Raw genomic sequence first — 57671 nt, forward strand, 5'->3', positions numbered from 1 at the left:
CAATTCGACATCCAATTTCCTCCATGGCTAACCACATGAATTCATTGGCATGTTGCAGTTTAAAATAGAATGTACCCCTGTTATAAACATGAATCAGATAATATGTATTATGGAACTACCCTATATCCATCTGTCCTGAAACATCGCGACAACCGCTTGCGACGCTATCGACATCTAAGCCCTGAATATTCGCGGCACCAAACACTAGAGAAATGGCACTGAAAACGAGCATGTAACTTCCAGCGAATCGGACCTTTTTTCCACCTCGTTTCAGCTGACATTCAAACGTCGCAAACGGCGGAAATTACGGCGTTTTTCGGGCGCGCTCAGCGGCCATTTCTACTTTGTAAATCCGGTGAAAACCCATAGTTCCGTACCAGAATGCGAGCACTTAATTCGCTCAAGAAAATGTGAATATGTTAATTAAGTCAAAGTGTTGATAAGTTCTCTTGCAAGTGGCGCGCTTATCCATAAGATGCGGGCCATTTCAAAAATTTCAAAGGAGGGGTTCTCAAATGTATCGTAAATTTCTACTGACAGGTGTGTGTCTTCTGGCGCTGGCTGGCGCAGCTTCGGCAGAAGTCGTTCTCAATCGCGGCAACGACACTGATCCGGCGACACTGGACCATCACCGCACCTCGACGGTGGCTGAAGGCAATGTCATGCGCGACTTGTATGACGGCCTGACTATTCAGAACGCAAACGGCGAAGCAGTTCCGGGCGTTGCCAAATCCTGGGATGTTTCCGAAGACGGTACGGTCTACACCTTCCATCTGCGCGATGACGCAAAATGGTCGAACGGCGATCCGGTCACGGCCGGTGATTTCCAGTTCACCTTCCGCCGCCTGATGGACCCGAAGACAGCCGCCGGGTACGCCAGCATGCTGTTCATCATCAAGAATGCCGAAGATATTGCCGGTGGCAAGAAGCCGACTGACCAGCTCGGCGTTGAAGCCGTCGATGACCATACGCTCAAGGTCACGTTGAACGCCCCTGCTCCGTATTTCCTTGAGCTTCTGACCCACCAGACCGGCTTCCCGATGAACCAGAAAAGCGTCGAGGAAAATGGCGACAAGTTCACCACGCCCGGCAAGATGGTGACGAACGGCGCCTATATGCTGGAAAGCTTCACACCGAACGACAAGATCGTGATGAAGAAGAATCCGTATTACTATGAAGCGGATCAGGTGAAGATCGATACGGTCAACTGGATACCGTTCGAGGATCGCGCAAGCTGCATGCGCCGTTTTGAGGCGAAGGAAGTGCAGATTTGCTCCGACGTTCCGGCCGAGCAGATGGACTATGTGAAGAAGAACCTTTCCAAGGAATTCCGCATGGCGCCTTATCTCGGCGTCTATTATCTGCCGGTAAAGGGCAAGACCGCCGACAGCAAGCTGAAGGACCCACGCGTCCGCCAGGCGATTTCCATGGCCATCGACCGTGATTTCATTGCCGATCAGGTCTGGCAGGGCACCATGCTTCCGGGCTATTCGATGGTTCCTCCGGGCATCGCCAATTATGTGAAGGATGCGCCGAAGCTCGACTATTCAGACGACATGCTGGAACGCGAAGACAAGGCCAAGGAACTGTTGAAGGAAGCTGGCGTCGAACCGAACACACTTTCGATCGAACTGCTTTATAACACCTCGGAAAACAACAAGAATACCATGGCCGCCATCGCCGATCAGCTCGGCAATATCGGAGTCAAGGCTTCACTGAACGAAACCGAAGGTGCGACCTACTTCAACTTCATGCGCGACGATGGTCCGTTCGATATCGCGCGTGCAGGCTGGATCGGTGACTATAACGATCCGCAGAACTTCCTTTTCATCAGCCAAAGCAATGTGAGCTTCAACTATTCCAAGGTGAAGAACGCCGACTACGATGCGCTGATGGCGAAGGCAGAAAAAATTCTCGATCTCAACGAGCGCGCCAAGACGCTGGCTGAAGCTGAAAAGCTGAAGCTCGATGAGATGAGCAATATCCCGATCCTCTATTATTCGTCGCGCGCCCTTGTTTCGGACAAGATCGACGGTTGGAACGACAACCTCATGGACAGCCACAAGACGCGCTGGCTCTCGTTTAAGCAATAAATTTTCAGCTTGGGCTGCGCCTGTTGGCGCGGCCCTTTTCTCTTCCGGCAGTTCCGGAGGGCCCTCTTTTGTCGGGGCTAACATTTTTTAATAAGCATATGGGAGTTTTCAATGGTTCGCGGATTCTTGATGACAGGCGTTTGCCTGATGGCGCTAGCCGGTGCCGCATCGGCAGAAACAGTGCTCAACCGGGGCAACGATACCGATCCCGCCACGCTGGACCAGCACCATACAACCACCGTTTCGGAAAACCGTGTTCTTCGTGATCTTTATGAAGGTTTGTTGGCGCAAAACGAGAAGGGCGAAGCCATTCCCGGAGCGGCCGTATCATGGCATATTTCCGAAGACGGCCTCACCTACACATTCCACATGCGCGAGAATGCCAAATGGTCGAACGGTGACCCTGTTACCGCCGGCGATTTCGAGTTTTCCTTCCGCCGCATCATGGACCCGAAGACGGCTGCCGGCTATGCCAGCGTCCTCTACGCCATTAAGAATGCCGAGGAAGTTGCCACCGGCAAGATGCCCGTCGATCAGCTTGGCGTGAAGGCGCTTGACGACAAGACGCTGCAAATCACTCTCAAGAACCCTGCCCCTTATTTCCTCGAACTTCTCACTCATCAGACCGGTTTCCCGGTCAACAAGAAGGCTGTCGAGAAGTTCGGCGACAAGTTCACCCTGCCCGGCAACATGGTGACCAATGGCGCCTATACGCTTGTCAGCTTCACTCCCAATGACAAAATCTCCATGAAGAAGAACCCGAATTACTGGGATGCTTCCAATGTGAAGATCGATGCGGTGAACTGGATACCGTTCGAGGATCGCGCAAGCTGCATGCGCCGCTTCGAGGCGAAGGAAGTCGATATCTGTTCCGATGTTCCTGCCGAACAGATGGACTATGTGAAAAAGAACCTCGGCGGTCAGTTCCGCCTCGCTCCCTATCTTGGCATCTATTATGTCGACATCAAAGGCGAGCCATCGAGCAAGCTGCGCGATCCGCGCGTGCGCAAGGCCATATCGATGGCCGTCGATCGTGAGTTTCTCGCCAATGAAGTCTGGCGCGGTGTGATGCTGCCAGCCAGTTCCATGGTGCCGCCCGGCATTGCGAATTACGTCAAGGACGCGCCGAAGCTGGATTTCGCCGACGAGGATGTGCTGGACCGTGAGGACAAGGCCAAGGAATTGCTGCAGGAAGCCGGTGTCCAACCGGGCAGCCTTTCCGTGACGCTGCGCTACAATACCTCGGAAAACCACAAGAATACCATGGCGGCGCTTGCCAACATGCTGGGCAATATCGGCATCAAGGCAACGCTCAACGAAGTGGAAGGCGCCACCTTCTACAACTACCTTCAGGAAAAGGGTATGTTCGACATCACCCGTGACGGCTGGATCGGCGATTACAACGATCCGAATTCGTTCCTGGAGCTTTATACCACCGGCAATTACTTCAATTATGCCGAATGGTCGAACAAGGATTACGACGCGTTGATGGCGAAATCTGCAACGACGACCGATCTCGCCGAGCGTGCAAAAATCCTGGCTGAAGCAGAGAAGATACTGCTCGGCGACGGCGCTGTCGTGCCGCTGATGTATTATTCGTCCACCGCCCTCGTTGCCGACCGTGTTCAGGGTTACGAAGATAACCTCATGAATTCGCACGGCACGCGCTGGTTATCGACAAAGAATTAAAAACAAAAAAGAAACAAGCCCTTAGTGGGATTTGCCGGATCGTTCAAAGCGGTCCGGCAAAGAAGGGAAAAGAACATGCTGGGCTATACGCTCCGACGATTGGGTAGTGCGATACCCACGATATTCATCATCATCACGCTGACGTTCTTTCTGATCCGGCTTGCGCCCGGCGGACCTTTCGACCTTGAAAGGCCGATTGATCCACTGATCCTGGAGAACCTCAAGAAGGCCTATAATATGGATGCGCCGCTGTGGCAGCAGTATCTGATTTATCTGGGCAATCTTCTGCACGGCGATCTTGGACCGAGCTTCACACGACGCGACTTCTCGGTGAACGATCTTTTCGCTTCCGGCCTGCCGGTTTCTATCATGCTCGGCACGCTCGGTCTGACGCTTGCAGCGATCATCGGAACATTCCTCGGCACGCTGGCGGCGTTGAAGCAGAACTCAGCTGTCGACTATTTCGTCGTCGCACTGGCCACATTCGGCATCACCACGCCCAACTTCGTCGTGGCCCCTCTCCTCAGCCTTCTGTTCGGCGTCATTCTCGGATGGGTTCCGGCGGGCGGCTGGTCTTCGGCCAATATAACTTACTGGATATTGCCGGTCCTGACGCTTGCATTGCCGCAGGTCGGCGTCATTGCGCGTCTCGTGCGTGGCGCAACGATTGAGGCGTTGCGCGCCAATCACGTGCGCACCGCCCGCGCCTATGGCCTGCCATCGCGTGTGGTTGTGGGCGTGCATGCCTTGCGCGCCGCGATGCTCCCCGCAGTCTCCTATCTCGGCCCGACGGCAGCCGCCCTGCTCACAGGTTCGGTCGTGGTCGAGACGATCTTCGGCATTCCCGGCATCGGTCGTTACTTCGTGCAGGGCGCGCTTAGCCGCGATTACACCCTCGTCATGGGAACCGTTGTTGTCATTTCGGTCTTCGTCGTGGTGTTCAACCTGATCGTCGATCTTCTTTATGCATGGCTTGATCCGAGGGTTCGCTATGACTGATCTTACTGTACCGACGGAAACAGCCCGGCTGGAAGTTCCAAGCCGCTCGCTCTGGCAGGACGCATGGTTGCGCCTGCGCAAGAACAAGGCTGCCGTGGCAAGCGCTATCGTCCTTCTTCTGATGGCTTTTCTGGGCATTTTCGGCCCGATGCTGAGCCCGCACCCCTATGACAAGATTTATCCGCAGTTCGTGCGTGTGGCACCGAGCCTCGAAGCCTATCCGCGTGAAGATACAATCATGCCAGGCCTTGAACGCGAACTTGCCCGGGCGCGGCTGAAAGCTGCCGGCGAGCCGGAACTGAACGGCAACAATGTCGTTGTCGACTTTACCGCACAGCGTCCGACGGACGAGCGTGTGCTGCGTTATTTCCAGCGCTCCGACCTGTTCAGCAATCCGAAAATCGAGATCGCTACTGACGGGCTGTCGGGCAAGCTGACCCTCGACGTGGCACGCAATTATTTCCTGCTCGGCACTGATAATCTGGGCCGCGATCTGATGACGCGCATCTTCATCGGTGTGCGCATGTCGCTTGCCATCGGCCTGCTTGCCTCGGCGATGGCACTGGTTCTGGGCGTGTCCTATGGCGCTGTCTCCGGTTATCTCGGCGGGCGCATCGACAATGTGATGATGCGGCTCGTGGATATTCTCTATTCGCTGCCCTTCATCTTCTTTGTGATATTGATGCTCGTCTTCTTCGGGCGATCCATTTTCATCATCTTCATCGCCATCGGCGCGACGGAGTGGCTGGATATGGCGCGCATCGTGCGCGGACAGACATTGAGCCTCAAACGTCAGGAATTTGTGCAGGCTGCGGAAGCGTTAGGCGCGACACGGCGCGGCGTCATCACCCGCCACATCATTCCGAATGCGCTCGGCCCGGTCATCGTTTTCGTGACGTTGCTGGTGCCGAAGGCAATCCTGCTCGAAAGTCTCCTCTCCTTCCTCGGTCTCGGTGTTCAGGACCCCCTCACCTCTCTGGGGCTGCTGATTTCCGAAGGTGCCCAGAACATGCGCGGCGCAAGCTGGCAATTGATCTGGCCTGCCGCAACGCTGACCATCATCCTGTTTGCGCTGAACTTCCTTGGCGATGGCCTGCGCGACAGCCTTGACCCGAAGGATCGCTGAGATGACGAGTGAAAACATTCTGAGCGTGCGCGACCTGAAGGTCACATTCGACACGCATGACGGGCCGGTGCAGGCGGTGCGCGGCATCAATCTCGATGTCAAAGCCGGTGAAACCATCGCCATTGTCGGCGAGTCCGGTTCAGGCAAGAGCCAGACGACCATGGCAATGATGGGGCTTCTGGCCCAGAACGGCAAGGCAACCGGCCAGGCGCTCTATCGCGGTCAGGATCTGATCGGCATGTCCGAAAAGAAACTGAACAATATCCGCGGCGCAAAGATCACCATGATCTTTCAGGAGCCGATGACGTCGCTCGATCCGCTTTACCGCATCGGCGACCAGCTTGCCGAGCCGCTTCGCTATCATCGCGGCATGAACAAGAAGCAGGCGCGTCCGCGTATTCTTGAACTGCTCAAGCTGGTTGGTATTCCAGAACCTGAACGCCGCATCGACAGCTATCCTTATGAACTGTCAGGCGGACAAAGGCAGCGTGTCATGATCGCCATGGCGCTCGCCAACGAACCGGACATCCTGATTGCCGATGAACCGACGACTGCGCTCGACGTCACCATTCAGGCGCAGATTCTCGATCTTCTGGCCGATCTGCAGAAGCGGTTGGGCATGGCGGTGGTCTTCATCACGCACGATCTTGGCATCGTGCGGCGCTTCGCCGACCGGGTCTATGTGATGCGCTCCGGCGAAGTGGTTGAAACCAACGAAACGGAAAAGCTCTTCACCTCACCGGAGCATCCCTATACGAAGATGCTGCTCGATGCGGAGCCGGAAGGCGAAAAGGCCCCTCCCCGTGACGACGCGCCGGTGCTTGTTCGCGCCGACAATGTGAAGGTCAATTTTCTTATCAGCAAACCATGGCTCGGCGCTGCGAACTATCTCACCGCCGTCAACAATGTCTCGCTGACATTGAAAGAAGGCCAGACCATCGGCATTGTGGGTGAATCCGGTTCCGGCAAGTCCACGCTCGGTCGCGCCATTCTGCGTCTTCTCCCATCAGAAGGCCGCATCGCTTATCTCGGCAAGGAATTGCCGACGGAATCGCAGGCGATGCGTCCGAAACGCCGCGAATTGCAGCTCGTTTTTCAGGATCCTTTTGGCTCGCTCAGCCCGCGCATGACGGTGGGACGCATCATCACTGAAGGGCTTCTGATCCACGAACCGAACCTTTCGGCGAAAGAGCGTGATCGCCGCGCGCAGGATGCCCTGCGGGAAGTCGGCATGGACCCGGCCATGCGCAATCGCTATCCGCACGAATTTTCCGGCGGCCAGCGCCAGCGCATCGCCATTGCGCGCACGATGATCCTGAAACCGCGCGTGATCGTGCTCGACGAACCGACAAGCGCGCTCGATCGTTCGGTGCAGAAGCAGATCGTCGCCCTGTTGCGCGACCTGCAGAAAGACCACGGCTTGTCCTATCTCTTCATCAGCCACGACATGGCGGTCGTGCGGGCCGTTTCGGACTATGTGATTGTGATGAAGAACGGAAAGATTGTCGAACAGGGCGATACCGAACAGGTCTTCGACCACCCGCGCGAAGATTATACCAAGGCTCTGATGGCGGCGGCGCTCAGCGAAGAGCGCTTCGGTACGTGATGTAATGACGGAATGAAAAGCGAAAGGGCCTGATTTCAGGCCCTTTTCATTTGAAAGAAGCTCAAGCGACGCTGTGCAGTTCGGTGCAGACCTTGTTGCGGCCCAGATGCTTGGCACGATAGAGCGCCGCATCTGCCCTGCGGAAGACCGTTTGGAAATCTTCGTTACCCGGCATGCAGAAAGCGATGCCTGCGCTGGTCGTCGTTGAGAAATCTCCAGCCGAAGCCTCGAACACGATCGCCGAAAAGGCTTTCCGGATCGTGTCGGCCAAGGCAAGAACATCGCTATTATGTTTCTGCCTCAGGATCAGAACAAATTCCTCACCGCCGATGCGGGAAATGAGAGCCTGACCTTTGACATGATTACGCAGAACGCCGGAGAACGTGTACAGCACTTCATCCCCGACGATGTGGCCATGCGTATCATTGATGGATTTAAAAGCATCAAGGTCGAAGATCACGACTGAATCCCCGAGCTGCAGTTCATTATCGTCCAGCACGTCATAAAGCGCGCGCCGGTTCAGCAATCCGGTCAGGCTGTCGGTGCGCGCCTCGTTGGCATGACGACGCGCAATGCGCGACTGGGTGAAATTCAGCGACAGCGCGCCAATGCCCGTAATGCCTATGATTGCGGTGATGGCATTGATATCTTCAGCCCAATTGCTTGGGATCGTAGTCATGACCCACTGTTGTTGATGCAGGATGACAGCGCCGCACAGAAAGAATGAAATCGCTGTCAGGGCATAAAGAACGATCATGCCAATGACCGGAACCGGCGCTTCCCGATAGACATGGAAATATTCTTTCGCCGTCAGCAGGAGCAACAGGGCCGAAGTCAGGTTGAAGATCGCTGTGCCAGTGCCCGTCTGTCCGGCCAGAATGGGCAGCGTCGTAGCGCATATTACAGCAATCGCCAGCACGACCAGAAAGCTCCGTTGTATCGGACGTCCGGAAATCTGCCGTGACCCGACAATCAGGAAGATGAAACCGACGCTCTCCAAACCGAAGGCGACAATGGAGGCCGTAGCCAGCGGCAAAGGCCCCGCATAGTAAAGTACTGCCCCCGTGCCGAGCAGGATCATGCCAAGGCAACCCCAGAGCAGAAATTTGTCACGCGAGTTCTGATACCAGACGCTGAGAATCGTCAGCCCTACTGCCAGAGAGCAGATACCTGTCGCAAAAAACAAAGTGTTCTGGTCGAGTCCCAAAGCTGCACTTCCCCCGCTGCATAGCCAAGTGTAGTTCAGCTCTTGATAATAAGCGATAAGCAATATGTTTAAATCGATCAACCATCGGTCGACATGATGCCATATCTATACAGAACAGATGAGCTATGGTTAATAATCGCCATACATGGCTTTGGTAAAAGAGGTCGAGATGTTGAAAATTGCATTGCTGGCAGGCAGCCTGACACTTCTTGCAGCACCATCGTCTTTCGCCGACGAACAGACAATCGAAGGTGTGGGCCTCGGCAGGGAAATCACCTGCACCTCCGGCGATGTCGGGATTTACGGTGCGGAAAATAACGTCAAGCTCAAGGGAGAATGCGGCCATGTCACCATACATGGCGTTTCTCATACTGTGACTTTCGAAAACGCCCGGAAGCTTTCGGTATCCGGCACGGACAACACGGTTTCGGGTGGAGCAACGCAAAATCTGATCGTTGAAGTGTCGAACAATCAGGTAACCGCCACCTTGAAGAAAGGAACAGATCCTTCAATTCTGGAGGTTTCCGGCGCGGAGAATATCGTCAATGTGAAGGTCGATGGACCTTCGCAGTTCGATGTCAGCGGCGCGAACCATCAGGTGACCTGGTCGCTTGCAGGCGGTTCCGCCGAACCGACGATCTCGATCTCCGGCGCCGATAACGATGTAACCAAGGCTGAATGAAAATGATCTGCGCGGCACCGTGATCTGGCGCCGCGCAGATTATCGATTTCAGGCTGCCAGCGAAGCCATATCGATGACGAAGCGGTAGCGCACGTCGCTCTTCAGAACGCGTTCATAGGCTTCGTTGATCTCCTGAATGTTGATCTTCTCGATTTCCGAAACGATGTTGTGCTGGCCGCAGAAGTCCAGCATTTCCTGCGTTTCCTTGATCGACCCGATCATCGATCCTGCAAGCGACTTGCGGCCGGGAATAAGCGAGAACGCATGCACCGGCACCATGTCTTCGGGAACGCCAACGACAACCATCGTTCCGTTTACCTTGAGCAGGCCAAGATAGGCATTCCAGTCGATGGCGACGCCAACCGTGCAGATGATGAGATCGAACGATCCCGCCAGCTTTTCGAAAGTGGTCGCGTCGCTAGTCGCATAATATTCATGAGCGCCGAGCTTGAGGCCATCTTCCTTCTTGGAAAGTGACTGGCTTAGAACCGTAACATGCGCGCCCATGGCATTGGCGAGCTTGACGCCCATGTGTCCGAGTCCACCCATGCCGACGATCGCCACACGCTTGCCGGGACCTGCATTCCAGTGACGCAGCGGCGAATAGAGGGTGATGCCTGCACAGAGCAACGGTGCTGCCGCATCAAGCGGAAGATTGTCAGGCATGGAAAGGACATAGCCTTCCTTGACGACGATATGGTCGGAATATCCGCCCTGCGTCCGCGCCTTTCCTTCGGTGTCGAAGGTGTTGTAGGTCTGGATGAGGCCCGGAAGATAATGCTCATTGTCGACATCCCGGCTGGCGCAGCCAACACAGGAGTCCACGAAGCAGCCGACGCCGACCTTGTCGCCGACCTTGAACTTGGTAACCGCATCACCGACGGCGGTGACGACACCTGCGATTTCGTGCCCCGGAACGATGGGATAAACTGCGTTCTTCCATTCATTGCGGACGGTATGGATGTCGGAATGGCAAACGCCGCAATACTGGATCGAGATGACCACGTCATCTGCATTGGGCTCGCGCCGTTCAAAAATGAACGGAACCAACGGCTCATCTGCATCCGTAGCAGCGTAACCTCTTGCTATGGCCATGATAGACTCCATTTATTGGATTGGGGAAGCAGGCAGAATATGCCGGAAGCAAGGGCAGAAGCGGTAGACCGATCCTGCAAGCTTCTTGCACGATCCTGCAAAACTGCCTGCTTCGCGATTGCCGATGCATGCCTGCCTGATCAATAATTGCTGTATTCTATCTCATCTGAAGCGGATCACCTATGACGTCACTGAACGACACCTACGAGGAACTTGCCGCGCTGGCGGAGCGTTTCACCGCACAGGACGGCGAATACCGAACACCGATCGAAGGTCTGGGGATCAGCAGGCGGACGACGCCAAGCATACCGTGCCACAGCAGCTATCGGCCCTGTCTCGCCATGGTGTTGCAGGGCGCGAAATCCCTGCGTCTCGGCTCCGAGACGATCAATTATACCAAGGGCGAATATCTGGTGACGTCGCTGGACCTGCCCGTCACATGGCGGGTGGTCGAAGCTAGCCCGGAAGCACCACATCTGTGTCTGGCGCTTGCCATCGACAGCGAAAAGCTCACCGACCTGATCGGGCGCGCCGACGTTCGCAGGCACGTGATGGCAGATGGCGATCAATGGGGCATTACCGTCAATGCAGCGCCTGCTGGACTGCTGGATGCGGCTCTGCGCCTGCTGCGCCTACTTGACAATCCCGAGGATATTCCGGTGATGGCGCCCCTGATCGAACAGGAAATCCTTTATCGCCTTCTGACTGGTCCCGGCGGCGAGCGTTTGATCAACATCGCAACCGCCGACAGTCAGGCCAACCGGATAGCACGGGCTATCGGGTGGCTTCGGCAGAACTTCGCAGCGCCATTGCGGATTGAACAGCTTGCCGAACACGTCAATATGAGCGCGTCGTCATTTCATCATCACTTCAAGGCGATTACGGCAATGACGCCGGTTCAGTATCAAAAGCAACTGCGTCTGAACGAGGCACGCAGGCTGATGCTGGTCGAGCGTCTGGATGCTGGTACGGCTGGCCATCGCGTAGGCTATCAAAGCCCGTCACAGTTCAGTCGCGAATATAGCCGCTTCTATGGAAACCCGCCGATGCGCGATATCGAAGCGGCTTAGATAGCAGAACGGCGGAACTTTCGTTCCGCCGTTCTATTGTTAGTGCCCCTGGCTGTTGCGGACAGCCGCGACATCTGTCGCCTTTACCGGTCCTGCGCTGTTACCCCATGCCGAGCGGACGAATGTTGCCAGTTCGGCGACTTCATCATCCGACAGGCGGTCGGCATAACCCTGCATCACCAGACGCATCGGACGCTTCGCCGTGGACGGAACCTCTGCGCCATGCAGGATGATCGAGATCAGCGGTTTCGTCTCCGAACCTGTCACAAGATCATTACCGGCAAGCTCAGGAAAGATTTCCGGCGCGCCCTTGCCCGTCACGAAGTGGCAGGCGGCGCAGTTATCGATGTAGAGACGTGCGCCCAGAGGCATATCCGGAGAAGCTTCCGTCAGCATCTTTGTCGTTGCTTCACCGGCCGCATCGGCCGGAGCCGCTGGCAGCGCCATCGACGCCTTAGAAGCGAAGCTCTGCGGCACTTCGACAGCCGCACCGTCGATCCCCTTCAGGAAAGCGGCCATCGCCAGATTGTCTGCATCAGTGAGATGCTGCAGCGAATGTTCGACAGCGAGGCCCATTTCGCCATTGGCCGTTGAATGGGAATTGCGGCCTGTTGCGAGATAGGTTGCCAGTTCCTCGATGGACCATTTCTGTGGAGCGGAATTGGCGCCGCGTAGAGACGGAGCGTTCCAGCCATCGACGACACCGCCGATGAGGAAGTCCTTGTCACCGACCTGCGTGCCGCTCTGCGCCATCAGCGTATTGCGTGGGCTGTGGCAGGCAGCACAGTGTGCCGGTCCTTCGACCAGATACTGTCCGCGATCCTCTGCTTCCGACTTGCCGGCGGCCTTGAAGGCCGCTTCCTGACCGAGAGCAAGCCAGTTCCAGGCGCGAATGCCGAAACGCATGTTGAACGGGAAGCCGAGCTTGGTTTCCTGAACGACATTGTTCACCGGCTCCACCTGATGCATGAAATAATCATACAGAGCGCGGACTTCTTCTTCCGTCAGCTTGCGATAGTTCTCATATGGCATTGCTGGATAAAGATGCGAGCCGTCGGCACGAATGCCGTCATAGAGAGCGGCGCGAAACTGATCGAGTGTCCAGTTTCCAATGCCGGTTTCCTTATCCGGAGTGATGTTGGTCGTCCAGATCGTACCCATCGGGCTTGCAATCGGGCGGCCACCGGCAAAGGGCTTGCCGCCTTCCGCCGTATGGCAGGCCATGCAGTCAGAGGCATACATGACATATTGGCCCTGCCCTTCGGCAGGCTTCCAGTCTGCGGCCAGTTCCTTGGTCGGTTTAGTCAGTTGTACCGGCACGAAGATGAAGGCCAGCAGCGCGACAATACCGATGACGACCAGAGCGCCGATTATGCGAAGAAAAGTTTTCATCACCATTCTCCTCAGATCAGCGGACGCGGATTGGACAGATATTGCGTGCGGATCGCATGCGCAGTCGAATAGGCAAGCCCGCCGAGCAGGCCTGTCGGATTGTACTGCGTGTTCTGCACGAAATTGCCCGCGCCGGTCATGAACACATTGTGCTTGTCCCATGCCTGCGAATAGCGGTTGACCACGCCCTCACGCGGGTTTTCCGACATGCTATGGCCACCCGTATTGTGCGTCGTCTGATAGGGACGCACGTCATATTGCGCGCCTTCCTTCTTGAAGGACGACTGCATCAGGTCCGGGTTCATCGTTTTGGCCAGTTCTTCCATCTTGGTCTTCATGTACTGGGTCATCCGGATATCATTCGGATTCCAGTTGAAGGTCATGCGCATGAGCGGGCGACCGTGACGATCCTTGTAGGTTGGGTCCAGATCGAGATGGTTAGTCCTGTAAGCCATATGCGAGCCATGGCTGCCGATGGACATGGCATGGCCGTACCATTCGGCAATGGCCTTCTTCCATGCACCGCCCCAGCCCGGCGTACCGGACGGCAGTGGCATACTGCGGATCGGCTGGCCGTTGGTCTGGCCTGCGCGCCAGTACGAACCGCCGATGAAGCCTTCTCGTCCGAAATCGATCTGGTTGACACCGAAATCGTCGATGCACATGCCGTTCGCGCCGGTGCCGATGAACGGATTGAACTCTTCATCCTTGAAGAAGAGCGTCACGCCGCCATTCATCTGATAGGCATAATTACGACCGGTCACACCTTCGCCCGTTGCCGGATCGTATGGCTGGCCGATGCCGGAAAGCAGCGCCAGATGCACGTTGTTGAGCGAGAAGGACGCAAGAATAACGATATCGGCGGGCTGGAACACTTCCTCCTGCGTCGCCTCGTCGAAATAGGTCACGCCCGTAGCCGTCTTGCCGTCTGGCGCCATCTCGACACGCAGAACTTCCGACTCCGTGCGATAGGAGAAGTTCGGCATGCGTTTCAGTGCATCGAGAATTGCTGTCTGAGGCGAAGACTTGGAATACTGGTAGCAGCCGAAGCGCTCGCAGAAACCGCAATGGTTGCACGGCCCCATCTGCATGCCATATTCATTGACATAGGCCGTCGACGCGATGCCGCCGGGCGACGGGAAGGGATGATACCCCATGCCCTGCGCGGCATCGGCAAACTTCCGGCCGTCCCAGGTCGTGTGCATCGGTGGCATGGGGTAGTCGTTTGAGCGCCATCCCTCGAACGGATTACCGCCCTCGACGGTCTTGCCCTTGAGATTGCCAGCCTTCCCGGAAATACCGGCAATACGCTCGAAACGGTCGAAGAACGGTTCCAGCTCGTCGTAATGGATCGGATAATCGCCCAGAAGCATGTCTTCCGGAATGATCTGTTCGCCCCAGCGTTCCTGCACATAGGAGCGCAGGCGCAGCTCTTCCGGCTGCGGACGCCAGTTCAGGCCGTTCCAGTGCGTGCCCGCTCCGCCAACGCCGTTACCAGGCAGAAACGAACCAAAACTGCGATACGGCAATGCAACTTCATTCTCGTTGCGTCGGATCGTGACCGTCTGCTGGCTGGCGCGCTGCATCAACTTCAGACGCACGCCATATTTCAGCTCATCGATCATGTTGGGATATTTGAAATCGGGGACCGTGTTCTGGTCATGCCCGCGCTCAAGCGCAACGATTTCAAGCCCTTCCTGAGCCAGTTCCATGGCCAGAATAGCGCCGGTCCAGCCGAGGCCGACGACGACCACGTCTTTTTTCTTTTCCTGACGTGCCATTGTTAAGCCCTCTCGCCCTTGATCGAAACTGGGCCTAACGGGTAGCGAACATTGTAGCGTTCGACCCATTCCTTGTAGCTGCCGCGCGCGCCGGGGAAGCCGATAAAGCTCCAGGCCTGCATGCCGTGATTGCCGCCATACATCGGATCGGCGAAATAGCCTTCCTTGGTGTTCTGCAACAGGACTGTGAAGAAGTCGCGCAGTTCAGGCTGCAAGCCGACCTCCCCCTTCTGCAGCGAGGTCAGCGCCGCATCTTGCTGTTCCGCCGTCAAGGCCGAGAACGCAGCGCCATGCTTCTGCTCGCACCACGCATTGAAGGCAGGAATACCCTGCCTGTAAATCTGCGCAGGGTTGAGCGGCGTCTGCCAGCCGCGCGTCGGATCGGCGGACGCATCGTGGGGGCCAACCATGTACCAGTCATCCGCGCGACCGTAATCACCGGCAAGCTGAAGATCGATGAAGACAGGAACACGGGCTTCGATAGCGCCAGGACCATCGCCTTCGGACGGGATCAGTCTTGCCGTTGCGGCGAGAATGAAAGCCCATTCGACTTCATTGAAATATTGACGTTCATATTCTTCGAGTGGAACCGGGGGAGTTTGTGGTTCCGCTTTGGCTGAGACAGCGAGCCCTGAAAGCATCACGCTTGCCGCGGAGGCTTTCAGAAAACTGCGACGACTCGGATATCCGGGAAGGTCGGTCATTGTCGTTTCCTGCCGATTAGGTGGGTAAGACTTTTGGAGGTGTTTCCGAGAAAATTCCACGATACGCAGATGAGAAACATACACTCTGGATACACAAGCCTTCAGAATTGTTCAAACAACTTGTACCCTAGTTGTGCATAACCAACCTGCGTTCGCTATAAGACTAGAGCCTTAGCGCAATCCGAAAAGGCCCGGAGAACGACGAAAATCCGGTTGAATGACGCCGAGGCGCGGGCAGTTTTCACAATCACGTGAAGACAATCCCTGCCCGCCACATATTGCCCGGTCTTGCAGTCACGATCACCCGTCAAAGCTGAATTGGGTTCGACTGACCGGAACCGGCAGCGGCTTTTCACGTTGAAAGCGATGGCCGGAAGTGGCCATTATGGTGCTGTCGCGGTTTGCACGCGACTGGAGTGAAACGAAGGGAGGTCAGAAAAATGAAGGCACGCACAGCGACTGTCGGTGATCTTGAAAGCGTTTTTCACGACCTTTCGAGGCGTATGGCGATCGAATATATCGCCGCCGGCAAGGATACCAAAGCCGCCTATGACAACCTGATGATGAACCTGCGGGAAGGCCGTGCACATGCTTTGCTGCAGGACGGCAAGGTGGTTGCTATCATCGCCTGGCATGAGGGGGATGGCGCCACCGATACGCTTTTTGCGGCGAAGGAAGAATTTTTCAACCGAAATACCGTGCGTTTCTGCAAGCAGCATATCCGGCAGATTCAGGCTTTGGCCGGTGACCTGCCAATCCATTCACGAAGCTGGCTCGACCGATCCGACATCGTAAAATGGTTCAAGATCATTGGTTACCAAGAAAAAGGAACCGACAATGGTGCCCGCCTCTTCGAACTGCCTGCCCGCCGTGATGGCATAGTGGCAGCATGACACCTCGCCACCGGAGCAATTTCCGGTGGCGTCTCTATCCCACGCCTGTTTGAAGCAACAACCGAATTCTGTTTTTCGTTTTCTGTGAATACAAAGTAAAATCAAAGACATAAAATAATTACTAGAGCCAATTGCGAGTCTCGCATGAGTTGCGGGGAAAGATCGTTTCTTTCAAGCCTTTAACGCATTCCTGACGATTAGCCGTTATTTGGAAAGATGACTGCCATTCGGGGGAAATCATGGCTTGGAAATTCATGCTTGCAAGTGCCGTTCTTGCTGTAACTCGAACGATGCCGAGGGGTTTCGCTGCGCCCACGGGACCGGCTGTGGTCTCCGATAATGCAATGGAAATGGAACTGAAACCCGCACCGATCAATCCTGACTGGGTGCTGGACGGCACTCCGCATGCGCGCTCCAGCGAGCAATCGGTAAGCCGGGACCGAGCCGCCTATACGGCCATCTGGGATTGCACCGCAGGCACTTTCCGCTGGTATTTCGGCTGGGATGAAACCGTCTATATTCTGGAAGGTGAAGTGCACGTCACCGACGCGGACGGCGGCACACGCACCTTGCGGGCTGGCGACGTTGCCTATTTCCGGGGCGGCACATGGGCAACCTGGAAAATCGACAATTATCTGCGCAAGGTCGCCTTCATGCGGCGCACTTTGCCTGCACCCGCTTCGTTCATCTATCGCGCCAGCGACGCGGTGAAACGGCGGCTGGGACGCCGCAAGAGCGGCGCGCTGAACTGATTACCGGTTTGTGATCGGGATGGGCGCCGCATCCGCGCCCATTACGTTGACGAACAGTCCGATATTTCAGTATAAATCAATGACGGTTTTCGCCGTACATGATGGGAATGGGGTTCTCCCGAAACTGCCAGCAATTGGCTGATGACTCCTGCTTGAATTGAAACAGGAGAAGAGTGCGTCGCAAGACCTCTCGAAGTGAGATATTCTATCGAATTTCCAGACGTCACCGACTAATCTCTATCCATTATTGAAATGGACACAGAACAATGCAAGCAACCCTCATGGTAGCGCTCGGTGGAGCGATCGGAAGTGTCGCGCGGTACTGGCTGGCCCTCTTGATGCTGCCGATAAGCCGCGAACTTCCCTGGGGCACCATCGTCATCAATATTGTCGGCTCTTTTGCAATCTCGTTCTTCGGTGCACTGACACTGGAGCAAGGCCGTTTTCCCATACCGGAAATCTGGCGCCTCGCCTTCATGGTCGGCGTGTGCGGTGGCTTCACCACTTTCTCGTCTTTCAGCCTGCAAACGATGGATCTTCTGCGCGCTGGACAACCCGGCAAAGCCCTGTTCAATATCGGTTTTTCGGTTGTGCTTTGCCTGATCGCCGTGTGGCTCGGGCTGCTTGCCGCAGAACGCTTCAATGGTGGTATCGAACAGGTTGCGCAGAATGTAATCGAAGAAGAAGCATCATAAGCTTCACATACGATTGCAACAGCAACGGCTGGTGTTGACGCGTGCCGTCCGGCAGTGGGCGCGCAACGCGCTCTAAATATTTGTTTTAACGCGCATCTTATCCGAAAACCGTTTCACACTTTTCGGGATGCGCTCTAATGGACGCACGTGTGAAACTGCCCCGGCTTTCAGACCCACGGCTCATATGAAAACACCCTCCATTTGCTATATTATGCAAATAAAAGATGGAGATATATTGACTTTTATGGCTGTCGTTTACCTAGAACGAATCAATTACTGGCCATAAATTAAGTTTTGTGATATGTTTTACCTATATTATATTTTAGGATTTATAAATATGGGACTTGATACATTCTCTGTTCTTCAATCTCTTGCATTGTTTGCAGTCGTGATAGTGATAATGTTCATGATATTTATCGGCATAAATACCAATGGAACATTGTGATTTAATCACGATCTGCTTCACTGGAACGTATCTGGAAAAATGTGAAACAATTTCCGGAACAGGAGGTACTTAAAAAGACAGAAAACATTCGTAGTAATTCGGGAGATATCTGCGAGGCGACCTCTCAACGCTTTCCGTCACCAAATTTCTCGGCTGCGAAATCCAGGAAGCTTCTGAGCTTGGGTGTCATCTGTCGATCTGATGCATAAAGCGCATGCAGGGAGCGCGATGGGGGTTCGTATTCAGGGAGAAGCCGGATCAGCTTTCCTGACGATATCTCATCGGCAACCAGTTCATACGGTTGAAAGAGGATGCCCATACCAGAAAGTGCTGCAGCACGCAGTGCTTCACCGCTGTTGGCACAGAAGCGGCCCGTGATTGAAATAGTCACCTCACCTTCCGGCCCAATGAATGACCAATGGGTGCGGAGCGATGAATGCGTGAAGATCAGGCATTCATGTTCGACCAGATCTTGTGGTGTCTTCAGGCTGCTTGCAGAATCCATATAGGCAGGCGCAGCACATAGAATAAGGCGATAGGGCGCAAGACGCTTGGCAATAAGGCTGCTGTCGGGGAGATCGCCAGCGCGAAAAATCACGTCAAACCCCTCCTCCACCAGATCGACATTTCTGTTCGTAAGATTGAGGTCTACCGACACCTCGGGATGCCGCCTGAGATATTCCGAAAGTTCGGGCGCAAGCGCGTGGCTTCCAAAAGTCACCGGAGCGCTGATGCGAAGCCTTCCCCTTGGTTCAGACCTTGTCTCCGCCATCAATGCTTCGGCAAGGTCCATTTCCGCCAGAATGTTCTTCGCGCGCTCGTAGAACACTTGCCCGCTGTCAGTAAGGCTTTGCCGACGCGTCGTCCTTGTCAGCAGTCTTACGCCCAGTCCGAGCTCCAAGGCACGTATCTGCTTGCCGGCAAGCTGTGACGACATCTCCAACTCGTGTGCCGCCGACGAGATGGACCCGGATTCGACTGCCTTTACGAAGACTCTCATGCCAGTCAACCGATCCATTACAAACAATCCATTTCCATTATTGAAAAATATGAACCATTTTATCCTCATTGTTTCATAACTACAATATGCACGAAGCTGCCATTATCCCGCGATCAACCGGGACAACACCATTTAGAAGGAAAGGCACAAAGCCATGCAACCCATCTCTGATACAACAAGCACCGCGACCCGTCCCAGCGCACAGCAACCAACTGTAGTCCTCGTGCATGGAGCATGGGCCGATGGATCGACGTGGAGCCGACTGATCTCCCTGCTGCAGGAAAAAGGTGTGAATGTCGTAGCCGTACAGAACCCGTTGACCTCCCTGGAGGACGACATCGCGACCACCCGGCGCGCGCTTGAAAGACTGCAAGGCCCTGTTGTGCTGGTCGGCTGGTCATATGGTGGAGCCGTGATTACCGAAGCCGGCCAGAACGACAATGTGAAAGCACTTGTTTATGTGGCGGCCTTCGCGCTTTCCGAAGGTATGTCGGTCAACCAGACGGCCAAGGACTATCCGCCTCCTTCCGGTTTTAACCACGTCCAAGCCGACAAGGATGGCTTCCTGACATTGACATTGGAAGGTGTGCAGCAGCATCTTGCTCAGGACATTGCACCTGAACAAACCAAGGTGATATTCGCCACACAGCACCCAACCCACGCCAGTAGTTTCGATGGCAAGGTGTCCGTGGTTGCGTGGACGACGAAACCGTCCTGGTATGTGGTGAGTGAACAGGATCGCATGATCCAACCAGATCTCCAGACAGCAATGGCGCAGAAAATCTCCGCAAAGGTGACTACTCTGCCAGCCGGGCACGCACCGCACATTTCCCAACCGTCGGAAGTCGCAGAAGTTATTCTTGAGGCGATTGCCCACGTTACCCAGTGAAGAGAAGTTCGCTTCCGAACAGGCCGCCACCACACGAAGCCTGCCCCCAAACCGGGGCGGGCTTTTTGCGTCTTACCAGAAATGTTGATGGAAGCAGGCTCTGGACCGTGCAGCTTGCACCGAAGCACCCATGCTCGCAACCGGAGTAACGCGATCGGCTTCGGTTTGCAAACGACAGGCGGCGGCTAGTGCCAGTGTTTTGATTTTATATCGAAATGGCGGAGGGGGTGGGATTCGAACCCACGGTACGATCTCTCGCACGCCGGTTTTCAAGACCGGTGCCTTAAACCGCTCGGCCACCCCTCCAGGCAATTGTTTTATCTATGCTTTTCACAAGTCTGGAAAAACAGCAAATCACAGCAAGCTATCGATTTGCGCCCAATTGCTTAGCGAGTGACTTCTTAGCAGCTTTTCTTGCGGCGTCAACGTGCACTGTTTCATTTGCCAGCATTCTGAACAACACGGAACGAAACCAGCATCCGATCACGATCAAAAGAGTTCGATCCAGCCTTCAGCAATACAACTTTCAGTGTGGCCACCATGGTCAGTTTCTGAAAACGCGCTAACTTCTCTCACGCAGCCTCAATTGCAGATTGCCGTTCCGGCATCATTCAACACGGAGGATTCCCCATGCAGCACAAAATCCAGGAGAATATGGAAGTCATCGGCGCCGATGGCGTACATGTCGGCACGGTCGATCGCATCGAAGATAACCGCATCAAGCTGAAGAAAACCGATAATTCCGGTATGCACAGCGACCATCATCACTATATCGAACTCGGCTTTGTTGCCGACGTCGAGGGCGACAAGGTGAGATTGTCGGCTAATGCAGATATTGCAGTAACCTTGGAAGAGGAAGCATCCGGCCGCCCTGTCGATCTTTGAAGCAAAGCGCAAAGCCCCTCATAACACGGGGCCAATGGCAGCCGTGTTATGAGACAAACTCCCCTCACCTGCTTCCCATTCTCGGTCCTGGCGCATTGTTGCAGATCGAGACTTCGATCTGTTAGAAACTGAATGCCAAAACGCCGCAAGGAAGCAACCAGACTTGTCCTTTGCCACATTGCGGCTTAAACTTGAGTTTAATAATCAAAATAAGAAAAAGGGAAGCTATGAGTCTGGATTCCGTTAAGGCTTTTTTTGCGGCCAAAGCGCCTGAAATCGAAGTGATTGAACTGCCGACGAGCACCGCCACCGTTGTTCTCGCCGCCGAAGCACATGGCGTGGAACCGGGACAGATCGCCAAGACGCTTTCTTTTTCCGCCAAAGACCAGACCATTCTTATTGTCACCCGTGGCGATGCGCGTATCGATAATCGCAAGTTCAAGGATCAGTTCGGAACCAAGCCTCGTATGCTTGATGCCGAGACCGTTCTTGCCGAAACCAGCCATCCGGTCGGAGGCGTGTGTCCGTTCGGTCTGCCGAGCGCCCTGCCCGTTTACTGCGATGTATCGCTGAAGAATTTCGAGGAAGTCGTGCCCGCTGCCGGAGCGACCAACAGTGCCGTGCGCATCGCTCCGCACAAAATGGCTGAGCTGGTCAGCGCCGAATGGATAGACGTTTGCCAGTAGGTCAGAATGGGCTTTTGCAGCGGGTCTGGGAGGAACTCGCGGTTATTTGATACCGGTAACAACTTTTCCCCTTTAAAGGTGAGAAAAGACTTCATATATTTTAAGAATGATTCTAAAGTGGGTTAAGAAACAGATATCCGCTTTAGCGCATGATCCGATCGAGCCTTGAACCTTTCCGGATCGCAAATGCGACAAGACCAGAATTTTGGAGCAGTTCCGAAACAGGGATAAACCGCTTTCGGTTTGGAATTGCGAACTCAAGGATTGGAGCATCGCGTCCTCGGCATCGAGGTTGCAGTTGTTCCGAGACGTGTTGAAAGGAACAGTGATGCGTCTTACCCGCCAGACGAATTATGCCGTTCGTATGCTCATGTATTGTGCTGCCAATGACGGCAAGCTCAGCCGCATTCCGGAAATCGCACGCGCCTACGGCGTTTCTGAGCTGTTTTTGTTCAAGATTCTTCAGCCGCTCGTTGAACATGGGCTGGTGGAAACTGTGCGTGGCCGCAATGGCGGCGTGCGCCTCGGACGTGCAGCACAGGACATTTCGCTGTTCGATGTTGTGCGTGTGACCGAAGAAAACTTCGCCATGGCGGAGTGCTTCGAGAACGATGCCACCGAATGCCCACTGGTCGACAGTTGCGCACTCAATTCAGCGCTGCGCGAGGCACTCAATGCATTCTTCGCCGTGCTGATGAAGTACAGCATCGCAGACCTCGTCAAGGCGCGCCCGAACGTGCGACACCTGCTTGGTCTCGATGAAATGGAAGAAGAGCGCGTAGCGAGCTGATAATTCAGCGCGAAGTTTGAAATGAAAAGGTCCGGCTTTACGCCGGACCTTTTTTATTCTGCGGCTGCGCGATAGGCAGACTGGGGCAATACAAAAGGCACCCCCTTTTCCGGCGGGACACCCACCCGCAACGTGCATTCATAAACACGTTCGAGCCGCTCGTCGGTCAGTGCTTCGCGCGGTGTGCCCATCACATCAAGCTTGCCTCTGTTCATGACCGCAATACGGTCGGCGAACATGGCAGTCAGGTTGAGATCATGCAGGATAGCAATCACCCCGCCGCCCGCTGCCGCGAAATCTCTTGCAATCTCCATCACCACAATCTGGTGACGTATATCGAGACTTGAAATCGGCTCATCCAGAAAAAGATAGCGCGCCTCACCATCCACAACCGGTTTCCAGACCTGACAAAGAACACGGGCAAGCTGCACGCGCTGCTGTTCTCCGCCGGAAAGTTCCTGATAAAGCCGACCGCCGAAGCCAGCGAGATCAACCCTTTGCAAAGCGAGATCGGGCAAGCGCTTTTCTTCTTCGCGAGAAACGCCACTATAGCCGCCGGTGAGCCCGATCTTCACGATCTCGCGGACCGTGAAGGGAAACGACAAGGCGCTTGCCTGTGGAAGTACCGCCCGCCGCGCCGCCATCTGCCACGGCTTGATTTCAGCGAAGGAGCGACCGTCCAGATAGGCTGTTCCCGTGTAAGCGACGTCACCGGCAAGCGCACGCAACAGCGTAGTTTTGCCTGAGCCGTTCGGCCCGACGATTGCGGTCACCTCGCCCGGATTAGCGGAGAAGGCAATGTCGCTGATGATGGTCTTGCCTGACAGGCTTACGCCCAATGCTTTTGTTTCAATCATGATACCCTCACAGATCGAGCAGGCCGCGCTGGCGCAGCAATATCCAGAGGAAGAACGGCGCGCCAAAAAGTGCGGTGATGATGCCAATCGGCAATTCTGCCGGGGCCACAATCGTCCGACTTACCGCATCCGCCAGAAGCAGAAGCGTAGCGCCGAGCAGCGCTGACGCTGGCAGGAGATAGCGATGGTCCGGACCAATGCTGAGGCGCAGCATATGCGGCACCACAATGCCGACAAAGCCGATCCCGCCAGCAACGGCGACAGTCGCGCCGGTAGCTGCCGCTACGGTAACGATAGCGATGTTTTTGATGCGTTGCACCTGAATGCCGAGATGACCGGCTGCAGCCTCGCCCAACGCCAGTGCGTTGAGACCACGCGCAAGCAAAGGTGAAACCACTAGAATGATGGCGATGATTGGTCCCGCAGCGCCAATCTTGGCCCAGGTGGAACCTGCAAGCGAACCAAGCCCCCAGAATGTCAGGTCGCGCAACTGTCGATCATCAGCCAGATAGATGAGCGCGCCGGTTGCAGCGCCCGCCAGGGCGCCAAGTGCAATACCTGCGAGCAGCATGGTTGCAACAGACGTGCGGCCCCGACGCGTCGCGACACGATAGAGCAGCAAGGTACTGGCAAGCCCGCCCAGAAATGCAGCCAGAGGCAAGGCATAAACGCCAAGGATCGCAATAACGGGAGCAAGAAAAGTGCCGCCCAGAACAATCATCGATACCGCGCCAAGTCCTGCCCCGGCAGACACCCCGACGAGACCCGGATCGGCCAGCGGATTGCGGAAAAGGCCCTGCATCACGGCACCGGAAACCGCCAACCCCGCCCCTATCAGCATACCCATGACAATACGCGGCAGGCGAATCTCCATGATGATCAGGTGATCGCGACGGAATGCATCCGCGCCTTCGGCTGCGCCGGAGGAGGTCAGAGCGCGCAGAACCGAAAGCACGGACGCATCCGAAGCGCCTGCTGTCAGGCTGAACAACGCCGCGATGCATAAAGCAACGGCGAGCAATATGATGGTGAACCGTGCACGTGCGGCACGGTCTCCCGTGATGTCACCTTCTGAGGTGGTGACTTCATTTTCTGATTGACGCGCTGCAAAGCGCTGTTCGCGCGCTACGCGACCTTGGCTGGTCATTTCGAATAATCCTTACAATCAGACTTGCGTGCTCTTCAATCCCGCAAGTCTGATTATGTTATTGCGCTGCAGAGGCGCCATAGAGTTTTGCTGACAGGTCCCGAATGGCAGAACCAGTTCGAGGCCCAAATCCCAACAGATACGACGCTTCCATCGAAACGACATTCTTGTTACGCCCTGCCGGTGTTGCAGCAATAATGGGATTCTTCAACAGCGATTCCGGCGTCATCCCGTCCGCTCCCGTATCCATCATCAGGATCATATCGGGCGCGGCCTTCTCGACGGCTTCGTCGGTCAGCTGCTTATATCCGTGAAATTCGGTGATGACGTTTTCACCACCGGCAAGCTCAATCATGCCGTCGGCCGCAGTGCCTGTGCCCGAAGCCATCATGCGCCCGCCGGGCGCCGACAGAACGAAAAGTACACGCTTGCGCAAACTGTGGCCAGCTGCGGCCTTCTCAGCCGCTGAGATATCGCGTGAGACTTCGCTCGCAAGCGCCCTGGCCTTCTCCTCCAGACCGAGAGCCTCGCCCACGATCTCGATTTTCCTGACGACGCTTTCGCCGGTATAGGTTTCCGGCACAACGATCATTGGCACAGACGCTTTCTTCAAAACATCGAGCGTATCCTGTGGGCCGCTGCCTTCAAGGAGCAAAATGCCGGTCGGATTGACCGAGAGCACACCTTCTGGTGCAAGCTGACGCATATATCCGATATCCGGCAGCTTCTTTACCGCGTCGGGATAGGCGCTTGTCTGGTCGCGCGCGGCGAGCATCTTTTCTGCGCCAAGAGCGTAGACGATTTCCGTCAGCGAGCCGCCGACGGAAACGATGCGCGACGTATCGCCGAAATGGTCGACGGCTTCTGCGCGTGCAGCACCACCAGCTGCCAGCGACAAAGCGATGGCAGCCAGAGCAGCTCCGCGCCTGAAGCGCAAGGAAATGAACGACATTGCCGTCACCTTATGCAGCGGAAGACTGTGGCAGACGCGGAAGATTTTCCGCGATCATGCGCCAGTCGGCCAGTTCGGCTTCGCCTTCATGACGCTCACCAAAGAACTGAACAATCAGTTCGCCATTGGCATCATAGGCCTCCAGCGACGTCACATGCCCGTCCTTCGTCGGCTTGCGCACAACCCAGACGTCAGCGATGTGATCGATGCGCAGATGCATATGGAACGTCGGGTCCAGCACGTTCAGCCACGGGCCCATCATCTTGATTTCATGGATTGGGCCAGTGTGAATCTGGATGCAGCCACGGCTTCCGACAAAGCACATGATGGGCAGCTTTTCCTGCACCGCATGGTTCATCATGGCCTCGACCGATGACGTATCGACACGCCAGGCGAAATCATGACCGGCAAGATGCACGGCCTGATGGCGGTCCACACCGAAATCCTTCAACAGGCCAACGAACTGGTGCACATCGGTGAGTGCGCCCCAGCGTTCGCGGAATGCGTCGATATCGAGAAGCGATACGTCTGCCTTCGGTCCCTTTGTTGCAAGCGCGCTGGTCTCAACAGCTGGCGACTGATCGTCCAGCAGCAAATCGGCGACAAGAGCCTCATAGGCTTCAATGTTCGAAGCTGGGCGCAGATGAATCTTGAAAACCGCCTCGCCCGTGGCATCGAAAAATTGCAGGCTGCGACGCGTTGCTTCGCCATCCTGCTTGGCAACGGCAAAACCGTGAACCCAATGCTTCGGGAAAATACGAAGGTCGATTTCCTTGCCGAGCGCCAGCGAAGCATGTTGGCCCCAGATCGTCTTTTCAAAAGGCCCGATCTTTTCATGAACGACGCTCTCATTACGCGTCAGCACCATGATTTCGCCGACAGCAGCAATGCGGTTCAACAGCGTTTCGACATCGGCGCGAATACGCCGCGCCGAAATGGGGGCTGCTATATCCTGTCCGCAATGTGCTGCTACAAAATCGGCTTCTGATACACCGAGGCTCTGCGCAAAATCACGTTCGCGCATTTTCGGATTATCAGCCCGTGCCTTGAGAATCTGCTCTGGGGAGGGCTTGGAATGGGTCGTCATCTGATGGTTGCCTACTTGTTTAGGATGAGCTTGCCTTGGCGGGTGATCTTGAGACGATAGAGCGAACCGCCGTGCTCTATGCCCACTTCCCGGGAGCCGTCGAAGAGTTCGCGGCTGCCATAGGTTTTCAATTGCGGCTCAAGACCGCCTTCGCCGAAGCGAGGTTTCGCCTGAGCTGGGACAGACCCGGTTGAATCGCTGCGGAGCTGGCTTTCAGGAATGCGATTTGCGGCTCGTTCGGAAACGGGTCCGCGTGGTAACCGCACCTGCATGTCGATATGGATTCGCCTGTTCATTTTCTCGCCTCAGCATCGACTTTCCACACGGTGATGACAGCAAATTTGTTTTGTTGACATCAACAGTCATGTTTATTAATCACTGCATTACTGGAATAATCGAGTCAAGTTTAAATCTCGCTTTTTCCGCGCAAGCCCGGAAGAAATCCTCTTCCCAGCCAGCACGCGCCTTCTCCCGAGGGGGAAGTCATAAACAATTGAATTTTTTAATTTCTTCGTCACCCATCGGGTCGGCGAAGCGCGTCTGGGTCATGAAGGAAACATTGGAAATGCGGGCGACTGGTGGGGTTCACAAACGGTCAATTCTGGCGAGCACGGGGCTTGCTGTCATTCTTGTGGCGATGACGTCACAAGCCTTTGCGCAGGAACAGAAAGCTTCTGAAGAAGAAGCTGGCGTCGCGTTGAAGACGATCACCATTCGCAGAGCGAACGACGCACAGGCGCCGACTTCCGTTGCGGCACCGGTTGGCAGGGTTGACCGCGAAGAGATCAATCGTTTCGGCGGCGCGAAGCTCGACGACGTGTTGCGCGGCACCGCTGGCGTGTTTACCTTGCAGAATGCTTCCAATCCCGGCGTTGCGGTCAATATTCGTGGTTTTGAAGGCTCCGGCCGCGTCAACATGATGATCGACGGCGTACCGCAGAGCTACCGCAACACCGCGCACGATGCGCAGGGCTATGCCTACATCGACCCGAACCTGTTATCTGAAATCGACGTGGCGCGCGGCGCTGTGACGACCGAAGGCGGCACTGGCCTTGCAGGCAGCGTCAATTTCCGCACCCTCGGCGTCGATGATGTCATTCTGGATGGCAAGGACAAGGGTGTTCTCGGCCGCGCTTCCTGGGGTAGCAATGGAACCGGCTTCTCCGAAATGCTGGCCGGTGCCGCCCGCGTCAATTCCATCGGGATTGTTGCGGCCATCAGCCGTCACGATTCCAACGATTACAAGAACGGCGACGGCGTGACCGTCGAGAAAACCGGCGAAGAACTGACTTCCGGCCTGTTCAAAGCTGAGTTCGGCCTTGGCGAAGACCAGAAGCTGACGCTTGGTGGCGTGCTCTACAACAACCACTACGGAACATATGCGAACGGCTACCGTCCGGGAACCTATACGATCTACGATATGTTCCTGCAGAACCGCACGTTCTTCGCACAATATAACTACAATCCGTCCGACAACGATCTCATCGGCCTCGACGTCAACCTCTACCACAACAGCACATTGCAGAACTGGGAAGACGGCAATGGCAGCTTCGTAGGACGGCAGGTTTCGACCGAAACCACCGGCATGACGGCCTCGAACACGTCGCGCTTCACCTTCGGCGAAGTGGCGGTCGCGTGGAAGAACGGCTTTGAAATCAACCGCGACACCGCTGGCGGCACCAAAACGGGCGTCAACCCGACAGATGCCACATCCAATCGCGGCGCGGTCTTCTCGGAAGCGACATGGAATTATCAGGCCCTGCAGGTCGTCACCGGCCTCCGCTATGACTATTTCAAACTCGAGAGCGACGACAGCTCGATTTCGAACAGCGACAGCGAGTTCAGCCCCAAAGTCACCGTTGCCTATAACCTGACCGACTGGCTTCAGCCCTACATTACCTATGCGCATTCCATGCGTTCGCCGAGCCTGCAGGAAACATTCCTCGGTGGTGTGGCGCATACCGGAACCGGCATGATGCACGGCAATCCCAACCTTCGTCCTGAAAAGCAGCGCGGCTGGGAATTCGGCGTCAATATCGCTCGCGATGGCATCCTGACTGCTGAAGACGGCCTGCGTCTTAAGGCTAATTACTATACGATGCGCGTTGAGGATTACATCACGGCTGCATCCGACTACAGCCAGTTCATCAATGTCGACGGCACTTCGACAGTGAAGGGCTTCGAACTCGACGCGCGTTATGATGCGGGCTTCGCGTTCGGTGGCATTGCTTATACGCATTCCACCTCTGAACTGCCTGAGCAGACAGCTGGCATGGGCGCAAACCAGTATTTGCCGGAAGATGTCGTAACGGTTACCGCCGGTGCGCGTTTCTTCGAGCGCAAGCTCGAAAGCGGTCTGCGCGTTCAGCACGTTTCGAGCGGCAAAAGCATCAGCGGAAACGATACCGATCCCTACACGCTGGTCGACGTCTTCGCGAAATACAAGTTCACCGACACGGTCGATCTTTCGCTTCAGGTGCTGAACATCGCCGACAAGGAATATACCCCTGCCCTCAGCACCTATGGTTCTGGTCGCGGACGTACATTCCTCGTCTCGACACAGTTCCAGTTCTAAAACTTTGGGAGGCGTTCTCGCCTCCCGTTCATGATCGTCACATCTTCGAAGACCGACCAACCTGACCGCGGCGGCCTTCTGATCCCGAGATGTGACGCGGCGGGTGCGGCCCCTACCGCTGCACTCGCCAAAAGTTATATAAAGTAGCCAATCCCAAACCTGATGGAAAAGGATCAGCAATGTTCATAGCCATGAATCGCTTCAAGGTTCGCGTCGGCAGCGAAGCCGACTTCGAGACCGTATGGAAAAACCGCGACTCGAAACTGTCCGAACTTCCCGGTTTCGAGAGTTTTCACCTTCTCCGCGGTGCGACCAATGAAGAGGAAGGCTACACGCTTTATGCTTCGCACACGGTCTGGCGCAACCGCGATGATTTCGTCGCCTGGACGAAGTCCGAACAGTTTCGCGATGCGCATCGCAATGCCGGAGACAACAAGCCGCTCTATCTGGGACCTCCGCAGTTTGAAGGCTTCAGCGCCGTTCTCGGCTCCTGACGTACGGTAGAAACGCCTATCCACAAGGTGCGGCGAAATAGCGCATAATGTCATAGCGGCATCATTCGGAGGCCGCTATGACGATAGTAAAGCACCAATTATCTTTTAAAGATGGGTAGTTAACTCATATTTAGAATGATTCTAACTTATTGATTTTTAGAACATTTCAAAAACATAAAAATTGACAGAACGGAGCCCTACCGGCCATAACCTGACTTAATTTGGTGGGTTTTATAAACGCCACTTAAGTAATGCCTTTAATGTTCGGGCCTTTAACCCTTGCAGCTGGAGGAACCATTGACCGGTTCAGTTCGGCCTTGCGCCACGAGTGAAATAAAGCTGCCAGTTTTTCAGGTCAGCAACCCAGTTGAAGTAAAGAGTGAGCCGGTAAAGTCTCTCCAGTCGACGCTTTTTGCGTCTGATTTCTGCTTTGCGGGTATGGGAGATACTTCCTCATGCTAGTCTGCAGCTGTAACGTTATTACCGATAAAGACATTGAAGCCGTTGTTATTGAGCTTCTCGATCAGGATTGCTGGCAACTTATCGTTCCTGGCACCGTCTATAATGTCATGTCCAAACGCGGCCGTTGCTGTGGCTGCTTCCCAAACGTCGTGGAAACGATCATAAGGGTGACTGAAGAGTATCATCTTCGTCATAACCAAATGGACGAAAACGTGGTCCAGTTCATGGATCGTGTACGTTCTCTACGCGACAAATTCGGGAGTTCATGGAATGAAAGGCGAACCAAAGGTCATCGAGCGGCTTAACGAGGCATTGTTCCTCGAGCTTGGCGCTGTAAACCAGTACTGGCTTCACTACCGCCTCCTCAACGACTGGGGCTTCACGCGTCTTGCCAAGAAGGAACGTGAAGAATCCATCGAAGAAATGCATCACGCAGACAAGCTGATTGACCGCATTATCTTCCTCGAAGGTCACCCGAACCTGCAGACCGTAGCTCCGCTGCGCATCGGCCAGAACGTCAAGGAAGTTCTCGAAGCCGACCTTGCAGGTGAGTACGACGCACGCGCTTCCTACAAGAAGTCCCGCGAAATCTGCGACGAACTCGGCGACTATGTTTCCAAGCAGCTTTTCGATGAGCTTCTGGCGGATGAGGAAGGTCATATCGACTTCCTCGAAACCCAGCTCGACCTCCTCGCCAAGATCGGCGAAGAGCGTTATGGCCAGCTCAATGCGGCTCCAGCCGATCAGGCTGAGTAAGCCAAATCCGCTTTGCGAATGGAAGCCGGGGCTTTGCGCTCCGGCTTTTTTTATCATCTCAACTTTACCGTTGCCCCTTTATCGTGATATTGCGCGCGCAATTTCCGATATTTTGCAAGGTTCTCCCAATGAGCGCACCGCGCGTCAGTTTCGTTTCTCTTGGCTGCCCGAAGGCGCTTGTCGATTCCGAACGCATCATCACCAGCCTTCGCTCCGAGGGCTATGAAATCTCCCGCAAGCATGACGGTGCCGATCTGGTGATCGTCAATACCTGCGGCTTTCTTGATTCCGCCCGCGATGAATCGCTGGATGCCATCGGCCTTGCTCTCAACGAGAACGGCAAAGTCATCGTAACCGGCTGCCTTGGCGCAGAACCCGATGTCATCCGTGAGCGTCATCCGAACGTACTGGCCATCACCGGCCCGCAGGCTTATGAAAGCGTAATGAGCGCGGTGCATGAAGCCGTCCCTCCCGCGCACGATCCATTTGTGGACCTGGTGCCGCCGCAGGGCGTGAAGCTGACCCCGCGCCACTACGCCTACCTCAAAATCTCCGAAGGCTGTTCGAACCGCTGCTCCTTCTGCATCATTCCGGCGCTGCGCGGCGATCTCGTCTCGCGCCCGATTGATCAGGTGCTGCGCGAGGCCGAGAAGCTGGTGACTGCTGGCGTGAAGGAAATCCTCGTCATCTCGCAGGATACGAGCGCCTATGGCCTCGACATCAAGTATCAGGAAGCCATGTGGCAGGACCGCACGGTTCGCACCAAGTTCCTCGACCTCTCGCGTGAACTGGGCGATATGGGCGTGTGGGTGCGTATGCACTACGTATACCCTTACCCGCATGTCGATGAAGTCATTCCGCTGATGGCTGAAGGCAAGATTCTGCCTTATCTGGATATTCCTTTCCAGCACGCCTCCCCGGCGGTTCTGAAGAATATGCGCCGTCCGGCACATCAGGAAAAGACCTCGCGCCGCATTCAGGCCTGGCGTGAGACCTGCCCGGACCTGGCCGTGCGTTCCACCTTTATCGTCGGCTATCCCGGCGAAACGGAAGAAGATTTCGAAATACTTCTCGACTGGCTCGATGAAGCCAAGATCGAACGCGCCGGCTGCTTCAAATATGAACCGGTCAAGGGTGCAAAGGCCAATGATCTTGGTCTCGAGCAGGTGCCGGAAGAAATCAAGGAAGCCCGCTGGCATCGTTTCATGGCCAAGCAGCAGCAGATTTCGACCAATCTCCTCAAGAAGAAAGTTGGTAAGCGCCTGCCGGTCATCATTGATGAAGCAAACGGCACAATCGGCAAAGGCCGTACGCGCTACGACGCTCCGGAAATCGACGGCAGCGTTCACATCCAGTCGCGCCGCCCGCTACGCGTCGGCGACATCGTAACGGTGAAGATCGAGGCGAGCGACGCTTACGATCTGCATGGTATCGCGGTCTGATGGCGGCGGAAGCTGCCATAGCGATCAGAAAAGCCGCCGCGGCTGACGTGGCGGCAATTATCGCCATGCTCGCCGATGATGCGCTCGGCGCACAGCGCGAAGATGCGAGCCTCCCCTTGCGGGATTCCTATCGCAGCGCCTTTGCGGCAATCGATGCCGATCCCAATCAGCTCCTGGCTGTCGTTGAACATGATGGCGAGATCATTGGTTGCATGCAAATCAGCTTTATACCCGGCCTGTCGCGGATGGGCATGTGGCGCGGACAGATCGAAAGCGTGCGGATTGCGAGCCATATTCGTGGCGGCGGAGTAGGCCGTCAGATGATCGTTTGGGCAATCGAGCAATGCCGTGAACGCGGCTGCGGCCTTGTGCAACTGACGACCGATAAGTCGCGTTCCGACGCGCTGCGTTTTTATCAGTCGCTCGGCTTCACCGATAGTCATGAAGGACTTAAGCTATCGCTTTAACAAATAGCTTCAATATTTTGTAAGAAAATGAAAAGGGCGCTTTGAGCGCCCTTCTTTGTTTCTGTATGGAACCGCTTACTGCGGCAGCTTGTCGTCCACGCCAGCGACGTAGAAATTGAGGCCAAGCAAGGTCTTGTCGTCAGCCTGCTCGCCTTCTTTCAGCCAGACGGAACCGTCCTGCTTCGTGATCGGACCGGTGAAAGGCTTCAGTTCGCCCGACTTGATCTTGGCTTCGGTTTCTTCGGCCAATTTCTTCACATCGTCCGGCATGTTGGTATAAGGCGCCATCTTCACGAGGCCTTCCTTCATGCCCCACCAGATGTTTTGGCTCTTCCATGAACCGTCGAGAGCAGCCTTGGCGCGATCAATGTAGTAAGGGCCCCACTCGTCCACGACAGCGGTAAGCTGCGTGTCAGGCGCAAACTTGATCATGTCCGAAGCCTGACCGAAAGCCTTGATGCCGCGATCATGCGCCACCTGAATGGCAGCGGTGGAATCGGTGTGCTGGGTGATGATGTCTACACCCTGGTCGATCAGTGCCTTGGCTGCATCAGCTTCCTTGCCCGGATCGAACCACGAATTGACCCAGATCACCTTGACCTTGAAGTCGGGATTAACCGACTGCGCGCCGAGCATGAACGCATTGATGCCTTGCACGACTTCCGGCACCGGTACGGAGGCGATGTAACCGGCAACACCCTTGGTCGACATCTTGGCGGCGATCACGCCCTGCACATAACGGCCTTCATAGAAGCGCGCATTATAGGCAGACATGTTGTCGGCAGTCTTGTAGCCGGTCGCATGTTCGAACTTCACGTCCGGGAATTTCTTGGCAACCTTGAGGGTCGGATCCATATATCCGAACGACGTCGTGAAGATCAGCTTGTTGCCAGCACGCGCCAGACGTTCGATGGAACGTTCAGCATCGGCACCTTCCGGAACGCTTTCCAGAAAGGTGGTTTCGATCTTGTCGCCGAGTGCCTCGACCAGCTCCTTGCGGGCCTGATCGTGCTGATAGGTCCAGCCAAAATCGCCCGGAGGTCCGATATAAATGAAACCGATCTTCAGTTTTTCTTCTGCATGCGCCGCGCCGCCGAGCATAAAGCTCGCCGCAGTGGCAATCGCCATAAGCGTCTTTTTCATGTTCCCTGCACTCCTTGTTTTTACCCTCTAACCAAAACGAAAACCCTTGGGACGGTTTACGTCTACCCCTCAGCCGTTCGTTCTACCGGTCTGGCACGAACGGTTTGCCGAGCGAAGCCGGCGTATTCATCATCGTCAGGCGCTTGTTGCGCGATATGATGACCAGCACCACAATCGTCGCGAGATAAGGCAGCGCAGACAGAAACTGCGATGGCAGGCCAAAGCCCAGCGCCTGCGCGTGAAGCTGACCAATGGTCACCGCACCGAACAAGTAAGCGCCGATCAATACGCGCCATGGCCGCCACGATGCGAACACGACAAGCGCAAGTGCGATCCAGCCACGACCAGCCGTCATGTTTTCCACCCATTGCGGCACGTAGACGAGTGACAATTGCGCGCCTGCAAGACCAGCACAAGCACCGCCGAACAAAACCGCCAGAAAGCGCGTGCGCACCACATGCACGCCGAGCGCATGGGCCGAGCCATGGCTGTCACCGATGGCGCGCAATGTAAGCCCTACCCGCGTGCGGAACAGAAACCATGCCACGCCGACGACCAGCAGGATCGAAAGATAGAAGATCGGATCCTGCCCGAAGAAGAACCGCCCGACAAGCGGCAGATCGGTCAGATAGGGAATATGGATGGCTTCAAGCCGGACACCGGGAAGCCCGACAAAGCTTTCACCGAGCAAGGCCGATGCTCCAACGCCAAGGATCGTCAGCGCCAGCCCGGTTGCGACCTGATTGGTGACGAGTATGAGCGTCAGAAAGCCAAAAATAGCGGAGAAAAGCGCACCGACCAGAACGGCGGCAAACAAGCCCAACCAGGCCGAACCGGTCATTTGTGCAATGGCGAAGCCGGACACGGCCCCCATCAGCATCATGCCCTCGACACCAAGATTGAGCACGCCGGAACGTTCAACAACCAGTTCGCCGATGGCAGCGATCAGGAGCGGCGTCGCTGCTGTTGCAATTGTGAGAAGAATAGCCTGCGTCAAATCCATGGGATCAGGCCTTTCCCGCTTGGCGACCGGATATGAAGCGAATGCGATAAAGGATGAGTGTATCGCAAGCGAGAACGAAGAACAGGATCATGCCCTGAAACACGCGCGCAGATTTTTCGGAGATGCCGATAGCAACCTGTGCAGCTTCGCCTCCAAGATAGGAAAGCGCCAACACCAGACCGGCTGCTATTGCTCCCAGCGGATTGAGGCGTCCCAGAAACGCGACGATGATCGCCGTAAAACCGTAGCCCGGAGATATGACCGGACGAAGCTGGCCGATGGCACCGGAGGTTTCCGCGATGCCTGCGAGACCGGCAAGGGCACCGGAAACCGCAAAGACGAAGAACACCATCTTGCCCGCGCTGAAACCCGCGAAACGCCCGGCTCTTGGACTTTGGCCGATCACCTTGACCTCAAAACCCTTCAGCGTGTGCTTGAGCAGGAGCCAGACGACAACCGCTGCAACGAGCGCAAAGATGAAGCCCCAATGCGCGCGGCCCGATGCGCTCCAGATTTCCGGCAGAATGGCGCTATCGTTGAACTGACGGGTTTCCGGGAAATTATATCCTTCCGGGTTGCGCCATGGCCCGCGCACCAGCCAGTCGAGGAACAGCTGCGCGACATAGACAAGCATAAGGCTGGTCAGGATTTCATTGGTATTGAAGCGCACTTTCAGCAAAGCGGGAATGGATGCATAGGCCGCGCCGCCTGCCATCCCCATCAGCATCATCAGGGGCAGAACCACCCAAGACTGCAGATCAGGGAACATGACGGGCAGGATCGATCCCGCTATGGCACCGGCGATGAACTGCCCCTCGGCACCGATGTTCCAGTTGTTGGACAGAAAGCAGACGCAGAGGCCGACTGCGATCAGGATCAGCGGCGCAGCCTTCACGAGCAATTCATGCCAAGACCAGATGTCGAACAAAGGCTCGACAAAGAAGACATAAAGCGCATGTAACGGATCCTTGCCCATCAGCGCAAAAGCAAGTCCGCCGAAAATCAGCGTCAACGACAGTGCCAGCAATGGTGACAAGGCGCTGAAAAGTCTCGACGGCTGCGGGCGTTTGACGAGTTCAATCCGCATCATGCAGCTCCCGCCTCTCCTGAGATACCGCCCATCAAAAGACCGATCTTTTCCAGCGTTACATCGGCAATCGGCAGAGGATCGGAGAGCTGGCCATGATTCATCACGGCAATGCGGTCACTGATTTCAAGAAGCTCATCAAGGTCCTGACTGATGACGAGAACTGCGGAACCGGAGCGCGCAAGATCGACAAGTGCCTGCCGGATATGTGCTGCGGCACCGGCATCCACGCCCCATGTCGGCTGGTTCACAACCATGACCGATGGTGAGCGATCAAGCTCGCGCCCGATGATGAATTTCTGCAGGTTTCCGCCAGAAAGTGCAGATGCGGGCGGATTTTCAGCACTCTTGCGCACATCCATCCGTTCAATGATGCGTTTGGCAGCCGATCGAAGCGCGCTCTCTGCGATCAGCTTCATCTTGCCACCACGCAGGAACATCTTTGCGTCGGTCTTGTATCGCGACAAGAACAGATTGTCGGTCAGCGTCATGGTCGGAACAGCACCGTGACCAAGCCGCTCCTCCGGAACGAAGGCTGCCCCCATCATGCGGCGGTCGCTGATGCCGGCCTTGCCTGCATCCTTCCCGCGAATGCGCACATTCGATGGATTTGACTGCAGCACTTCGCCCGAAACAGCTTCGAAGAATTCACCTTGCCCGTTGCCTGCAACACCGGCAATGCCAACGACTTCGCCTGCGGCGACCGAGAGAGAAATATCTTTCAATGCCGTCGAAAATGGCCCACGCGGCGGTTGCGACAGTGACTTGATTTCAAAAAGCGCGTCCTTACCGACATCTACCGCCGCCGCGATGGGACTGCGTGCCACGACATTGATATCATTACCGACCATCATACGGGCGAGCGACGCGGCGGTTTCCTTGCGCGGATCGCAATGCGCAACGACCTTGCCATGCCGCAACACGGTCGCGCGATCACAAAGCCGCTTCACTTCCTCAAGACGGTGGCTGATGTAGAGGATCGACTTGCCTTCGGCTTTCAGGCGCTCCAGCGTTTCAAACAACTTGTCGGCTTCTTGCGGCGTCAGCACCGAAGTCGGTTCATCGAGGATGATAAGATCCGGCTCCTGAAGAAGACAGCGCACGATCTCGATACGCTGACGTTCGCCGACGGACAGATCACCAACATGGGCCTGCGGGTCGACCGGAAGACCGTACGTCTTGCCAACCTCACGCGCACGCTTCGCAACGTCTGAAAGCGGCAGCGAACGGTCGAGCGACAAGGCAATGTTCTCAGCGGCAGTAAGCGAGTCGAACAGCGAAAAATGCTGAAAAACCATGCCTATACCAAGTTTTCTTGCGGTGGCCGGTTCGTCTATCGTGACAGGTTGCCCCTTCCAGACGATTTCGCCTTCAAGTGGCTGCAACGCGCCGAACAACATTTTCACAAAGGTGGATTTTCCGGCACCGTTTTCACCCAGAAGCGCGTGAATTTCGCCTTCCCCGATGGTGAGATCGACACCATCGCAGGCCCGCAGCTGACCAAATACTTTCGTGAGCCGGCGGACATCCAGAAGAGGCCGGTCGGTTAAAGGCGCTGTCATTGTTCCCCAAAATTATATTTTTGAGCGACCTTATCCAGCAACTCTGCTCTTGAAAAGCCCAAAAGCAAGCAGCGGTGGACATATACACACTGCTGCAATCATCAGCCCGATCATGGAAGCAGAATGGTGGTTCCCGTCGTCTTGCGGGCTTCCAGATCCTCATGCGCCTTGCCCGCATCCTTGAGCGCATAGGTCTGGTTGATCTCGATCTTGACGGCTCTGCTTCCGACCACGTCGAAAAGCTCTGCTGCCGTCTTTTCGAGGTCCGCCCGCTTGGCGATATAATTGAACAGCGTAGGACGCGTGGCAAAGAGCGAACCCTTCTGCGCCAGAATGCCGAGATCAAACGGCGGAATGACACCCGATGACTGGCCAAAGCAGGCAAACATGCCAAGCGGCTTCAACACGTCGAGCGAGCCCATATAGGTATCGCGCCCAACAGAATCATAGACAACGTCGACACCCGCTCCGCCCGTCAGTTCCTTCACCTTTTCGGCAAAGTTCTCGGTGCGGTAATTGATGACATGGTCGTAGCCATGCTTTCTGGCCAGCGCGATCTTTTCTTCCGATCCCGCCGTACCGATGACGGTGGCGCCAAGATGCTTCGCCCATTGTCCGGCAATCAAGCCTACACCGCCAGCAGCGGCATGAAACAGGATCGTCTGCCCCGGCTCCACCTTGAATGTACGCCGCAGAAGATATTGCGCCGTCATGCCTTTCAGCATCATGGAGGCGGCGGTTTTCAGATCGACATTATCCGGAACCTTGACCAGCCGGTCCGCTGGCAGAATGCGCTCGTCTGCATAGGAGCCCGGTGTCGCCACATAGGCAACACGGTCACCGACACGAACACCCTTAACACCCGGACCGACAGCAATGACTGTGCCCGCGCCTTCATTGCCGGGCGTGAAAGGCATCTGGGCTGCCTTGTAAAGCCCGGTGCGGAAATAAACGTCGATGAAGTTCAGACCGACGGCTTCATGGCGCACTTTTGCCTCGCCCGGACCGGGTTCGCCTATCTCGATCTGTTCATACTTCATGACTTCCGGCCCACCGGTCTGATGGACGCGAATGGCATTGATCATCATGCTTCTCCACTCTTCTTTGCGGCAGCGGCTTTCTCAGCCGCGATGACGGTCGCAGTCCGTCCCAATCCTGGGAAAAACTGCATGACAGCGCCGATGAAGTAGATGTAGAGGCCCGTCACGGAAATACCGACGCGAACCCACAGCGGCGCGTCCAGAGTATAATAGAGCGCAGCCGCGCCAAAGGCACACCAGAGCAGGAAAACCGTCAGATTAAGCGGTCGCAGGCGCACAACGCGCACTGGATGCAGGAAATTGATCGGCAGGAACGACAGGATTGCCGATACGACAACGGTTGCGAAAGCGACCCACTCGCCCGGTTTGACGATGAAAAGCGTAAAGACCACCATGTTCCAGACGACCGGGAACCCCTTGAAGAAGTTCTCCTTCGTCTTCATGCCGGTATCGGCATAATAGATCGCGCTCGAAACCACGATGATCGCGCCGGATATGAAGGACAGATAAGTCCCCATAAACCCGCTTTGATAAAGCGCGAAAGCCGGTATCAGAACATAGGTGACATAGTCGATGATGTTGTCGAGAAGCTCGCCAGACCAGTTCGGCAGAACATATTTGACTTCAAGCTTGCGCGCGATGGGGCCATCGATGCCGTCGACGAAAAGCGCCAGCCCCAGCCACCACCACATCGCCGTATAGCGCCCATCACTGGCCGCCACGATGGAAAGGAACGCCAGAAACGAACCCGATGCCGTCAGAAGATGAACCGAAAACGCCTTGGCTTGCGGCGCGGTGACTTTTTTGGCTTTGAGTTTTCCGGTCAGTTTGGTTTTCACGCCGTCCGCCATTTCAGTTTGTCGCCGCGCATATCCCGCCCAAGACATTCCCCGCATCGGCTCAAAAATCGGAATCGCTTTTTGAAAAGCACGATGCGTAGATTCAACAAGTTAGAGCGTCCTTTGTGCGTCCGCAAGGACGCACGGCGCTCTAAGGCAGCGAGTAAATTTCATCAAACGGGGAACGCGTACACCAAACAAACTGACGTCCCCAACCCTCAAGATCGTTGAATAGCTTCTCCCCCAGGAAAAGCCATGATCCTGCAAGCAGCTTTCCCTGAATAAGCACAAAAGAGCAAGTAAGGCGTGAGGCAAATCCGCCATAATCCCACGGAAGAATGGTCTTTTGCCTGCAATTCGGTTTAAGTGCAGCTCAAACGCATCCGTCTGGAATCATCAGACAATGCGATATGCATAGCGAACGGTCACGAGGTCTGCACTGTCGGACCAGGGATGAAACACGATGAACGATCTTGTTGTGAACAAGCCTCTCACTGACATTGTCATCAGCGGCAGCGGGCCTGCCGGGATGATGGCAGCGCTGGCGCTTGGCGCAAAAGGCTATCGCACCGTGTTGCTTGGACCGGAGACCGATAAGGGTGACCGCCGCACCACCGCACTCATGATGCCCGCCATCAGACTACTGGAGGGACTGGGCGTCTGGTCGGATATCGAGCCGGAAGCAGCCCCCCTCGCTTCCATGCGCATTGTCGACGCAACGCGGCGCCTCGTGAGAAGCCCTGTCGTCACCTTCCGTGCGGGCGAAATCGATGAGACTGCGTTCGGCTACAATATCCCCAATGCCGTTTTGAACGAGAAGCTGGCTGAAGCCGTTTCCCGCAATCCGAATATCCAGCGCATCAATGCCTCCGTCATCGAGTACCGCCACAATGGTGACCACGTAACCATCACGCTTTCGGGTGGCGACACATTGCATACGCGGCTGGTCGTGGCTGCCGACGGGCGCAATTCGATGGCCCGCGAAGCGGCAGGCATCCGCACACGCCGCTGGAGCTATCCGCAAACAGCCGTCGTGCTTTCCTTCTCGCATAGCGTCGACCACGAGAATATTTCGTCGGAGTTCCACACCGAAGAAGGCCCTTTCACTCAAGTGCCGTTGAAAGGCAAACGCTCAAGCCTCGTCTGGGTGGTCAATCCCGGTCGCGCCGAAGCACTGCTTGCGCTTGACGAAGCCACGCTCGCTCAGCGCATCGAAGACATGATGCAGTCCATGCTGGGCAAGATTAACCTCGAGATCAAGCCGCAAGCCTGGCCCCTTTCCGGCCTCGTGCCCCATGTCTTTGCAGCCAAGCGCACGATCCTGATTGGTGAAGCCGCGCATGTGTTTCCACCGATTGGCGCACAAGGCCTCAATCTGGGTTCCCGCGATGTCGAAACGCTGGTCAAGGCTATCGAAAGCGATCCTGTCGACCCGGGCTCAGATCGGGTCATTCGCGCCTATGACCGCGCAAGACGTCCGGATATTCTAGCCCGCACCGGCTCTGTCGATGCGCTCAATCGTTCGCTTCTCTCCGGCATGCTTCCGGCGCAGATCGCGCGTGGAGTGGGATTGGAAATGCTTCGCTCATTCGCACCGCTACGCGCATTCTTCATGCGTGAGGGGCTTCGTCCTGGCAGCGGTTTCTCGCATCTGCTACCGAAACTGCCAAGCCTTCCACACCGAAGCGACGGCAAACGTTCCAGCTAACTTGATTTTCGGACCATCCGAGACATCGAACAGACAGAATTGCCGGTTGCCGCCGACTTTAATTTGTCACGCGGTGAACTACATAGTGTTGCATGGGTATGACACAGATAAAGCACGCGAAATTTCAGATCGGTCAGGTCGTCAAGCACCGGCTATTCCCCTTCCGCGGGGTTATCTTTGACGTAGACCCCGAATTTGCAAATACGGAGGAATGGTATGAGTCCATTCCGGAAGAAGCGCGCCCGCATCGCGACCAGCCGTTTTACCATCTGCTCGCGGAAAACGCGGAATCCGAATATGTCGCCTATGTATCGGAGCAGAACCTGGTGCCGGATTTAAGCGGCGAGCCTTTGCGCCATCCTCAGATCGAGGAGATGTTTGATCGACAGGACAATGGTTCCTATCGCGTAAAGTCGCAACATTCTAACTAATATAGCACTATCTTCTAAAGTGATGGTTCAAAAAAGGGGCGCTCAAAGCGCCCCTTTTTCATAACACACTGGACAGACAGCAATTTAGTTCGCTGCGCCTTTTGCCTTGTCCTGTTCAGCCTTCATCTTGGCTTCGAAATCCTTCTGGCGCTTCTGGACGGCGTCCTGAAGTTCCTTCTGGCGTTCTTCCAGTTCCGACTGCTTGAGAGCCGGGCCGGTCAGAGCGCCAGAGAAGCCGGTGAGTGCAACCGGAATCGGGTTCGGCTTGTTCTGATAGTTGACCGAAGTCAGGGTTAGCTTGCCGCCCTTCTTGAGCGCATTAATGAGATCGTCGGTCAGCGGAGCTTCTGCGATGCAGCGATCCGGGAAGCAGATGCCGTATTCAAGCTTGACCGGCTTGTTGTTGTCGATCTGGAGGCCGACGCCGGCAGGAATCAGACGACCAATAGGAACGGTCACCTGAAAGATCTTGCGGTTGATCTTGCCTTTGATCTCGATGAGGTTGACGGCAGTCAGGAGCTGGCCAGAATCCGCGGTGACGATGTTCTGCGTGTTGCAGATGTCATTGTCTTCCTGCTTCGAGCAAACCTTGAACCAGCCCTGTGGCGGCTGCTGTGCCGATGCAGGCATCGTCGCGGAGGCAAGCAGGGCGAACGCGCCAGCAATGGCAGATGCGGCAGCGATTGTCTTAGTGCTGGACATGATCAACAGGTTCCTTTCAACGCTCTGATCTATAGTTCCCGTTCTGTATTATAAGTCAGCGATAGACCGTCACTGGTTTTAAAATGCGGCAACAGCGTGACCTTGGGGATTTTAGCCCCCATCCGGACCCTTGCGGGCCCCAATCCGGAGCCGTGTTACAACGACTAGGGGTATGAATCCAGATGAGTTTCGACATTCCATGCCCGGAATCCGCCAAAATCTTTATTTTAGCCCCTACTGTCGCGTGACGGACACGCCCTAATTCCGCACTTAATGTACGATCATGCTAGTTTTCGGTTCCGAATCGACGCCTCCCGGCGCCGACCATCAAACTTATTTACAATGGACGATTGAAGTTGAACGGATTGATTGCCTTTCTCCGCAAAGTGGTTCTTGCGAGCCTTACCGGAGCTGTCGTCGGCGTGCTGCCGGCGCAGGCGATAGCCGAAGCACAGCCGGACTATGCGCTCTCCATGCATGGAGATGTGGCGCTGCCGGCTGACTTCACCCATTTCCCCTATGCAAATGCCGACGCCCCGAAGGGCGGCGCCATCACAATGGGCGTTGTCGGCACTTTCGACAGTCTCAACCCATTTGTTCTGAAAAGCATGCGTACGACAGCGCGCGGCCTGTTCGGGGATGTCGACCTCGGAAATCTGGTTTACGAAACGCTCATGCAGCGCTCGCGGGACGAACCCTTTACCCTTTACGGCCTGCTTGCTGAAAAGGTTGCGGTTGACCCGGACCGCAAATGGGTCGAATTCACCCTGAACCCGAAAGCGAAATGGTCGGACGACCAGCCGGTGACGGTAGATGACGTTCTCTTCACCTACGATATCCTGACGGAAAAGGGACGCCCTCCCTACAACAACCGGATGAGTCGGGTCGAGAAGATCGAAAAGACGGGGGAGCGCTCTGTTCGCTTCACCTTCAACGACAAGTCGGATCGCGAATTTCCGATGCTGATTGCCTCATCGATGCCGGTGCTGCCAAAGCACGCCATTGATCGCGAAACCTTTGGCAATTCATCCCTGAAACCGCCTGTCGGCAGCGGCCCGTATCTCGTTTCCGGCGTGCAGCCCGGCCAGCGTATTATCTACAAGCGCAACCCTGACTATTGGGGCAAGGATCTGCCGTCGCAGCGCGGTCTCAACAACTTCGATACGTTGACGATTGAATATTACCGAAACGAGACGTCCCTGTTTGAGTCTTTCAAGAAGGGGCTGCTGGATGTTTTCATCGAGGCAAACCCGACTCGATGGGAGAAGCTTTATGATTTCCCGGCTGTAAAACAGGGCCGTGTCATCAAGGACAGCTTTGAGAAAGGCACGCCAGCCAACATGTTCGGCTTCGTGTTCAACACGCGCCGTCTGATTTTCGCCGACCGTCGTGTCCGGCAGGCTCTGGGACTGCTCTTCGACTTCGAATGGGCTAACCGCAACCTTTTCGCCGATCAGTACCGCCGCACGCAGAGTTTTTGGGAAGGATCGGAGCTTTCCTCCGTCGGCAAGCCTGCCGATGACCGCGAGAAGCAGTTGCTGAAACCATTCCCCGAAGCCGTTCGCGACGATGTCATGAATGGTACATGGCATCCGCCGGTAACAGACGGTAGCGGTCATGACCGCACGCCTGCAAAGAAAGCCTATGATCTCCTGACTGACGCGGGTTTTCAGTTTGAACACGGCCTCGCCGTTGATCCCTCTGGCAAGCCGCTTAAATTTGAGATCATGACGCGCTCGCCCGACGAGGAAAAAGTCGCGTTGGCTTACAAGCGCAATCTCGCACGACTGGGCATCACAATCGAAATACGCACGGTGGACGATGCCCAGTATCAGCAACGCCTCCAGACATTCGACTACGACATGATTCTCGGGGCGCTGACCGGATCGCTTTCGCCCGGCAACGAACAATGGATGCGCTGGGGCGCAGCCTCACGTGACGTTCAGGGAAGTTTCAACTATCCGGGTGTTGCCGATCCGGCAGTAGATGCGATGATTGAAGCACTGCTGGCTGCAAGAAGCCGCGCCGATTTCGTGAGTGCGGTCCGCGCGCTCGATCGTGTGCTTATCTCCGGGGATTACTACATTCCGCTTTACCACCTGCCCTATCAGTGGGTAGCGCGCTGGGATCGCATCGAGCATCCGAAGAAGACTTCGCTCTATGGCTATCAACTACCGACTTGGTGGCGCTCAAAGCCATGATCGGGCTTTAACGTTGATGTAATTCGCCCTACATGCACCCAATATATGATGAGTATTCAACCGGAGGCCACGCCTCTGGTTCTCGTATGGAGACATTGCCATGGCCACCAGAAAGATAACTATCGATGTCGTGTCCGACGTCGTCTGCCCTTGGTGCTTTCTGGGGCGCAAGCGCCTTGAGGCGGCACTTGCCATGGTGCCGGATGTGGAGGCGGAAGTGCGCTGGCGTCCCTTTCAGCTCGACCCTACCCTGCCTCCGCAGGGAAAGGATCGCCAGACCTACATGCGCGAGAAATTCGGCACCGGCGGAAAGATTGATGACATCCACAAGCAGCTGACCCAGCTTGGTGAGGAAAACGGCATTGTCTTCGATTTCGATGCCATCGCCCGAGCGCCAAATACTCTGGACGCACATCGCGTCATCCATTGGGCAGCACAGGCTGCACCCGATACGCAGGACCGGATGGTCGGCATGTTGTTCTCGCTCTATTTCGAGCAGGGACAGGATATCGGCGACCACGAAGTGCTGGTTGATGCTGCGGCAAGCGTCGGCATGGATGCCGAAGTGGTCGCCCGGCTCCTGCAAAGTGAGGCAGACAAGGCAACGATTCGTGAGGAGATCGATACCGCCAGCCGCATCGGCGTGCGCGGCGTACCATGCTTCATCATCGATCAGAAATATGCCGTCATGGGCGCTCAGACGGCAGATGTCCTTGCTGACGCTATTCGCCAGACGGCTGAAGGCTTTGAGCCGGGGATTTCTGAAGATCGCTAAAAGACGCGAAGCGGCGGGTTAACCCGCCGCGATCTTCGCCAGTTGGGTCATGATGACGGCAGAACCGTTGAGGCGTTTCTCGGGTGTCGGCCAGTCGCGGATGAAAACGATGCTCTGATCCGGCCTGATCTTGGCCATGGACCCTTGCTCGCCGATCATTTTCACCAGACCGACCGGGTTGTTGAACGTCGCATGACGGAACTGGATGACCACGCCCTTCGGACCGGCATCGAGTTTCTCGACATTCGCGCGGCGGCAGAGCGCCTTGATGTAAACGATCTTGAGCAGATGCTGCACTTCATCCGGCATCGGACCAAAACGGTCAATGAGTTCCGCACCGAAAGCATCTATATCCTGCGGCTCTTCCAGATCGGCCAGACGGCGATAAAGGCCAAGACGCAGTTGCAAGTCAGGCACATAGGCTTCGGGGATCATCACAGCCGTGCCGATGGCAATCTGTGGCGACCACTGGCTATCTTCGACTTCGCCCACACCCTTGAGCGTGGCCACCGCCTCTTCCAGCATCTGCTGGTAAAGTTCGAAGCCAACTTCCTTGATATGGCCCGATTGCTCCTCGCCGAGCAGATTGCCTGCCCCGCGAATATCCATATCGTGGCTGGCAAGCTGGAAGCCTGCGCCCAGCGTGTCGAGCGACTGCAGAACCTTAAGGCGACGTTCCGCCATCTGCGTCAGCATCTTACCTGCCGGAAGTGTGAACAGCGCGAAAGCGCGCTGCTTCGAGCGACCAACACGACCGCGCAGCTGGTAGAGCTGTGCCAGACCGAACATATCGGCACGGTGCACGATCATCGTGTTAGCCGTCGGAATATCGAGACCGGATTCCACAATGGTCGTGGACAGAAGCACATCATACTGGCCGTCATAGAAAGCGTTCATGATGTCATCGAGTACGCCCGGCGCCATCTGACCGTGGGCCACGGCCACTTTCAGTTCGGGCACGTGCGTTTTCAGGAACTCCTCTATCTCGCCAAGATCGGAAATGCGCGGGCAGACGTAGAAACTCTGGCCGCCACGATAGCGTTCGCGCAAAAGCGTCTCGCGAATGACGAGCGGATCGAACGGTGAGACGAAGGTGCGCACCGCCATACGATCGACGGGAGGCGTAGTAATGAGCGAGAGTTCTCGCACACCGGTCAGCGCAAGCTGCAAAGTGCGCGGGATCGGCGTGGCGGACAATGTCAGCACATGCACGTCCGACTTCAGTTCCTTCAGCCGCTCCTTGTGCTTGACGCCGAAATGCTGCTCTTCATCGATGATGAGCAGACCGAGATTCTTGAACTTGATCGAGTTGCCGAGCAGCGCATGCGTGCCGACGACAATATCGACAGTTCCTTCTTCCAGCCCTTTCTTGGCAGCAGCAAGCTCCTTCGTGCCGACAAGACGCGAGGCATGGGCAAGATTGATCGGCAGGCCATGGAAGCGCTTCGAGAAGGTCTTGAAATGCTGGCGCGACAGGAGCGTTGTCGGCACGACTATCGCCACTTGAACGCCACTCATCGCCGCAATGAAGGCAGCACGCAGGGCTACTTCCGTCTTGCCGAAGCCGACATCACCACAGATCAGGCGATCCATCGGCTTGCCAGCAGCCAGATCGTCCGCCACGGACTCGATTGCCGTCAGCTGGTCGTCGGTTTCATCATAGGGGAAGCGAGCAGAAAATTCGGCATAGAGACCATCTGGCGGCGTCATCACCGGCGCACCGCGCATCTGCCGTTCGGCAGCGATCTGGATCAGATGCCCGGCAATCTCAAGCAGGCGTTTCTTGAGCTTGGCCTTGCGCATCTGCCACGCGCCACCGCCAAGCTTGTCGAGAACCGCATCGGAGCCCTCCGAACCATAACGCGAGAGCAGTTCGATATTTTCAACCGGCAGAAACAGCCGGTCATCACCCGCATAATGGATTTCAAGACAGTCATGCGGAGCGCCAGCGGCGGTAATGGTCTTGAGGCCAATGAAGCGACCGATACCGTGATCGACATGGACGACGATATCGCCAGCGTTTAGCGAGGCAACTTCCGAGATGAAATCCTGATCGCGCTTGCGGCGCTTGGAACGGCGGATAAGACGGTCGCCCAGAATATCCTGCTCAGCCACGATGACGAGATCGCCCGCGTCGAATCCGCTCTCGACGGCCAGCACCGCCGCCGTCACCTTGTCGCGTGACAGCGCCTTGACGGTAGAAAGCCGGTCAACCGACTCGATCTTTTCCAGCCCATGTTCATCCAGGACCTGCAAAAGACGGTCGAGAGAACCTTCAGTCCAGGCAGCAACCAGCACTTTCTTGCCCGCTGCACGCAGTTCGGCAATATGCTTCACCACCGCTTCGAACAGGTTCACGTCGGTGGCCGCGCGCTCCTCGGCAAAGCTGCGGCCCTTGTGCACATCGGCATGAATAATCGTCCGCCCCGTAACCTCCGGCGCACCGAATGGCGTCAGGTCGATGCGCATACCTCCGGCCTCAGCGTGCTTCTCGACCTCTGACGGGGTTAAATAAAGCGCTTCCGGCTTGACCGGCTTGTAAGGCACGGCATCACTGCCCGGCTCCTTGCCCTCCGCCTGTCTCAGCCGCGCTTCGTAGTGATCGACAACCATTGTGTGGCGCTCGGTCAGCGCTTCATGCACCAGATGATCGAAAACCACCGGCATATTGCCCGCATGGTCGAAGACGGTATCAAGCTTGTCGTAGAAAAGCGGCAGCCAATGTTCCATGCCCGCAAAGCGACGACCTTCACTGATCGCCTGATAAAGCGCGTCATCGCGCTGCGGCGCACCGAACATCGCGACGTAATTCTTGCGGAAACGGCTGATCATGTCCGGCGAAAGCGTGATTTCGCTCATCGGCTGGAGCACGAATTCCTTGCGTGTGCCCGTGGTACGCTGCGAAGCCGGATCGAAAGCGCGGATCGATTCCAGTGTGTCGCCGAAGAAATCAAGCCGCAACGGCTCTTCCGCGCCGGGTGCATAAAGATCGAGAATACCACCACGAACGGCAAACTCGCCGATGTCGCGCACGGTGGAAACACGTTCGAAACCGTTGCGCTCCAGCCGGGATGCCAGATCGTTCATATCCAGCTGGTTGCCGGGACGCGCCGAAATCACCTGTTCGGCTATCGCCGCTTCCGGCGGCAGCTTTTGCAGAACGGCATTGGCTGTGGTGAGAATGATGGCAGGATGCGGTGCCTTTTTAAGCTGGGACAGCGCACTGAGTGCGGCGAGCCGACGTGCCGATGCGTCTGCGCCGGGCGATACGCGGTCATAAGGCAAACAATCCCATGCAGGCAGATGCAGAACCGGCATATCCGGCGCCACGAAACTCAAGACCTGCTCCAGATCGGCAATGCGCTGCCCGTCGCGCACGATATACATAATCGGCCCGCGTTCGCCGATCTCTTCCGCCAGACGAATAAGACAGAACGCCTCGTAACCGTCGGCAACGCCGTCGATCACGATATGACGATTTGCCCCGAGCGCGCTGGAGGACTTGAGACCTAGTTTGCTGAAAACGGGCATGGGAACCTTGAACTCAGAATTCTATGCGGTCGCGAAACGCGACAATATCGCGGAACAGAGGCGTGTCGTAATCGATCGGGATCGGGCTTTCACCCGTCACCCATTTCAGAAGATCGCGGTCAAGCACTTCAAGAATATGCTCGAACTCCTCGAGCTGCGGATCGGTGAAGCCGATAATATATTCATCCGCATATTGCCCGAGGATCAAATCCATCTCGCGCATACCGCGATGCCACGCCCGAAACAGAAGCTTGCGGCGCCGTACATCCAGATTTTCCGTCGCCAATGTGCTGCCAGTCATCCTCGGTAAGCTCCAATCATTCAAATTGCTGCTGGTATATAGCATCTGCGCCGCAAACGGGAACCCGTTTATCCAACAAGAACAAAAAGAGCACAGAAAGATTGCGCACCGCCCTTGCACCGCAGGACGAAGCAGTTAATGCTCAAGCCCATGCGCCCATCCATGCTCGATCCATTTTTTGCTTCCGTTCGTTCGCTTTCCGGCATTGGCCCGAAGGTTGCCGCCCTGCTTGGCAAACTGCTTGGCACCGACATACCGGGCGCGGAGCCCAAGGTCGGTCAGCTCCTGTTTCTGGCACCGCACAGCGTGATCGACCGACGCAATCGGCCTGGTATCGCGCTTGCTCAGGAAGGCGCAATCGTGACGCTGGAAGTCATCGTAGACCAGCATCAGCCTGCACCACCCGGGCGTGGCAATGTTCCGCATCGCGTCTTCGCTCATGACGACACCGGCGAAATCGCGCTGACCTTCTTCCATGCGCAATTGCCTTGGCTGCAAAAAATGCTGCCTGAAGGTGAGACTGTCATCGTCTCGGGCAAGGTGGAATGGTTCAACGGTCGCGCCTCCATGGTCCACCCGGACTATATTGCGAGCCTGGAAGATGCAGCCAATCTGCCGATGGTCGAACCGGTCTATCCGCTGACCGCGGGTCTGTCGCCAAAGACATTGGCGCGCGCCGTCAAGGAAGCACTGACCCGCGTGCCTCCGCTGCCGGAATGGATCGACGGCCCGTTGCTGGCGCGGGAGCGCTTCATCAGTTTCCAGCAATCGCTGAACACGCTTCACCTGCCTGAAGACCCGTCGGATATCGCGCTTGAAAGCATTTCGCGGCGCAGGCTTGCATATGACGAGTTTCTGGCCGGACAATTGGCACTCGCCCTTGTTCGCGCGAAAACACGGCGGCTTTCCGGTCGTCCTCTGGAAGGTACAGGGCGCATCGTCGCCGAAATCATGCGCCACCTGCCCTATCGCTTGACCAAGGGGCAGGATCAGGCTGCTCGCGAAATCATCACAGATCTTAAGTCGCCGGAGCGCATGTTGCGGCTTTTGCAGGGCGATGTCGGCTCCGGCAAGACGGTCGTTGGATTGCTTTCCATGGCCCACGCCGCAGAATCTGGTGGACAGTCAGCACTCATGGCGCCGACGGAAGTTCTCGCCCGTCAGCATTTTGCAACCATCGCGCCGCTTGCGGAGAAAGCGGGACTGAAAGCCGCCCTTCTGACCGGTCGCGAAAAGGGCCGTGACAGGAATGCAGTTCTCGAAGGATTGAAAACTGGTGAAATCGATATCGTCATCGGTACACACGCGCTGTTTCAGGAAAAGGTCGAGTATCACGACCTCGTTCTGGTCATCATCGATGAACAGCATCGTTTTGGCGTGCACCAACGCCTGATGCTGACCGCAAAGGGTTCTGCACCGGATATGCTGGTCATGACGGCTACACCTATTCCGCGCACCCTCGTCCTCACCGCCTTTGGCGATATGGACGTGTCGAAACTGACCGAGAAGCCTGCCGGACGCCAGCCCATTACGACCGCCATCGTGCCAATGGAGCGTATGAGTGAACTTGTCGAGCGCATCCGAAAAGCTGTGGCAGAAGGACAGAAAATCTACTGGATTTGCCCGCTCGTTGAGGAATCCGAAGTCGTTGAACTGACTTCGGCAGAGGAACGTTTCGAGAGCCTCAAACCCGTCTTTGGGGATCGCATCGGTCTCATCCATGGCCGCATGAACGGGGCTGAAAAAGACGAAGCCATGCGGGCATTCAAGCAGAGCGAAACGCGGGTACTGGTCGCGACCACTGTGATCGAAGTCGGCGTAGATGTCCCCGATGCGACGATCATTGTTATCGAACATGCCGAACGTTTCGGCCTGTCGCAACTGCACCAGTTGCGCGGTCGCGTGGGGCGCGGCGACAAACCGTCAACGTGCTTGCTGCTTTACAAAGGCCCGCTGGGCGAAATCGCACAAGCCCGACTGAAGGTCATGCGCGAGACCGAAGACGGTTTTCGTATCGCGGAAGAAGATTTGAAACTGCGTGGCGAAGGCGAATTGCTCGGCACGCGGCAATCCGGCACCCCAGGCTTCCGCTTGGCCTCCATCGAAGCGCATGGTGATCTTCTGGAAATAGCCCGCAAGGATGCGCGCTATATTCTGACAAGCGATCCAGATCTGGAAGCCGAACGCGGACAAGCACTGCGCGTGTTGCTATATCTTTTCGGGCGCGACGAAGCGATCAGGCTCCTGAGAGCAGGATAGCAAAATGGCGGCCATCAGCCGCCATTTCTATTAACTTATCAAGATTTTGCTATAATAAGCTGATTTTACTCGACAGTTACCGACTTTGCGAGATTGCGTGGCTGATCGACATCCGTCCCCATCAGAACGGCTGTATGATAAGCCAGCATCTGGATCGGCAGCGCATAGACGAGCGGCGTGATAAATTCCGGCACATCCGGCAGAATGATGGTTGCCATCGTGTCGATGCTTGCTGCCTCGGCACCCTTCTTGTCGGTGATGAGAATGATGCGACCGCCACGTGCTGCAACTTCCTGCATGTTGGAAACGGTCTTCTCATAGAGCCGATCAGACGGCGCGATGACGATAACCGGCATGGTTTCATCGATCAGCGCAATCGGGCCGTGCTTCAACTCGCCGGCGGCATAGCCTTCAGCGTGGATATAAGAAATTTCCTTGAGCTTCAGCGCGCCTTCCATGGCCAGTGGGAAAGACGTGCCACGACCGAGATAAAGCACATGATTGACCTTGGCCAGTTCATGGCAGACCGCAGCGATCTGGTCTTCAAGCTTCAGAACCTGGTTGATGAAACGCGGCGCCTCGGAAAGCTGGCGTACGAGTTCCTGTTCCCGCTTGTCATCGATTGCGCCACGCGATTTTGCAGCCGCAATTACCAGCGATGCCATGGCCGAAAGCTGGCAGGTAAAGGCCTTGGTAGAAGCAACGCCAATTTCTGGGCCCGCAAGCGTCGGGAAAACAGCATCAGATTCACGCGCAATGGTCGAGCCGGTGACATTCACGACAGCTGCGATCTTCAATCCTTGCGACTTGCAGTAGCGTAGCGACGCCAGCGTATCAGCTGTTTCGCCCGACTGCGACACGAACATCGCCAGCGAATCCTTCGAGAGAGGCATTTCGCGATAGCGGAATTCGGAAGCGATATCGCTGTCGACTGGCAGTCGCGCGATCTGCTCGAACCAGTATTTGCCAACCGAAGCCGCGTAGTAGGCCGTACCGCAGGCAGAAATCGTCAGGCGATCGATCTTGCTGAAATCGATATCAATGGCTTCCTGACGAACCTTGCCCGTCGTGAAGTCGAGATAATTGGCGAGCGTATGGGAAATGACTTCCGGCTGCTCGAACATCTCTTTCTGCATGAAGTGACGATGATTGCCCTTGGAGACGAGCATATTCGCCGTCTGAGTCTTCTGAATCGGACGCTCAACTTCGTTGTTGTTTTCGTCGTAAACGGTCACACCCTTGCGCGTCAGCACGGCCCAGTCGCCATCTTCGAGATAGGCGATGGTATCCGTGAAAGGCGAAAGTGCGATAGCGTCGGAACCGAGGAACATTTCGCCCTCACCGTAACCAACGGCGAGTGGCGGCCCCTGGCGCGCTCCGATCAAGAGTTCTTCGTCACCCTCAAACAGGAAAGCGAGTGCGAAGGCACCATGCAGCATCGGCAGGCTGTCGCGCACAGCTTCAACCGGAGACTTGCCTTTTGCCAGTTCACGGGTGACCAGATGGGCAACAGCTTCGGTATCGGTTTCCGTCTGGAACTTGTAGCCTTCGGCCTCAAGCATGGTGCGAAGCTCGGCGAAGTTCTCGATGATCCCGTTATGGACGACCGCGAGGCGCTCGGTAATGTGCGGATGGGCGTTGCGCTCCACTGGCTTGCCGTGCGTAGCCCAACGGGTATGGCCGATACCAATAACGCCGGGAAGCGGCTCTCCGGCCAGGCGCTTTTCCAAATTCACCAGCTTGCCTTCGGCACGGCGACGGTCGAGCTTGCCGTTCTGTAGTGTGGCAATACCGGCAGAATCATAGCCGCGATATTCAAGCCGCTTCAGTGCATCCACAAGAAGCGGAGCGACTTCGTTATTTCCGATGATGCCGATAATTCCACACATAGGCTGCTCCAAATCCGACGTTCAAGCGTGTTGCTTTGCGGTTTAAAGATTCTAACGCAGAACGGCAACCCAGAGGATTGCCGTTCGGTTAAACAATTGGACGACTTATTTGGTCGCAGTTTTAGCCGCTTTGATGGCAGCGTACTTCTCTCGCAGGATCTTCGCCCGCCCCTCTTTTGTTTCCTGCCGGGCACGACCGAAAGCCAGCGCATCGGCAGGGACATTGTCGGTAATCGTGCTGCCTGAGGCAATATAAGCATTGTCGCCGATTTCCACCGGCGCGACCAGTGAGCTGTTCGACCCGATAAACGCGTTTTCGCCGATCACCGTCTTGTATTTGTTGTAGCCGTCGTAATTGCAGGTGATCGTGCCAGCACCGATATTGCTGGAGGCTCCCACAGTCGCATCGCCGATATAGGTTAGGTGATTGATCTTCGCGCCTTTGTGCACGGTGGCATTTTTCACTTCGCAAAAATTGCCGACCTTGGTTTTCTCACCGAGATTTGCACCCGGGCGCAGCCGCGCAAACGGCCCGATTTCGGCCTTCGGCCCAACGTCAGCACCTTCCATATGCGAGAAGGAATGGATCAGAGCTCCCGTCGCGACATGCACGCGAGGACCAAAAAACACGTTCGGCTCAACAATGACGTCGGCTTCGATCAGCGTATCATGCGAAAAGAAAACAGTTTCAGGTGCAATAAGCGTTACACCTGCAAGCATCATCTCGCGACGTTTGCGCTGCTGCCAGATGGCTTCGGCTTCGGCCAGTTCAACACGATTGTTGATGCCGATGACATTATCGACCGGCACTTCGATGGCCGTCACGTTCATGCCCTTGCCATGGGCGATGGCGACGATATCGGTCAGGTAATATTCGCCCTTGGCGTTGTCATTGCCCACCGCATCCAAAAGCGTCAGGGCGTGTTGACCGCGAACTGCCATCAGTCCGCCGTTGCAGAATCCGATCTGTTTCTGCTCTTCGGTTGCTTCCTTTTCCTCAATGATGGCGACAAGTTTGTCGTCCTTCTCGATGAGGCGACCGTAGCCATGTGGATCGTCTGGGCGAAAACCGATAACGACAACGTCTGCACTCTCGGCCAGTCGTTCGCGAGCTTTCTGCAGAGATTGCGCCTCGATCAGTGGCGTGTCGCCAAAAACGATGAGCAAATCGTCATAGCCGCGTTCGATCGCTTCGCGCGCTGCCAGGACGGCATGCGCCGTGCCGAGACGCTCCTTCTGTTCGAAGGCCGACACCGGGCCTGCGTTCTTTTCCACTGCCGCCCGCACATCGTCGGCGCCACGCCCGACCACCAGCGCAATGTCGCTCTTTCCGGTCCCCTGAACCGCCGTGACCACGTGAGAGACCAGCGGCAAGCCTGCCACCTGATGCAGTACTTTGGGCAAGTTGGATTTCATGCGTGTGCCTTCGCCAGCAGCAAGTACGATGGAAAGGCAGGTACGGTCTGTCATGGTATCGTCCAGAAAATTGAGATGATTTTCGCTCTTAACATCAAAGCGTCTATGAAAACTTACGGGCTGCTGCCAAACCTTTAACCCAACCGCCCCAGCGCGGGGAAATTCTCAAGCAGCCAGAACGAGAAGGATTGCATGCCTCCGGTCAGGAACAGGACACCTGCAGCGACCAGAAGCGCGCCCATTGCTTTCTCCACCTTGCCGAGATGCACGCGGAAACGTGAAAGAAACCGCATGAATGCGCCGGAAAAAAGGGCGGCGATCAAAAACGGAATGCCAAGGCCAAGCGAATAGGTCGCCAGCAATAACGCGCCCTCACCAACCGTGCTGCTGCCGCCTGCAAGCGTCAGAATCGGCCCAAGAACTGGCCCGATGCACGGCGTCCAGCCGAAGGCGAATGCCAGTCCCATGACATAGGCTCCAAGCGGCGATGCCGGAGCGTTGCGTGCCTGAAAACGAGCTTCGCGGGACAGGAACGAGAAACGCAAGATGCCAAGAAAATTCAGTCCCATCAATATGATGACGACGCCCGCAACGATTGCGATCTCCTGCTGCCACGCGCGCAGGAAGGCGCCGATGGACGAAGCTCCAGCGCCGAGCGCCACAAAAACAGTTGTGAAACCGAGAACAAAACAGATTGCCGCAAATGCCAACGAGCGGCGCGCTGAAGGCGCGGCGGCAACGGCTGTCGCCTTATCTGCGCGAAAATCTTCTACGCTCACGCCCGCCATATAACACAGATAAGGCGGCACGAGCGGGAGAACACAGGGCGACAGGAACGACAGTGCACCGGCTCCGGCTGCGGTCATATATGAAATATCGAGCACCAATACCTCTTTCAGTTCATCAAATCGCTTGCGGTCTGGCCAAACCACAGGCTTATATAGACTAGATTCTGCTCTACTTAGAATATTTTCAATGCGGCATCTCGCTCGAACACAAGTTCGCCCTAAATCGAGATCATTGCGCGATTTATAATATATTGCTCCAACCGGACGACGTTCCTATGAGCCTTATTGATGATGAAGTGCCTTCAACACCACCTGCAACGTCGACAAGACATTCTGGCTGGCTCAAGCGATACCAACATTTTCTGTTTCCGATAGCGGGCATCGCCATTGCGCTGCTGGCGATCTATGTGCTGGAGAATCTGCTCCAGAATACGTCTCGCACGGAAACACTCGCTGCCTTCCACAACATTTCGTGGACGACACTTGGTTTAGCTGTGTTCTTCACAGTTCTGAGCTATGCAGCCGTCGCACTCTACGATGTGGTGGCTGTCGATACGATTGCGCCCAACCAGATACCGCGCCGCATCGCTGCCGTCGCAGGTGCTGCCGGCTACGCAATCTCCAACGCGCTTGGGTTTTCCCTGCTGACCGGCGGCGCATTGCGTTATCGCATCTATGCTGCGGAGGGTGTTAGCCTTGCCGATATCGGCAAGATTGTCGGGACATCATGGTTCGCGATCTGGTTCGCACTGATCATCATGGTCGGTGCAGCGCTTCTCATCGACCCGCAGGATGTTCCCTGGCTTTCCGCCATCGATTCCCGAATCGATATCGTCGCCGGTATCGCCATTCTGGGTGGCATCGGCTGGCTGATCTACTGGCTGTCGCATGGACAGCGTAGTTTTACGGTGGGTTCGTTCAGTCTGCGCCTGCCGAACTCAAAAGGCGCTCTGACCCAGATCTTTGCCGGGCTTGTGGATGTGGGCGCAGCTGCCGCTACGCTCTATGTGCTCATGCCTGCAGACGCCGTGCCAAGCTTTGCGGTTTTCGCGCTGGTCTATGTCATCGCCATCGTGCTGGGCATTGCCAGTCATGCTCCGGGCGGTCTAGGCGCATTTGAAGCGACAATCATTGCTGGACTCGGCCTAGGCGGGAAGCCGGATGCGATTGCGGGGCTTCTCGCCTACCGTCTTATCTATACGGTTATGCCGCTCGTTGTAGCGACCGCAGGCATTCTCATATGGGAGATCATGCGGCGGCGCCATATGCTCGGCAAGCAGGCGCGCTTCGCCAAACGTCTGGTCGAGCCACTCATCCCGAGCCTTTCTGCCAGCATCATCTTTCTCGGCGGCATCATTCTTCTGGTGTCCGGTGCGACACCAGACCTTCGCTACCGCGTGAAATTGCTCTCCGACATAGTTCCTGAATCTTTCATGGAAATGTCGCATCTTGCCGCCAGTCTGGTAGGTGTAGCGCTGCTGATCGTTGCACGCGGTCTGTCGAAGCGGCTTGCACGTGCGTGGGTCGCAGCACTAATCCTCCTCCTCAGCGGCGCTGTCTTTTCCCTCGCCAAAGGCCTTGACTGGGAAGAGGCGACCATCCTTTGCATTTCTGCATTCACACTTTGGGGCTTCCGGGATTCGTTCTATCGCCGCCCGATTTCCGGACCGTTCGATTTAAGCTGGAACTGGATCGCGACCGTCGGCACGACGGTGCTTGTCTCCACATGGCTCGGCTTCTTCGTCTATCGCCACGTGGAATATTCCAATGACCTCTGGTGGGATTTCGCATGGAACGGCAATGCGCCCCGGTTCTTGCGTGCGACTGTCCTTGTCTTCGCAGTGGTCGCTGCAGTGGGCCTTTACTCGATTATCAACCGGGCTGGTCACCGCAAACGCAAGGTAGATTATTCCATACCTGATGCCGTGCCGGATCTCGTCGCCCAATGGCCACATACGGATGCCGCTTTGGCAATGCTTGGTGACAAGCAATTCCTCCTTGCGCCAGACAAGAGCGCCTTCATCATGTATGCGCAATCAGGTGGCAGCCTGATTGCGCTCGGAGAACCCATAGGCCAGGAACAGACGGCTAAGGAGCTTGCATGGTCATTTCACGCACTGGCCGACGAGCTTGCCCTGCGAACCGTATTCTACGGTGTCGGCCCGCAAAGCCTGCCCCTGTTTCTGGATATGGGATTGATTGCCCTGAAGCTCGGCGAAGTCGCCCGCGTTGACCTCACCAATTTCTCGCTCGATGGTCCGCGTCGCCAGCCATTCCG

General features: G+C 56.0%; 49 protein-coding genes, 1 tRNA gene and 1 riboswitch (1 of these 51 running past the window's edge). Of the genes, 26 read left to right on the plus strand and 24 right to left on the minus strand.

Going from position 1 to position 57671, the window contains the following annotated elements; all coding sequences use genetic code 11:
• The first annotated feature begins 515 nt into the window (after positions 1 to 515).
• The 5 genes from FG152_RS22080 (at position 516) to FG152_RS22100 (ending at position 7513) form a co-directional block, all read left to right on the plus strand.
• A complete protein-coding gene (locus FG152_RS22080; protein ID WP_010658796.1) occupies positions 516 to 2093 on the plus strand; it encodes a peptide ABC transporter substrate-binding protein in 1578 nt (525 codons plus the stop codon).
• A gap of 111 nt (positions 2094 to 2204) precedes the next feature.
• A complete protein-coding gene (locus tag FG152_RS22085; protein ID WP_010658797.1) occupies positions 2205 to 3782 on the plus strand; it encodes a peptide ABC transporter substrate-binding protein in 1578 nt (525 codons plus the stop codon).
• A 75-nt stretch (positions 3783 to 3857) separates the two neighbouring features.
• The gene (locus FG152_RS22090; RefSeq protein ID WP_010658798.1) at positions 3858 to 4781 is read left to right on the plus strand and encodes an ABC transporter permease; all 924 of its coding nucleotides are present in this window, start codon (positions 3858 to 3860) and stop codon (positions 4779 to 4781) included.
• Positions 4774 to 5907 (plus strand): ABC transporter permease, encoded by a 1134-nt coding sequence (locus FG152_RS22095; protein ID WP_010658799.1) that lies wholly within the window; start codon positions 4774 to 4776, stop codon positions 5905 to 5907. Before FG152_RS22090 ends, FG152_RS22095 begins: the two co-directional genes overlap by 8 nt.
• A gap of 1 nt (position 5908) precedes the next feature.
• Positions 5909 to 7513 carry an ABC transporter ATP-binding protein gene (locus FG152_RS22100; protein WP_010658800.1) on the plus strand — a complete coding sequence of 535 codons (1605 nt, stop codon included), beginning with the start codon at positions 5909 to 5911 and terminating at the stop codon, positions 7511 to 7513.
• Positions 7514 to 7574: 61 nt separating this feature from the next.
• Here the strand turns inward: FG152_RS22100 and FG152_RS22105 are convergent, their stop codons facing one another.
• Entirely contained in the window at positions 7575 to 8720 is a 1146-nt protein-coding gene (locus FG152_RS22105; protein WP_010658801.1) for a GGDEF domain-containing protein, read from the minus strand.
• Between the two features lie 169 nt (positions 8721 to 8889).
• On the opposite strand from FG152_RS22105, the gene FG152_RS22110 reads away from it, so the two are divergent.
• Positions 8890 to 9402, plus strand: coding sequence for a DUF3060 domain-containing protein (locus FG152_RS22110; RefSeq protein WP_010658802.1), 513 nt, complete (start codon positions 8890 to 8892; stop codon positions 9400 to 9402).
• A gap of 48 nt (positions 9403 to 9450) precedes the next feature.
• On the opposite strand, the gene FG152_RS22115 is transcribed toward FG152_RS22110, so the two are convergent.
• Positions 9451 to 10497, minus strand: coding sequence for an NAD(P)-dependent alcohol dehydrogenase (locus FG152_RS22115; RefSeq protein WP_010658803.1), 1047 nt, complete (start codon positions 10495 to 10497; stop codon positions 9451 to 9453).
• 182 nt (positions 10498 to 10679) lie between these two features.
• Between FG152_RS22115 and FG152_RS22120 the strand changes: the two genes are divergently transcribed.
• Positions 10680 to 11567: an AraC family transcriptional regulator gene (locus FG152_RS22120; protein ID WP_010658804.1), complete on the plus strand. Its 888-nt coding sequence runs from the start codon at positions 10680 to 10682 to the stop codon at positions 11565 to 11567.
• A 39-nt stretch (positions 11568 to 11606) separates the two neighbouring features.
• Here FG152_RS22120 and FG152_RS22125 read toward each other — a convergent pair whose 3' ends face one another.
• From FG152_RS22125 to FG152_RS22135, 3 genes are read right to left on the minus strand one after another with little or no spacing between them, the layout of a single operon-like run.
• Positions 11607 to 12959 carry a c-type cytochrome gene (locus tag FG152_RS22125; RefSeq protein ID WP_498988428.1) on the minus strand — a complete coding sequence of 451 codons (1353 nt, stop codon included), beginning with the start codon at positions 12957 to 12959 and terminating at the stop codon, positions 11607 to 11609.
• 11 nt (positions 12960 to 12970) lie between these two features.
• Complete coding sequence (locus FG152_RS22130) at positions 12971 to 14740, minus strand: GMC family oxidoreductase (RefSeq protein ID WP_010658806.1); 1770 nt, start codon at positions 14738 to 14740, stop codon at positions 12971 to 12973.
• 2 nt (positions 14741 to 14742) lie between these two features.
• On the minus strand, positions 14743 to 15444 hold the full coding sequence (locus tag FG152_RS22135; RefSeq protein ID WP_010658807.1) for a gluconate 2-dehydrogenase subunit 3 family protein: 702 nt from the start codon (positions 15442 to 15444) through the stop codon (positions 14743 to 14745).
• A 440-nt stretch (positions 15445 to 15884) separates the two neighbouring features.
• Between FG152_RS22135 and FG152_RS22140 the strand changes: the two genes are divergently transcribed.
• The 3 genes from FG152_RS22140 (at position 15885) to crcB (ending at position 17784) form a co-directional block, all read left to right on the plus strand.
• On the plus strand, positions 15885 to 16337 hold the full coding sequence (locus FG152_RS22140) for a hypothetical protein (RefSeq protein WP_010658808.1): 453 nt from the start codon (positions 15885 to 15887) through the stop codon (positions 16335 to 16337).
• A gap of 239 nt (positions 16338 to 16576) precedes the next feature.
• Positions 16577 to 17089: a cupin domain-containing protein gene (locus FG152_RS22145; protein ID WP_010658809.1), complete on the plus strand. Its 513-nt coding sequence runs from the start codon at positions 16577 to 16579 to the stop codon at positions 17087 to 17089.
• Between the two features lie 94 nt (positions 17090 to 17183).
• Positions 17184 to 17247, plus strand: a riboswitch (Fluoride riboswitch).
• A 108-nt stretch (positions 17248 to 17355) separates the two neighbouring features.
• Positions 17356 to 17784, plus strand: coding sequence for a fluoride efflux transporter CrcB (gene crcB, locus FG152_RS22150; protein WP_010658810.1), 429 nt, complete (start codon positions 17356 to 17358; stop codon positions 17782 to 17784).
• Between the two features lie 569 nt (positions 17785 to 18353).
• Here crcB and FG152_RS22155 read toward each other — a convergent pair.
• Positions 18354 to 19247 (minus strand): LysR family transcriptional regulator, encoded by an 894-nt coding sequence (locus FG152_RS22155; protein ID WP_010658811.1) that lies wholly within the window; start codon positions 19245 to 19247, stop codon positions 18354 to 18356.
• A 136-nt stretch (positions 19248 to 19383) separates the two neighbouring features.
• Between FG152_RS22155 and FG152_RS22160 the strand changes: the two genes are divergently transcribed.
• Positions 19384 to 20118: an alpha/beta fold hydrolase gene (locus FG152_RS22160; protein WP_029375953.1), complete on the plus strand. Its 735-nt coding sequence runs from the start codon at positions 19384 to 19386 to the stop codon at positions 20116 to 20118.
• 216 nt (positions 20119 to 20334) lie between these two features.
• Here FG152_RS22160 and FG152_RS22165 read toward each other — a convergent pair.
• A tRNA-Ser gene (locus FG152_RS22165) sits at positions 20335 to 20424 on the minus strand.
• 324 nt (positions 20425 to 20748) lie between these two features.
• Here FG152_RS22165 and FG152_RS22170 point away from each other — a divergent pair.
• The 3 genes from FG152_RS22170 (at position 20749) to rirA (ending at position 22479) form a co-directional block, all read left to right on the plus strand.
• Positions 20749 to 21003 carry a DUF2171 domain-containing protein gene (locus FG152_RS22170; protein WP_010658813.1) on the plus strand — a complete coding sequence of 85 codons (255 nt, stop codon included), beginning with the start codon at positions 20749 to 20751 and terminating at the stop codon, positions 21001 to 21003.
• Between the two features lie 227 nt (positions 21004 to 21230).
• Entirely contained in the window at positions 21231 to 21689 is a 459-nt protein-coding gene (locus tag FG152_RS22175) for a YbaK/EbsC family protein (RefSeq protein ID WP_010658814.1), read from the plus strand.
• Between the two features lie 328 nt (positions 21690 to 22017).
• Positions 22018 to 22479: an iron-responsive transcriptional regulator RirA gene (rirA, locus tag FG152_RS22180; protein WP_010658815.1), complete on the plus strand. Its 462-nt coding sequence runs from the start codon at positions 22018 to 22020 to the stop codon at positions 22477 to 22479.
• 53 nt (positions 22480 to 22532) lie between these two features.
• Here the strand turns inward: rirA and FG152_RS22185 are convergent, their stop codons facing one another.
• Genes FG152_RS22185 through hemP form a run of 5 tightly spaced genes read right to left on the minus strand, consistent with a single transcriptional unit; the run spans position 22533 to position 26743 of the window.
• Positions 22533 to 23336, minus strand: a complete 804-nt coding sequence (locus FG152_RS22185; protein WP_010658816.1) for a heme ABC transporter ATP-binding protein — start codon at positions 23334 to 23336, stop codon at positions 22533 to 22535.
• Between the two features lie 7 nt (positions 23337 to 23343).
• Positions 23344 to 24483, minus strand: a complete 1140-nt coding sequence (locus tag FG152_RS22190; RefSeq protein ID WP_010658817.1) for a FecCD family ABC transporter permease — start codon at positions 24481 to 24483, stop codon at positions 23344 to 23346.
• Between the two features lie 58 nt (positions 24484 to 24541).
• A complete protein-coding gene (locus tag FG152_RS22195; RefSeq protein ID WP_010658818.1) occupies positions 24542 to 25435 on the minus strand; it encodes a heme/hemin ABC transporter substrate-binding protein in 894 nt (297 codons plus the stop codon).
• A 10-nt stretch (positions 25436 to 25445) separates the two neighbouring features.
• Positions 25446 to 26522, minus strand: a complete 1077-nt coding sequence (locus FG152_RS22200; RefSeq protein WP_029375955.1) for a hemin-degrading factor — start codon at positions 26520 to 26522, stop codon at positions 25446 to 25448.
• Positions 26523 to 26533: 11 nt separating this feature from the next.
• Positions 26534 to 26743 carry a hemin uptake protein HemP gene (gene hemP / locus FG152_RS22205; RefSeq protein ID WP_371264656.1) on the minus strand — a complete coding sequence of 70 codons (210 nt, stop codon included), beginning with the start codon at positions 26741 to 26743 and terminating at the stop codon, positions 26534 to 26536.
• A gap of 272 nt (positions 26744 to 27015) precedes the next feature.
• Here hemP and FG152_RS22210 point away from each other — a divergent pair, with 272 nt between their 5' ends.
• The 6 genes from FG152_RS22210 to FG152_RS22235 all read left to right on the plus strand — a co-directional run bounded on the left by FG152_RS22210 (position 27016) and on the right by FG152_RS22235 (position 32718).
• A complete protein-coding gene (locus FG152_RS22210; protein WP_226622796.1) occupies positions 27016 to 29097 on the plus strand; it encodes a TonB-dependent receptor domain-containing protein in 2082 nt (693 codons plus the stop codon).
• 179 nt (positions 29098 to 29276) lie between these two features.
• The gene (gene hmuQ / locus FG152_RS22215; protein ID WP_010658822.1) at positions 29277 to 29591 is read left to right on the plus strand and encodes a heme-degrading protein HmuQ; all 315 of its coding nucleotides are present in this window, start codon (positions 29277 to 29279) and stop codon (positions 29589 to 29591) included.
• Between the two features lie 455 nt (positions 29592 to 30046).
• Positions 30047 to 30358, plus strand: coding sequence for a (2Fe-2S)-binding protein (locus FG152_RS22220; RefSeq protein ID WP_012093011.1), 312 nt, complete (start codon positions 30047 to 30049; stop codon positions 30356 to 30358).
• The gene (bfr, locus tag FG152_RS22225; RefSeq protein ID WP_010658824.1) at positions 30324 to 30809 is read left to right on the plus strand and encodes a bacterioferritin; all 486 of its coding nucleotides are present in this window, start codon (positions 30324 to 30326) and stop codon (positions 30807 to 30809) included. The genes FG152_RS22220 and bfr overlap by 35 nt, the downstream gene beginning before the upstream one ends.
• Positions 30810 to 30937: 128 nt before the next feature.
• Positions 30938 to 32251 carry a 30S ribosomal protein S12 methylthiotransferase RimO gene (gene rimO / locus FG152_RS22230; protein WP_010658825.1) on the plus strand — a complete coding sequence of 438 codons (1314 nt, stop codon included), beginning with the start codon at positions 30938 to 30940 and terminating at the stop codon, positions 32249 to 32251.
• Positions 32251 to 32718: a GNAT family N-acetyltransferase gene (locus tag FG152_RS22235; RefSeq protein ID WP_010658826.1), complete on the plus strand. Its 468-nt coding sequence runs from the start codon at positions 32251 to 32253 to the stop codon at positions 32716 to 32718. Before rimO ends, FG152_RS22235 begins: the two co-directional genes overlap by 1 nt.
• Before the next feature lie 75 nt (positions 32719 to 32793).
• On the opposite strand, the gene FG152_RS22240 is transcribed toward FG152_RS22235, so the two are convergent.
• The 6 genes from FG152_RS22240 to pcsA all read right to left on the minus strand — a co-directional run bounded on the left by FG152_RS22240 (position 32794) and on the right by pcsA (position 39404).
• Positions 32794 to 33861, minus strand: a complete 1068-nt coding sequence (locus FG152_RS22240; RefSeq protein ID WP_010658827.1) for a BMP family ABC transporter substrate-binding protein — start codon at positions 33859 to 33861, stop codon at positions 32794 to 32796.
• An 82-nt stretch (positions 33862 to 33943) separates the two neighbouring features.
• Positions 33944 to 34864, minus strand: a complete 921-nt coding sequence (locus FG152_RS22245) for an ABC transporter permease (protein ID WP_010658828.1) — start codon at positions 34862 to 34864, stop codon at positions 33944 to 33946.
• Positions 34865 to 34868: 4 nt separating this feature from the next.
• A complete protein-coding gene (locus FG152_RS22250) occupies positions 34869 to 35951 on the minus strand; it encodes an ABC transporter permease (RefSeq protein WP_010658829.1) in 1083 nt (360 codons plus the stop codon).
• Positions 35951 to 37513, minus strand: a complete 1563-nt coding sequence (locus FG152_RS22255; protein ID WP_010658830.1) for an ABC transporter ATP-binding protein — start codon at positions 37511 to 37513, stop codon at positions 35951 to 35953. The genes FG152_RS22250 and FG152_RS22255 overlap by 1 nt, the downstream gene beginning before the upstream one ends.
• Before the next feature lie 110 nt (positions 37514 to 37623).
• On the minus strand, positions 37624 to 38598 hold the full coding sequence (locus FG152_RS22260; RefSeq protein ID WP_010658831.1) for a quinone oxidoreductase family protein: 975 nt from the start codon (positions 38596 to 38598) through the stop codon (positions 37624 to 37626).
• Positions 38598 to 39404: a phosphatidylcholine synthase gene (gene pcsA, locus FG152_RS22265; protein WP_029375958.1), complete on the minus strand. Its 807-nt coding sequence runs from the start codon at positions 39402 to 39404 to the stop codon at positions 38598 to 38600. The genes FG152_RS22260 and pcsA overlap by 1 nt, the downstream gene beginning before the upstream one ends.
• A gap of 451 nt (positions 39405 to 39855) precedes the next feature.
• Here pcsA and FG152_RS22270 point away from each other — a divergent pair, with 451 nt between their 5' ends.
• Positions 39856 to 41100, plus strand: coding sequence for a UbiH/UbiF family hydroxylase (locus FG152_RS22270; protein WP_010658833.1), 1245 nt, complete (start codon positions 39856 to 39858; stop codon positions 41098 to 41100).
• Positions 41101 to 41192: 92 nt separating this feature from the next.
• A complete protein-coding gene (gene hspQ, locus FG152_RS22275) occupies positions 41193 to 41531 on the plus strand; it encodes a heat shock protein HspQ (RefSeq protein WP_010658834.1) in 339 nt (112 codons plus the stop codon).
• A gap of 84 nt (positions 41532 to 41615) precedes the next feature.
• Here hspQ and FG152_RS22280 read toward each other — a convergent pair whose 3' ends face one another.
• A complete protein-coding gene (locus tag FG152_RS22280) occupies positions 41616 to 42233 on the minus strand; it encodes an invasion associated locus B family protein (protein WP_010658835.1) in 618 nt (205 codons plus the stop codon).
• Between the two features lie 473 nt (positions 42234 to 42706).
• On the opposite strand from FG152_RS22280, the gene FG152_RS22285 reads away from it, so the two are divergent.
• Together FG152_RS22285 and FG152_RS22290 are read left to right on the plus strand one after the other, a co-directional pair.
• Complete coding sequence (locus tag FG152_RS22285) at positions 42707 to 44434, plus strand: extracellular solute-binding protein (RefSeq protein ID WP_226622803.1); 1728 nt, start codon at positions 42707 to 42709, stop codon at positions 44432 to 44434.
• Positions 44435 to 44534: 100 nt separating this feature from the next.
• Positions 44535 to 45209 (plus strand): DsbA family oxidoreductase, encoded by a 675-nt coding sequence (locus FG152_RS22290; RefSeq protein WP_029927370.1) that lies wholly within the window; start codon positions 44535 to 44537, stop codon positions 45207 to 45209.
• Positions 45210 to 45227: 18 nt separating this feature from the next.
• On the opposite strand, the gene mfd is transcribed toward FG152_RS22290, so the two are convergent.
• Both mfd and FG152_RS22300 read right to left on the minus strand, forming a co-directional pair.
• Positions 45228 to 48740, minus strand: coding sequence for a transcription-repair coupling factor (gene mfd, locus FG152_RS22295; RefSeq protein WP_036581048.1), 3513 nt, complete (start codon positions 48738 to 48740; stop codon positions 45228 to 45230).
• A 13-nt stretch (positions 48741 to 48753) separates the two neighbouring features.
• Positions 48754 to 49041 (minus strand): FAD assembly factor SdhE, encoded by a 288-nt coding sequence (locus FG152_RS22300; protein ID WP_010658839.1) that lies wholly within the window; start codon positions 49039 to 49041, stop codon positions 48754 to 48756.
• Between the two features lie 138 nt (positions 49042 to 49179).
• Between FG152_RS22300 and recG the strand changes: the two genes are divergently transcribed.
• Positions 49180 to 51300, plus strand: a complete 2121-nt coding sequence (recG, locus tag FG152_RS22305) for an ATP-dependent DNA helicase RecG (RefSeq protein WP_029375959.1) — start codon at positions 49180 to 49182, stop codon at positions 51298 to 51300.
• A gap of 65 nt (positions 51301 to 51365) precedes the next feature.
• Here recG and glmS read toward each other — a convergent pair whose 3' ends face one another.
• The 3 genes from glmS to FG152_RS22320 form a co-directional block, all read right to left on the minus strand.
• A complete protein-coding gene (glmS, locus tag FG152_RS22310) occupies positions 51366 to 53189 on the minus strand; it encodes a glutamine--fructose-6-phosphate transaminase (isomerizing) (RefSeq protein WP_010658841.1) in 1824 nt (607 codons plus the stop codon).
• Positions 53190 to 53294: 105 nt separating this feature from the next.
• A complete protein-coding gene (gene glmU / locus FG152_RS22315; RefSeq protein ID WP_010658842.1) occupies positions 53295 to 54659 on the minus strand; it encodes a bifunctional UDP-N-acetylglucosamine diphosphorylase/glucosamine-1-phosphate N-acetyltransferase GlmU in 1365 nt (454 codons plus the stop codon).
• Between the two features lie 80 nt (positions 54660 to 54739).
• A complete protein-coding gene (locus FG152_RS22320; protein WP_012093029.1) occupies positions 54740 to 55489 on the minus strand; it encodes a cytochrome c biogenesis CcdA family protein in 750 nt (249 codons plus the stop codon).
• Positions 55490 to 55668: 179 nt separating this feature from the next.
• Here FG152_RS22320 and mprF point away from each other — a divergent pair, with 179 nt between their 5' ends.
• A protein-coding gene (gene mprF, locus FG152_RS22325; protein WP_029375960.1) for a bifunctional lysylphosphatidylglycerol flippase/synthetase MprF crosses the window boundary here: on the plus strand, positions 55669 to 57671 show its 5' portion. 616 nt of this gene lie beyond the right edge of the window; 2003 of the gene's 2619 nt are visible here — the first part of the coding sequence; it begins with the start codon at positions 55669 to 55671; its stop codon lies off the right edge, out of view.

The organism is Ochrobactrum sp. XJ1 (genome assembly GCF_024701725.1).
In the GTDB taxonomy this organism is placed as follows: Bacteria; Pseudomonadota; Alphaproteobacteria; order Rhizobiales; family Rhizobiaceae; genus Brucella; species Brucella anthropi.

What these genes read in the sequence shown, in the direction of transcription:
- FG152_RS22170 (WP_010658813.1), top strand. Translation starts at nt 20,749, where the DNA reads ATGCAGCACAAAATCCAGGAGAATATGGAAGTCATCGGCGCCGATGGC.
- rimO (WP_010658825.1), top strand. Translation starts at nt 30,938, where the DNA reads ATGAGCGCACCGCGCGTCAGTTTCGTTTCTCTTGGCTGCCCGAAGGCG.
- FG152_RS22245 (WP_010658828.1), bottom strand. Translation starts at nt 34,864, where the DNA reads ATGGATTTGACGCAGGCTATTCTTCTCACAATTGCAACAGCAGCGACG.
- FG152_RS22195 (WP_010658818.1), bottom strand. Translation starts at nt 25,435, where the DNA reads ATGTCGTTCATTTCCTTGCGCTTCAGGCGCGGAGCTGCTCTGGCTGCC.
- FG152_RS22090 (WP_010658798.1), top strand. Translation starts at nt 3,858, where the DNA reads ATGCTGGGCTATACGCTCCGACGATTGGGTAGTGCGATACCCACGATA.
- FG152_RS22220 (WP_012093011.1), top strand. Translation starts at nt 30,047, where the DNA reads ATGCTAGTCTGCAGCTGTAACGTTATTACCGATAAAGACATTGAAGCC.
- recG (WP_029375959.1), top strand. Translation starts at nt 49,180, where the DNA reads ATGCTCAAGCCCATGCGCCCATCCATGCTCGATCCATTTTTTGCTTCC.
- FG152_RS22080 (WP_010658796.1), top strand. Translation starts at nt 516, where the DNA reads ATGTATCGTAAATTTCTACTGACAGGTGTGTGTCTTCTGGCGCTGGCT.
- rirA (WP_010658815.1), top strand. Translation starts at nt 22,018, where the DNA reads ATGCGTCTTACCCGCCAGACGAATTATGCCGTTCGTATGCTCATGTAT.
- FG152_RS22300 (WP_010658839.1), bottom strand. Translation starts at nt 49,041, where the DNA reads ATGACTGGCAGCACATTGGCGACGGAAAATCTGGATGTACGGCGCCGC.
- FG152_RS22290 (WP_029927370.1), top strand. Translation starts at nt 44,535, where the DNA reads ATGGCCACCAGAAAGATAACTATCGATGTCGTGTCCGACGTCGTCTGC.
- glmU (WP_010658842.1), bottom strand. Translation starts at nt 54,659, where the DNA reads ATGACAGACCGTACCTGCCTTTCCATCGTACTTGCTGCTGGCGAAGGC.
- FG152_RS22280 (WP_010658835.1), bottom strand. Translation starts at nt 42,233, where the DNA reads ATGTCCAGCACTAAGACAATCGCTGCCGCATCTGCCATTGCTGGCGCG.
- mfd (WP_036581048.1), bottom strand. Translation starts at nt 48,740, where the DNA reads ATGCCCGTTTTCAGCAAACTAGGTCTCAAGTCCTCCAGCGCGCTCGGG.
- hmuQ (WP_010658822.1), top strand. Translation starts at nt 29,277, where the DNA reads ATGTTCATAGCCATGAATCGCTTCAAGGTTCGCGTCGGCAGCGAAGCC.
- FG152_RS22110 (WP_010658802.1), top strand. Translation starts at nt 8,890, where the DNA reads ATGTTGAAAATTGCATTGCTGGCAGGCAGCCTGACACTTCTTGCAGCA.
- FG152_RS22160 (WP_029375953.1), top strand. Translation starts at nt 19,384, where the DNA reads ATGCAACCCATCTCTGATACAACAAGCACCGCGACCCGTCCCAGCGCA.
- FG152_RS22185 (WP_010658816.1), bottom strand. Translation starts at nt 23,336, where the DNA reads ATGATTGAAACAAAAGCATTGGGCGTAAGCCTGTCAGGCAAGACCATC.
- FG152_RS22285 (WP_226622803.1), top strand. Translation starts at nt 42,707, where the DNA reads ATGCATGGAGATGTGGCGCTGCCGGCTGACTTCACCCATTTCCCCTAT.
- FG152_RS22190 (WP_010658817.1), bottom strand. Translation starts at nt 24,483, where the DNA reads ATGACCAGCCAAGGTCGCGTAGCGCGCGAACAGCGCTTTGCAGCGCGT.
- bfr (WP_010658824.1), top strand. Translation starts at nt 30,324, where the DNA reads ATGAAAGGCGAACCAAAGGTCATCGAGCGGCTTAACGAGGCATTGTTC.
- FG152_RS22100 (WP_010658800.1), top strand. Translation starts at nt 5,909, where the DNA reads ATGACGAGTGAAAACATTCTGAGCGTGCGCGACCTGAAGGTCACATTC.
- FG152_RS22240 (WP_010658827.1), bottom strand. Translation starts at nt 33,861, where the DNA reads ATGAAAAAGACGCTTATGGCGATTGCCACTGCGGCGAGCTTTATGCTC.
- FG152_RS22085 (WP_010658797.1), top strand. Translation starts at nt 2,205, where the DNA reads ATGGTTCGCGGATTCTTGATGACAGGCGTTTGCCTGATGGCGCTAGCC.
- FG152_RS22120 (WP_010658804.1), top strand. Translation starts at nt 10,680, where the DNA reads ATGACGTCACTGAACGACACCTACGAGGAACTTGCCGCGCTGGCGGAG.
- FG152_RS22155 (WP_010658811.1), bottom strand. Translation starts at nt 19,247, where the DNA reads ATGGATCGGTTGACTGGCATGAGAGTCTTCGTAAAGGCAGTCGAATCC.
- FG152_RS22255 (WP_010658830.1), bottom strand. Translation starts at nt 37,513, where the DNA reads ATGACAGCGCCTTTAACCGACCGGCCTCTTCTGGATGTCCGCCGGCTC.
- FG152_RS22200 (WP_029375955.1), bottom strand. Translation starts at nt 26,522, where the DNA reads ATGACGACCCATTCCAAGCCCTCCCCAGAGCAGATTCTCAAGGCACGG.
- FG152_RS22135 (WP_010658807.1), bottom strand. Translation starts at nt 15,444, where the DNA reads ATGACCGACCTTCCCGGATATCCGAGTCGTCGCAGTTTTCTGAAAGCC.
- FG152_RS22125 (WP_498988428.1), bottom strand. Translation starts at nt 12,959, where the DNA reads ATGAAAACTTTTCTTCGCATAATCGGCGCTCTGGTCGTCATCGGTATT.
- pcsA (WP_029375958.1), bottom strand. Translation starts at nt 39,404, where the DNA reads ATGGCGGACGGCGTGAAAACCAAACTGACCGGAAAACTCAAAGCCAAA.
- FG152_RS22130 (WP_010658806.1), bottom strand. Translation starts at nt 14,740, where the DNA reads ATGGCACGTCAGGAAAAGAAAAAAGACGTGGTCGTCGTCGGCCTCGGC.
- FG152_RS22235 (WP_010658826.1), top strand. Translation starts at nt 32,251, where the DNA reads ATGGCGGCGGAAGCTGCCATAGCGATCAGAAAAGCCGCCGCGGCTGAC.
- hspQ (WP_010658834.1), top strand. Translation starts at nt 41,193, where the DNA reads ATGGGTATGACACAGATAAAGCACGCGAAATTTCAGATCGGTCAGGTC.
- FG152_RS22175 (WP_010658814.1), top strand. Translation starts at nt 21,231, where the DNA reads ATGAGTCTGGATTCCGTTAAGGCTTTTTTTGCGGCCAAAGCGCCTGAA.
- FG152_RS22095 (WP_010658799.1), top strand. Translation starts at nt 4,774, where the DNA reads ATGACTGATCTTACTGTACCGACGGAAACAGCCCGGCTGGAAGTTCCA.
- glmS (WP_010658841.1), bottom strand. Translation starts at nt 53,189, where the DNA reads ATGTGTGGAATTATCGGCATCATCGGAAATAACGAAGTCGCTCCGCTT.
- FG152_RS22250 (WP_010658829.1), bottom strand. Translation starts at nt 35,951, where the DNA reads ATGCGGATTGAACTCGTCAAACGCCCGCAGCCGTCGAGACTTTTCAGC.
- crcB (WP_010658810.1), top strand. Translation starts at nt 17,356, where the DNA reads ATGCAAGCAACCCTCATGGTAGCGCTCGGTGGAGCGATCGGAAGTGTC.
- FG152_RS22145 (WP_010658809.1), top strand. Translation starts at nt 16,577, where the DNA reads ATGGCTTGGAAATTCATGCTTGCAAGTGCCGTTCTTGCTGTAACTCGA.
- FG152_RS22270 (WP_010658833.1), top strand. Translation starts at nt 39,856, where the DNA reads ATGAACGATCTTGTTGTGAACAAGCCTCTCACTGACATTGTCATCAGC.
- FG152_RS22140 (WP_010658808.1), top strand. Translation starts at nt 15,885, where the DNA reads ATGAAGGCACGCACAGCGACTGTCGGTGATCTTGAAAGCGTTTTTCAC.
- FG152_RS22115 (WP_010658803.1), bottom strand. Translation starts at nt 10,497, where the DNA reads ATGGCCATAGCAAGAGGTTACGCTGCTACGGATGCAGATGAGCCGTTG.
- FG152_RS22260 (WP_010658831.1), bottom strand. Translation starts at nt 38,598, where the DNA reads ATGATCAATGCCATTCGCGTCCATCAGACCGGTGGGCCGGAAGTCATG.